This window comes from Pseudomonas sp. NUPR-002 (genome assembly GCF_056322725.1).
Genome location: NZ_CM150476.1, coordinates 410,110 through 467,502 on the forward strand (window position 1 = coordinate 410,110; position 57,393 = coordinate 467,502).

49 protein-coding genes and 1 tRNA gene (2 of these 50 cut by a window edge) are annotated in these 57,393 nt (G+C 60.6%); 17 read left to right on the plus strand and 33 right to left on the minus strand.

Going from position 1 to position 57,393, the window contains the following annotated elements:
* From ACVWSC_RS01825 to ACVWSC_RS01845, 5 genes are all read right to left on the minus strand, one after another.
* Positions 1-616 carry the 5' end (the start) of a TonB-dependent siderophore receptor gene (locus ACVWSC_RS01825; protein WP_442111698.1) on the minus strand. Its footprint begins 1,820 nt before the window's first position, so the window shows 616 of its 2,436 coding nt (coding positions 1-616); it begins with the start codon at positions 614-616; its stop codon lies beyond the left edge, outside the window.
* A 193-nt stretch (positions 617-809) separates the two neighbouring features.
* Positions 810-1,775, minus strand: coding sequence for a FecR domain-containing protein (locus tag ACVWSC_RS01830; RefSeq protein WP_442111700.1), 966 nt, complete (start codon positions 1,773-1,775; stop codon positions 810-812).
* On the minus strand, positions 1,772-2,290 hold the full coding sequence (locus tag ACVWSC_RS01835) for an RNA polymerase sigma factor (protein ID WP_442111702.1): 519 nt from the start codon (positions 2,288-2,290) through the stop codon (positions 1,772-1,774). The genes ACVWSC_RS01830 and ACVWSC_RS01835 overlap by 4 nt, the downstream gene beginning before the upstream one ends.
* A gap of 95 nt (positions 2,291-2,385) precedes the next feature.
* Positions 2,386-3,090, minus strand: a complete 705-nt coding sequence (locus ACVWSC_RS01840; protein WP_442111704.1) for a 3'-5' exonuclease — start codon at positions 3,088-3,090, stop codon at positions 2,386-2,388.
* Positions 3,087-5,024 carry a DUF294 nucleotidyltransferase-like domain-containing protein gene (locus ACVWSC_RS01845; RefSeq protein WP_442114242.1) on the minus strand — a complete coding sequence of 646 codons (1,938 nt, stop codon included), beginning with the start codon at positions 5,022-5,024 and terminating at the stop codon, positions 3,087-3,089. Before ACVWSC_RS01845 ends, ACVWSC_RS01840 begins: the two co-directional genes overlap by 4 nt.
* A 234-nt stretch (positions 5,025-5,258) precedes the next feature.
* Here ACVWSC_RS01845 and ACVWSC_RS01850 point away from each other — a divergent pair, with 234 nt between their 5' ends.
* Positions 5,259-5,702 (plus strand): response regulator, encoded by a 444-nt coding sequence (locus tag ACVWSC_RS01850; protein WP_442111706.1) that lies wholly within the window; start codon positions 5,259-5,261, stop codon positions 5,700-5,702.
* Between the two features lie 66 nt (positions 5,703-5,768).
* On the opposite strand, the gene ACVWSC_RS01855 is transcribed toward ACVWSC_RS01850, so the two are convergent.
* A complete protein-coding gene (locus ACVWSC_RS01855) occupies positions 5,769-7,946 on the minus strand; it encodes a malate synthase G (protein ID WP_442111708.1) in 2,178 nt (725 codons plus the stop codon).
* 433 nt (positions 7,947-8,379) lie between these two features.
* Between ACVWSC_RS01855 and ACVWSC_RS01860 the strand changes: the two genes are divergently transcribed.
* Positions 8,380-8,898, plus strand: coding sequence for a glycine cleavage system transcriptional repressor (locus ACVWSC_RS01860; RefSeq protein ID WP_442111710.1), 519 nt, complete (start codon positions 8,380-8,382; stop codon positions 8,896-8,898).
* Between the two features lie 211 nt (positions 8,899-9,109).
* On the opposite strand, the gene rarD is transcribed toward ACVWSC_RS01860, so the two are convergent.
* The 5 genes from rarD to ACVWSC_RS01885 form a co-directional block, all read right to left on the minus strand.
* Positions 9,110-9,997 (minus strand): EamA family transporter RarD, encoded by an 888-nt coding sequence (gene rarD, locus ACVWSC_RS01865; RefSeq protein WP_442111711.1) that lies wholly within the window; start codon positions 9,995-9,997, stop codon positions 9,110-9,112.
* A 62-nt stretch (positions 9,998-10,059) separates the two neighbouring features.
* Positions 10,060-11,034 carry a serine/threonine protein kinase gene (locus tag ACVWSC_RS01870; RefSeq protein ID WP_442111713.1) on the minus strand — a complete coding sequence of 325 codons (975 nt, stop codon included), beginning with the start codon at positions 11,032-11,034 and terminating at the stop codon, positions 10,060-10,062.
* Between the two features lie 165 nt (positions 11,035-11,199).
* A complete protein-coding gene (locus tag ACVWSC_RS01875; protein WP_442111715.1) occupies positions 11,200-13,101 on the minus strand; it encodes a PhoX family protein in 1,902 nt (633 codons plus the stop codon).
* A gap of 64 nt (positions 13,102-13,165) precedes the next feature.
* Entirely contained in the window at positions 13,166-13,930 is a 765-nt protein-coding gene (locus ACVWSC_RS01880) for a TOBE domain-containing protein (protein WP_442111716.1), read from the minus strand.
* 59 nt (positions 13,931-13,989) lie between these two features.
* Positions 13,990-14,727: a ComF family protein gene (locus tag ACVWSC_RS01885; RefSeq protein WP_442111718.1), complete on the minus strand. Its 738-nt coding sequence runs from the start codon at positions 14,725-14,727 to the stop codon at positions 13,990-13,992.
* A gap of 90 nt (positions 14,728-14,817) precedes the next feature.
* Between ACVWSC_RS01885 and bioB the strand changes: the two genes are divergently transcribed.
* The 9 genes from bioB to ACVWSC_RS01930 all read left to right on the plus strand — a co-directional run bounded on the left by bioB (position 14,818) and on the right by ACVWSC_RS01930 (position 25,158).
* On the plus strand, positions 14,818-15,876 hold the full coding sequence (gene bioB / locus ACVWSC_RS01890; RefSeq protein WP_442111720.1) for a biotin synthase BioB: 1,059 nt from the start codon (positions 14,818-14,820) through the stop codon (positions 15,874-15,876).
* A gap of 7 nt (positions 15,877-15,883) precedes the next feature.
* Entirely contained in the window at positions 15,884-17,056 is a 1,173-nt protein-coding gene (gene bioF, locus ACVWSC_RS01895; protein ID WP_442111721.1) for an 8-amino-7-oxononanoate synthase, read from the plus strand.
* Positions 17,049-17,780 carry an alpha/beta fold hydrolase gene (locus ACVWSC_RS01900; protein ID WP_442111723.1) on the plus strand — a complete coding sequence of 244 codons (732 nt, stop codon included), beginning with the start codon at positions 17,049-17,051 and terminating at the stop codon, positions 17,778-17,780. Before bioF ends, ACVWSC_RS01900 begins: the two co-directional genes overlap by 8 nt.
* The gene (gene bioC, locus ACVWSC_RS01905) at positions 17,773-18,597 is read left to right on the plus strand and encodes a malonyl-ACP O-methyltransferase BioC (RefSeq protein ID WP_442111725.1); all 825 of its coding nucleotides are present in this window, start codon (positions 17,773-17,775) and stop codon (positions 18,595-18,597) included. Before ACVWSC_RS01900 ends, bioC begins: the two co-directional genes overlap by 8 nt.
* A 1-nt stretch (position 18,598) precedes the next feature.
* Entirely contained in the window at positions 18,599-19,279 is a 681-nt protein-coding gene (gene bioD / locus ACVWSC_RS01910) for a dethiobiotin synthase (protein WP_442111726.1), read from the plus strand.
* Between the two features lie 107 nt (positions 19,280-19,386).
* Positions 19,387-19,683 (plus strand): pyrroloquinoline quinone biosynthesis protein PqqE, encoded by a 297-nt coding sequence (locus ACVWSC_RS01915; RefSeq protein WP_442111728.1) that lies wholly within the window; start codon positions 19,387-19,389, stop codon positions 19,681-19,683.
* Between the two features lie 258 nt (positions 19,684-19,941).
* Entirely contained in the window at positions 19,942-21,747 is a 1,806-nt protein-coding gene (locus ACVWSC_RS01920; RefSeq protein WP_442111730.1) for a phenylacyl-CoA dehydrogenase, read from the plus strand.
* 225 nt (positions 21,748-21,972) lie between these two features.
* Entirely contained in the window at positions 21,973-23,256 is a 1,284-nt protein-coding gene (locus ACVWSC_RS01925) for a GGDEF domain-containing protein (RefSeq protein ID WP_442111731.1), read from the plus strand.
* Positions 23,257-23,379: 123 nt separating this feature from the next.
* Positions 23,380-25,158: an acyl-CoA dehydrogenase C-terminal domain-containing protein gene (locus ACVWSC_RS01930; RefSeq protein ID WP_442111733.1), complete on the plus strand. Its 1,779-nt coding sequence runs from the start codon at positions 23,380-23,382 to the stop codon at positions 25,156-25,158.
* Between the two features lie 238 nt (positions 25,159-25,396).
* Here the strand turns inward: ACVWSC_RS01930 and ACVWSC_RS01935 are convergent, their stop codons facing one another.
* Positions 25,397-26,320, minus strand: a complete 924-nt coding sequence (locus tag ACVWSC_RS01935) for a LysR family transcriptional regulator (RefSeq protein ID WP_442111735.1) — start codon at positions 26,318-26,320, stop codon at positions 25,397-25,399.
* Between the two features lie 158 nt (positions 26,321-26,478).
* Here ACVWSC_RS01935 and ACVWSC_RS01940 point away from each other — a divergent pair, with 158 nt between their 5' ends.
* Together ACVWSC_RS01940 and ACVWSC_RS01945 are read left to right on the plus strand one after the other, a co-directional pair.
* A complete protein-coding gene (locus ACVWSC_RS01940; RefSeq protein ID WP_442111736.1) occupies positions 26,479-27,759 on the plus strand; it encodes an aspartate aminotransferase family protein in 1,281 nt (426 codons plus the stop codon).
* A 143-nt stretch (positions 27,760-27,902) separates the two neighbouring features.
* The gene (locus tag ACVWSC_RS01945) at positions 27,903-28,061 is read left to right on the plus strand and encodes a YqaE/Pmp3 family membrane protein (RefSeq protein WP_003177654.1); all 159 of its coding nucleotides are present in this window, start codon (positions 27,903-27,905) and stop codon (positions 28,059-28,061) included.
* A gap of 80 nt (positions 28,062-28,141) precedes the next feature.
* On the opposite strand, the gene ACVWSC_RS01950 is transcribed toward ACVWSC_RS01945, so the two are convergent.
* The 10 genes from ACVWSC_RS01950 to ACVWSC_RS01995 all read right to left on the minus strand — a co-directional run bounded on the left by ACVWSC_RS01950 (position 28,142) and on the right by ACVWSC_RS01995 (position 38,888).
* Positions 28,142-29,977: a S9 family peptidase gene (locus ACVWSC_RS01950; RefSeq protein ID WP_442111738.1), complete on the minus strand. Its 1,836-nt coding sequence runs from the start codon at positions 29,975-29,977 to the stop codon at positions 28,142-28,144.
* Entirely contained in the window at positions 29,943-31,103 is a 1,161-nt protein-coding gene (pqqE, locus tag ACVWSC_RS01955; RefSeq protein ID WP_442111740.1) for a pyrroloquinoline quinone biosynthesis protein PqqE, read from the minus strand. Before pqqE ends, ACVWSC_RS01950 begins: the two co-directional genes overlap by 35 nt.
* Positions 31,075-31,350, minus strand: a complete 276-nt coding sequence (pqqD, locus tag ACVWSC_RS01960) for a pyrroloquinoline quinone biosynthesis peptide chaperone PqqD (RefSeq protein ID WP_442111742.1) — start codon at positions 31,348-31,350, stop codon at positions 31,075-31,077. Before pqqD ends, pqqE begins: the two co-directional genes overlap by 29 nt.
* Positions 31,347-32,102 (minus strand): pyrroloquinoline-quinone synthase PqqC, encoded by a 756-nt coding sequence (pqqC, locus tag ACVWSC_RS01965; protein WP_442111744.1) that lies wholly within the window; start codon positions 32,100-32,102, stop codon positions 31,347-31,349. The genes pqqD and pqqC overlap by 4 nt, the downstream gene beginning before the upstream one ends.
* Positions 32,103-32,110: 8 nt before the next feature.
* Positions 32,111-33,022, minus strand: coding sequence for a pyrroloquinoline quinone biosynthesis protein PqqB (gene pqqB / locus ACVWSC_RS01970; RefSeq protein WP_442111745.1), 912 nt, complete (start codon positions 33,020-33,022; stop codon positions 32,111-32,113).
* A 67-nt stretch (positions 33,023-33,089) separates the two neighbouring features.
* Complete coding sequence (gene pqqA, locus ACVWSC_RS01975) at positions 33,090-33,161, minus strand: pyrroloquinoline quinone precursor peptide PqqA (protein ID WP_008365141.1); 72 nt, start codon at positions 33,159-33,161, stop codon at positions 33,090-33,092.
* Positions 33,162-33,302: 141 nt separating this feature from the next.
* Positions 33,303-35,669, minus strand: coding sequence for a pyrroloquinoline quinone biosynthesis protein PqqF (gene pqqF / locus ACVWSC_RS01980; protein WP_442111747.1), 2,367 nt, complete (start codon positions 35,667-35,669; stop codon positions 33,303-33,305).
* 38 nt (positions 35,670-35,707) lie between these two features.
* The gene (locus tag ACVWSC_RS01985) at positions 35,708-36,511 is read right to left on the minus strand and encodes a carbon-nitrogen hydrolase family protein (RefSeq protein WP_442111749.1); all 804 of its coding nucleotides are present in this window, start codon (positions 36,509-36,511) and stop codon (positions 35,708-35,710) included.
* Positions 36,512-36,524: 13 nt separating this feature from the next.
* The gene (locus tag ACVWSC_RS01990) at positions 36,525-38,207 is read right to left on the minus strand and encodes a flavin monoamine oxidase family protein (RefSeq protein WP_442111751.1); all 1,683 of its coding nucleotides are present in this window, start codon (positions 38,205-38,207) and stop codon (positions 36,525-36,527) included.
* A gap of 228 nt (positions 38,208-38,435) precedes the next feature.
* Positions 38,436-38,888, minus strand: a complete 453-nt coding sequence (locus tag ACVWSC_RS01995; RefSeq protein ID WP_442111753.1) for an Lrp/AsnC family transcriptional regulator — start codon at positions 38,886-38,888, stop codon at positions 38,436-38,438.
* Between the two features lie 227 nt (positions 38,889-39,115).
* On the opposite strand from ACVWSC_RS01995, the gene ACVWSC_RS02000 reads away from it, so the two are divergent.
* On the plus strand, positions 39,116-39,769 hold the full coding sequence (locus tag ACVWSC_RS02000) for a hypothetical protein (protein ID WP_442111755.1): 654 nt from the start codon (positions 39,116-39,118) through the stop codon (positions 39,767-39,769).
* Positions 39,770-39,873: 104 nt separating this feature from the next.
* On the opposite strand, the gene ACVWSC_RS02005 is transcribed toward ACVWSC_RS02000, so the two are convergent.
* The 5 genes from ACVWSC_RS02005 to rpsU all read right to left on the minus strand — a co-directional run bounded on the left by ACVWSC_RS02005 (position 39,874) and on the right by rpsU (position 47,870).
* Positions 39,874-39,950 (minus strand) — tRNA-Ile (locus ACVWSC_RS02005).
* Between the two features lie 13 nt (positions 39,951-39,963).
* Positions 39,964-43,335: a bifunctional diguanylate cyclase/phosphodiesterase gene (locus tag ACVWSC_RS02010; RefSeq protein WP_476461721.1), complete on the minus strand. Its 3,372-nt coding sequence runs from the start codon at positions 43,333-43,335 to the stop codon at positions 39,964-39,966.
* Positions 43,336-43,461: 126 nt separating this feature from the next.
* Positions 43,462-45,312 (minus strand): RNA polymerase sigma factor RpoD, encoded by a 1,851-nt coding sequence (gene rpoD, locus ACVWSC_RS02015; protein ID WP_442111759.1) that lies wholly within the window; start codon positions 45,310-45,312, stop codon positions 43,462-43,464.
* Positions 45,313-45,379: 67 nt separating this feature from the next.
* Complete coding sequence (dnaG, locus tag ACVWSC_RS02020) at positions 45,380-47,350, minus strand: DNA primase (RefSeq protein WP_442111761.1); 1,971 nt, start codon at positions 47,348-47,350, stop codon at positions 45,380-45,382.
* A gap of 304 nt (positions 47,351-47,654) precedes the next feature.
* A complete protein-coding gene (gene rpsU / locus ACVWSC_RS02025) occupies positions 47,655-47,870 on the minus strand; it encodes a 30S ribosomal protein S21 (RefSeq protein ID WP_002551877.1) in 216 nt (71 codons plus the stop codon).
* Positions 47,871-48,072: 202 nt separating this feature from the next.
* On the opposite strand from rpsU, the gene tsaD reads away from it, so the two are divergent.
* The gene (tsaD, locus tag ACVWSC_RS02030; RefSeq protein WP_442111763.1) at positions 48,073-49,098 is read left to right on the plus strand and encodes a tRNA (adenosine(37)-N6)-threonylcarbamoyltransferase complex transferase subunit TsaD; all 1,026 of its coding nucleotides are present in this window, start codon (positions 48,073-48,075) and stop codon (positions 49,096-49,098) included.
* A 23-nt stretch (positions 49,099-49,121) separates the two neighbouring features.
* Here tsaD and plsY read toward each other — a convergent pair whose 3' ends face one another.
* A complete protein-coding gene (plsY, locus tag ACVWSC_RS02035) occupies positions 49,122-49,691 on the minus strand; it encodes a glycerol-3-phosphate 1-O-acyltransferase PlsY (protein ID WP_442111765.1) in 570 nt (189 codons plus the stop codon).
* Between the two features lie 74 nt (positions 49,692-49,765).
* Here plsY and folB point away from each other — a divergent pair, with 74 nt between their 5' ends.
* Together folB and folK are read left to right on the plus strand one after the other, a co-directional pair.
* Complete coding sequence (folB, locus tag ACVWSC_RS02040) at positions 49,766-50,119, plus strand: dihydroneopterin aldolase (protein WP_442111767.1); 354 nt, start codon at positions 49,766-49,768, stop codon at positions 50,117-50,119.
* Entirely contained in the window at positions 50,110-50,619 is a 510-nt protein-coding gene (folK, locus tag ACVWSC_RS02045) for a 2-amino-4-hydroxy-6-hydroxymethyldihydropteridine diphosphokinase (protein ID WP_442111769.1), read from the plus strand. The genes folB and folK overlap by 10 nt, the downstream gene beginning before the upstream one ends.
* A gap of 61 nt (positions 50,620-50,680) precedes the next feature.
* On the opposite strand, the gene ACVWSC_RS02050 is transcribed toward folK, so the two are convergent.
* The 5 genes from ACVWSC_RS02050 to glpE all read right to left on the minus strand — a co-directional run.
* Complete coding sequence (locus ACVWSC_RS02050) at positions 50,681-51,910, minus strand: multifunctional CCA addition/repair protein (protein WP_442111771.1); 1,230 nt, start codon at positions 51,908-51,910, stop codon at positions 50,681-50,683.
* 56 nt (positions 51,911-51,966) lie between these two features.
* Positions 51,967-53,529, minus strand: a complete 1,563-nt coding sequence (locus tag ACVWSC_RS02055) for a SpoVR family protein (protein ID WP_133214226.1) — start codon at positions 53,527-53,529, stop codon at positions 51,967-51,969.
* A complete protein-coding gene (locus ACVWSC_RS02060) occupies positions 53,526-54,797 on the minus strand; it encodes a YeaH/YhbH family protein (RefSeq protein ID WP_442111773.1) in 1,272 nt (423 codons plus the stop codon). Before ACVWSC_RS02060 ends, ACVWSC_RS02055 begins: the two co-directional genes overlap by 4 nt.
* Positions 54,798-54,927: 130 nt before the next feature.
* The gene (locus ACVWSC_RS02065) at positions 54,928-56,850 is read right to left on the minus strand and encodes a PrkA family serine protein kinase (RefSeq protein WP_442111775.1); all 1,923 of its coding nucleotides are present in this window, start codon (positions 56,848-56,850) and stop codon (positions 54,928-54,930) included.
* A gap of 282 nt (positions 56,851-57,132) precedes the next feature.
* Positions 57,133-57,393 carry the 3' portion of a thiosulfate sulfurtransferase GlpE gene (glpE, locus tag ACVWSC_RS02070; protein WP_157190935.1) on the minus strand. It continues 69 nt past the right edge of the window, so 261 of the gene's 330 nt are visible here — the last part of the coding sequence; the start codon falls outside the window, past its right edge; it ends in the stop codon at positions 57,133-57,135.

A 57,393-nucleotide genomic window follows, 5' to 3' on the forward strand; every position in this document is an offset into this window, starting at 1 on the left:
AGCCACGCACGCGCATCCAGTCATAGCGTGTGTCGCTGCCATAGCTGGCGGAGACGATACCCGGCATGTAGCGCACGGCATCATCCAGGCTGTGCACGCCGCGGTCGTCCATTTGCTCGCGGGTGGCGATAGAGATGGAGCGAGGTGCTTCGACCAGTGCGGTATCCGTTTTGGTTCCTGCTGCAGTACGTTTGGCGAGGTAGCCCTCTACCGGCCCCCAGGCATTTTCAGAATCGCCAACAGCGTTGATGCTGGTTTCCGGCAGCGCCATCGCACCTTCCGGGGTTGCCACCAGGCTGTAGGTGCCAGCGCTGCTTTGCTCCAGTTGCAGGCCGGTGCCACGCAAGGCCGCCTGCAGCGCGCCAACGCCGTTGTACTGGCCGTTGACCGGTGCCGAGGTGCGACCGTTGGCCAGGCTTGGGTCCAGGGCCAGGGCGATGCCGGCCTGGCTGGCGATCTGGTTCAGGGTGCTCGACAGCGGGGCAGCGGGCAGGTTGTAGGTACGCAGACCCGATTGCTCGGCAGCGACCAGCGAGCTGCTCACCACCGGGGCGGACAGGGCAATGGCGATGGCCAGCAAGCTGGGACGCAGGAAGTTTTGAACAACGCGGGACATGCAGCGACTCCTCGACGAATAAGTGCTAACTAGCTTCCTTGCCGAGTGAGTTGAGAAAAGTGATAGGGCTTAGTGAAAATAATTTAGATTTTGATTGCAGCGTAGACGGCAGACGCAGAATTTCGCGGGGCAAGCCCGCTCCCACTTGGAATTACAAACTCTGTGGGAGCGGGCTTGCCCCGCGATAGAGCCTTCAAGGCTTATCGCGTTTCGCCACCACCGTCACCCACCACGGGGTGTGTTGCTCGATCTGCACCGGCAGGGTCGGCAGCAATGAGGTCAGGGCCAGGTTGGTATCGGTCAGCGGGAAGCTGCCGGTAATGCGCAGGTCGGCCACTTCCGGGGCAACCCCCAGGTAACCGCTGCGGTAGCGGCCCAGCTCGTCAACCAGGTCTTCCAGGCGCACGTTGTCGACCACCAGCATGCCGCGGGTCCAGGCATCGGCGCCGATATTCAGGCCAGCGATCTGGCCGAGGCGGTCATGGCTCATGACTACCTGCTGGCCTTCATGAAGAATCTGTTCGTCGCCGCTGTCTTGTGGCTTGGCCGCCACTGCCGACTGCAGAACGCTCAGGCGCGTGCCCTGATCTTCCACCTTGACCAGGAAACGGGTGCCGAGCGCGCGTAGGCGCCCATCTTCGGTGGCGACAACAAAGGGTCGGTCGTCCTTGTGCCCGGTCTCGATAGAGATTTCGCCCTCGTGCAGAACGATCAGGCGTTCTTTGCCATCAAAGCGGATGTCTACCGCCGAGTGGGTATTGAGGCTGATCAGGGTGCCGTCGCTCAGGCGCAGGCTGCGTTGCTCGCCAGTTGCCGTGCGTTGGTCGGCCAGCCAGTAGCCCAGCGACTGATACGTGCTGACCCAGCTGAGCAACCCTGCCACCAGCACCACACTGGCCAGGCCGCTGCCGACTTTGCGCACGCGCTGGCGCAGGTTGGCGCGCGATTGCAACAAGGCCTGGCGCGCCGGCCCTGCGGCGGCATTGAAACGTTGATCGAGCATGCCCAGCTGCATCCAGGCCCGGGCGTGCTCTTCACTGGCGCCATGCCAGTGGGCGAACTCGGCCTGCTCCTCGGCGCTGCCGCTGCCGGAGTCCAGGCGCAACTGCCAGGCAATGGCGGCGTCGAGGACGCGAGCACTGACCGGTTTGTTGTTCATGTCGGCTCGCCGTACAGGGCGATGTAGCACTGGCGCATGCCTTGGGCCAGGTACTGGCGCACGCGGGACACCGAAACGCCCAGGCGTTCGGCAATTTCTGCGTGGTTGAGGCCGTCCAGGCGGTTGTACAGGAACGCCGCACGGGCTTTGCTCGACAACTTGCCGAGCAGGCGGTCAATGGCCTTGAGGTCTTCGAGAATCAGGTGTTGTTCTTCCGGGGAAGGTTGTTCGGCTTCAGGGAGCAGCGCCAGCTCGGCCAGATAGGCCTGCTCCAGCGCCGCACGGCGAAAGTGGTCGAACAGCAGGCCCCTGGCAATCGCCAGAAGAAAGGCTCGGGGTTCGCGCGGTGCAGGCAGCTGGTCGCGACTGAGCAGGCGCACGAAAGTGTCCTGGCTCAGGTCTTCGGCACGCTCGGCGCAGGCGATATTACGCCGTAGCCAGCCAAGTAGCCAACTGCGATGGTCGCGGTAGAGCGTACCGACCAGCTCACCGTGTGGGCTTTGTACGGACGACAAGACGTTCCCCGAAAAAGATACGTTAACTAACGATAATTATTCGCAATTGTTACAGGATCTTCTTGTGAAACGCAATTGACGCTCATCGGATGTCGTTAGAAGCCAAGGCTCTGCTGCCGTCTGCGCCGCGAACGCTGCAGGTGTTGATCGAGCTGCAGCGGGCTGTCCAGATGCTGGCGCCGGGCCTGACTGAACAGAATCAGGGCCAGCTCGGCGGTAACCATCGCATCGGCACTGGCGTTGTGCCGCTCGATGGCCTCCAGGCCGAAACAGGCCGTCCAGTCGTCGAGCCCGGCTTCGCGCAGGGTGATCTGCGGATTGAGCAGTGGCGCCAGTTCGGCGACATCGAAAAACACATGCTGCAAGCGATAGCCCAGGTGATCTTTCAGCGCCCGTGCCAGCATGCGTTGGTCGAAGGGGGCGTGAAAGGCCAGCACCGGGCTGTCGCCGATGAAGTTCATCAAGTCGAGCAGCGCTTCGGCCGGATCGCAGCCCGCGGCAATAGCGCTCGGCCCCAGGCCGTGGATCAGCACGCTGGAGGTCAGCTTGTGATCGCGCTGGTGCAGAGTGCGTTCGAACTGCTGACTGAAGTCGATGGCGCCGTCTTCGATCACCACTGCGCCAATCGACAGCACCTGATCGCGCTGGGTGTTCAGGCCGCTGGTTTCCAGGTCCAGCACTACCCAGCGTTGTGCCCGCAGCGAGTCGCTGCGCAGGGCAGTCGGGGCGGGCAGTTGCGCGACGCGCTGGCTGATCTGGTTATCGATTTGTCGGGGGCGCAACCAGGCAAACAGACTCACAGCTGATACCTCAGGGCCAGACTGCTTTGCAGGCGTTGGGCCTGGCGCAGCGACTCACGCAGGATGCGCCGGTCGAGGTGGTTGAGGCTGTCGGGATCGACGCGGTTGGAGTAGGGCAGGTTCTGCCGACTTTGCAGTTGATGTTGCTGCATGCGGGTTTGCTGGATGAAGTGATACGCCTCCTCGTAGGCGGCGCCGTCGAGCGGGTCGATCACTTCGCGGCTGACCAGTTCGCGCAAGCGTTCCAGGGTGTTGTTGGCGCTGATGCCGTTGGCCAGGGCCAACAGGCGTGCGCCGTCGACGAAGGGCGTCAGGCCTTGCACCTTGAGGTCCAGCGTGGCGGCCTTGTCACTGCCTTGGCGGGTCAATACGAACTCACGAAAGCGTCCAACCGGTGGCCGTTGACGCAAGGCGTTGTCGGCCATCATGCGCTGAAACAGGCGGTTATCGGCGACCTGGTCAAGAATGCTCTGGCGCAGTTGTTCGCAGGCGGTGTCGTCACCCCAGACCACGCGCAGGTCGAAGTAGATGCTCGATGCCAGCAGGTTCTCCGGGGTGGCTTCGCGAATGAACGCGGCAAAGCGCCTGGCCCACTCGGCACGCGACAGGCACAGCTCGGGGTTACCGGCCATGATGTTGCCTTTGCACAGGGTGAAGCCGCATTGCGCCAACCCCTGGTTGATGTATTGCGCCAGTGGCAGCAGGCGCCCGCGGATCTCGGCCGCGTGGGCGGCATCGCGGGCTTCAAAGAGAATGCCGTTGTCCTGGTCGGTGTGCAGGGTCTGCTCGCGGCGGCCTTCACTGCCAAAGCACAGCCAACTGAACGGCACGCCCGGGTCGCCTTTTTCCTGCAGCGCCAACTCGATCACCCGGCAAACGGTGTGATCGTTGAGCAGGGTGATGATCTGGGTGATCTGCGTTGACGATGCGCCGTGGGCCAGCATGCGCTCGACCAACTGGCTGATCTCGCCACGCAGCGACACCAGATTTTCGATCCGTGGGGCGTGGCGAATGGTGCGGGCCAGGTGTACCAGGTCGACCCGTTGCAGGGAGAACAGGTCGCGCTCGGAAACCACACCGCACAGGCGCTTGTCTTCGACCAGGCAGACGTGGGCAATGTGCCGCTCGGTCATGGCAATCGCCGCATCGAAGGCACTGGCCTGTGGGCTCAGGTAAAACGGCTTGACGGTCATGTGGGCGCCGATCGGCTGGGTAAAGTCAGCACTGGCATCGGCGACCACCTGACGCAGGTCGCGCAAGGTAAAAATGCCAATCGGATAGCGCTGCTCATCGACGATGACGATGCTGCCAACCTGCTGCTCGTGCATTAACGCCACCGCTTCGCGCAGCGGTGTGTGTTGCGCGCAGACCACCGGGTGACGCATGGCCAGTTCACCCAAGCGAGTATTGAGCGAATACTGGGTGCCGAGGGTTTCCACGGCACGGCGCTGAACCTGCTGATTGACTTGGTCGAGCAGGCTGCTGACCCCGCGCAGGGCGAAATCGCGAAACACTTCCGACAGGGCAAACAGGCGAATGAACGCCGCTTTGTTCAGTTGCAGGCAGAAGGTGTCTTCGCCGGCCAGGTGCTCGGTTCGGGTCGCGCGCTCGCCAAGCAGGGCGGCCAGCGGAAAGCATTCGCCGGTGGTGATCTCGAAGGTGGTTTCTGTACCAGGGCGGGTGACGTGCTGGCGTTCGCCGACGACCCGGCCTTGCTTGACGATGAAAAAGTGTTCGACCGGCCCGTCGCTGGGCTTGATGATGCTCTCATTGGCTGCATAGAAGCGCAGCTGGCACTGTTCGACGAGAAACGCCAGGTGGGCGTTCTCCATCTGATTGAACGGTGGAAAGCGTTGCAGAAACTGCAGGGTCCCCTGGATGTTCTGCAGCACTGCAGTCTTTCCGGCCTGGGTGAAGGCGTCCATTTTGCTCATGAGCATTACCGCGTCTTTGTGTCGAGCTGTGTACATCGACCTTGTTGTTTTCAGCCCTCATGGTCGGTCGCAGGCTGGCCAGTGCCCATTGGACGTAAGTCTAAATGCTGCGGCACAACGGGCGGGAAATACGACCTGTGTCAAATTGCCGACGAGAGGTGGGTTGCAAGGCAATCAAAAGCAGTCTGAACTTGATTTGAGGGACTTTTTCCGGTCATTGATGATGAGACAACCATGCCCGACCCAGACGACTTACTGAGTGACGACGAACGTGAAGCGCTAGCAACGGTTACGGCGCCGCGGGCTGCGCCACAGAAGGTACTGGTCGTCGATGACAATCAGAGCGCGCGTGATGCACTGGTCAGCTACCTGAAGGCCAAGGGCATCAAGTGCCTGGTCGCGCAGAACGCCGAGCAAGCATTAACCTGCCTGGAAAACGAGCGTGATATTGGTTTGTTGATCACTGACCTGCGCATGAAGCCGTTGGATGGTCTGGAACTGATTCGGCAGATTCGCGAGTCGGACAAAGCGGCGTTGCCGATCATTATCGTGTCGGGGGATGCCGATGTACCGGACGCCATTGCGGCGATGCATTTGAGTGTTGTCGACTTTTTGCTCAAGCCGATCGATACGGAAAAGTTGATGGGGTTGGTGCGTAAAGAGTTGGGGATCCGGTGAAATAGATCGCGGGGCAAGCCCGCTCCCACACAGCAGTGGGAGAGGGCTTGCCCCGCGATAGGTCAGTTACAGACCGTTCTTGGCCTTGAACTCACGACGACGACGGTGCAGCACTGGCTCAGTGTAGCCATTCGGCTGCTTGGTGCCTTCGACCACCAGTTCGATTGCCGCCTGGAAGGCGATGTTGTTATCGAAGTCGGGTGCCAGTGGGCGGTACAGCGGGTCGTTGGCGTTCTGCTTGTCGACCACCGGCGCCATGCGCTTGAGGCCTTCGATAACCTGAGCCTCGGTGACGATACCGTGACGCAGCCAGTTGGCCAGCAACTGCGCGGAAATCCGCAGGGTGGCGCGGTCTTCCATCAGGCCGACATCGTTGATGTCCGGCACTTTCGAGCACCCTACACCCTGGTCGATCCAGCGCACAACATAGCCAAGGATGCCCTGGGCGTTGTTGTCCAGCTCGTTGCGGATTTCTTCTTCCGACCAGTTGGTGTTTTCCGCCAACGGGATGGTCAGAATGTCGTCCACCGACGCTGGGGTACGCTTGGCCAACTCGGCCTGGCGGGCGAATACGTCGACCTTGTGGTAGTGCAGCGCATGCAGTGCAGCGGCAGTCGGCGACGGTACCCAGGCGGTGTTGGCACCGGCCAGTGGGTGAGCGATTTTCTGCTCGAGCATGTCGGCCATCAGGTCGGGCATGGCCCACATGCCTTTACCGATCTGGGCGCGGCCTTGCAGGCCGGTTGCCAGGCCGATATCGACGTTGGAGTTCTCGTACGCGCCGATCCACTTCTGGGTTTTCATCGCGCCTTTGCGTACTACAGCGCCGGCTTCCATGGAGGTATGGATTTCGTCGCCGGTACGGTCGAGGAAGCCGGTGTTGATGAACACCACGCGCTCGCTGGCTGCCTGGATGCAGGCCTTGAGGTTGACCGTGGTACGGCGCTCCTCGTCCATGATGCCGACCTTCAGGGTATTACGCTTCATGCCCAGCAGGTCTTCGATACGACCGAACAGCTCGTTGGTGAACGCGGCTTCTTCAGGGCCGTGCATCTTCGGCTTAACGATGTACACGGAACCGGTGCGGCTGTTCTTGCGGCTGGTGTTGCCGTTGAGGTTGTGGATCGCGGCCAGGTTGGTCACCAGGCCATCGAGGATACCCTCAGGCACTTCGTTGCCGTCTTTGTCGAGAATGGCGTCGATGGTCATCAGGTGACCAACGTTGCGCACGAACAGCAGCGAACGACCGTGCAGGGTGACAGTGCCACCGTTCGGCGCGGTGTATTCGCGGTCCGGGTTCATGGTCCGGGTGAAGGTCTGGCCGCCTTTGTTGACGCTTTCAGCCAGGTCGCCCTTCATCAGGCCGAGCCAGTTGCGGTACACCACAACCTTGTCGTCGGCATCGACTGCAGCAACCGAGTCTTCGCAGTCCATGATGGTGGTCAGGGCGGCTTCCATCAGCACGTCCTTGAGCCCGGCAGGGTCGGTTTGGCCGACTGGCGTGCTGGCATCGATCTGGATTTCGAAATGCAGGCCGTTGTGCTTGAGCAGAATCGCGGTGGGTGCCGCGGCGTCGCCACGGAAACCGATCAGTTGCGCGTCATCGCGCAGGCCGCTGTTGCTGCCGCCTTTGAGGGCAACTACCAGCTTGCCGCCTTCGATGCGGTATGCAGTGGAGTCAACGTGCGAGCCTGCGGCCAGCGGCGCGGACTCATCGAGGAAGGCGCGGGCGAAGGCGATAACCTTGTCGCCGCGAACCTTGTTGTAGCCTTTGCCTTTTTCCGCGCCACCGGCTTCGCTGATGGCGTCGGTGCCGTACAAGGCATCGTACAGCGAGCCCCAGCGGGCGTTGGAAGCGTTCAGGGCAAAGCGCGCATTCATCACTGGTACGACCAGTTGCGGGCCGGCCATACGGGCAATTTCGTCATCGACGTTCTGGGTCGAGGCCTGGAAATCTGCGACTTCTGGCAGCAGATAACCGATTTCCTGGAGGAAGGCTTTGTAAGCCACGGCATCGTGAGCCTGGCCTTTGCGCGCCTGGTGCCAGGCATCGATCTGTGCCTGAAGCGCGTCACGTTTGGCCAGCAGTGCTTTGTTCTTTGGAGCGAGGTCGTTGATGATCTTTTCTGCCCCCACCCAGAATTGCTCGGCGTTGACGCCGGTTCCGGGAATGGCTTCGTTATTCACGAAGTCGAACAGGACTTTGGCGACCTGAAGGCCACCGACTTGAACGTGTTCAGTCATTGCTTGCCTCACTCTGCTCAGCTATTGCTCTTCTATTTAAGCCTTACGCGCTTCTCTAAACACGGCACCAGAACATGCCCGATGGGCGGCTGGGTGCGGCCAGCCAGACAGGCTGGCGAGCGGTTGCGTATTTTCACAGGCGCCTTGGCAGACATCGATTTGACGTTTTGTAGTCCGCGCTGCGGCATACTACATGATGCGCTGCGGTTGTGAAAATTAGACTAAATACGTCGTTCTGCGACCATCTGGTCGCATAAGGTCACGCTGGGAGCCAGTATGTTCTCAAAAAAGTGGCAGATTGTTCCAGATAAATCTTGAAACAGTACACGATTGGTATTCAAAACCTGCTGCGGCAGGTTGCCGCGCCTTGCCTATACTTTCCCCGCGCCCTTTGATTTCAGGGGCTGAACCTTTAAAAGCAGAGGGTTACCGCGTGGATCATCTTGTACTGACTGTGATCGCCCCTGACAAAGCCGGCCAGGTCGAACGTATCGCTCAATGCATTGCCGAGCACAACGGTAACTGGTTGGAAAGCCGTATGTCGCGCATGGCCGGGCAGTTTGCCGGGATCCTCAAGGTAGCGGTTCCAGCGGAGTCCTACAGCGAGCTGGTCGAAGCCCTGAACGCCTTGAGTAAACATGACATTCGCGTGCTGATCGCCGAAAGCGGCATCGAGCCGTCCTGCACCTGGAAGCCTATAGCCATGGAGCTGGTGGGCAATGATCGTCCGGGCATTGTGCGTGATATCACGCGCTTGCTGGCCGAGCTCAACATCAACGTCGAACGCCTGAGCACCGAGGTGCGCCCGGCGCCGATGAGCAGTGAGCCGTTGTTTCACGCCGATGCTTTGCTGGCGATGCCGCTGACCCTGTCGCTCGATGTGCTGCAGAGCAAACTTGAAGCGCTGGCCGATGATTTGATGGTCGAGCTGCACCTGCGCCCTGAGGAATAGTTATCCCGATTTGCCGGGGACCGGCCTGTGGATAAGCTGGGGGAAGCCTTCGCCAGCCCAAGCGGGCCGTAGCTTTGCTGGAATTGAGCAAAAAACCACCAATAATCAGTGGCTTGTGCACAAAGCACGGGGATGAGGGTGTGGATAACCTTGGGAGCGCTTGCTGCAGGCCACGGATTACGTGGCCTGCAGAGGTTTGTATGTTTTTTGATCAGCGGCGTCGGCGCAGGCTCAGCCAGGCATCGACGCTGTACAGGGCCAGGCCTGCCCAAATGAACATGAAGGCCACCAGCGTGCTGCTCGACAGGTGTTCACCAAACAGCAGCACCGCTTGCAGCAGTACTAGGGTCGGGGCCAGGTACTGAAGAAAGCCCAGCGTGGTGTACGGCAGGTGGCGGGCCGCCGCGTTGAAACACACCAGCGGAATGAGGGTGACCGGGCCTGCAGCCATCAGCCACAGTGCTTCGCTGCTGCTGTAGAAGCTGAGGTTGGCGCTGCTTGCCGATGGGTTGAGCAGCAGCCAGCCGAGGGCCAGCGGCACCAGCATCCAGGTTTCCACCACCAGCCCAGGCAGGGCGGCGACGGGGGCCTTTTTGCGGATCAGGCCGTAGAAGCCAAAGCTTAGGGCCAGAAACAGCGAAACCCACGGCAGACTGCCCACTTGCCAGACCTGCTGGGCCACACCGAGCGCCGCCAGGCCCACGGCAACCCACTGCAAGCGGCGCAGGCGCTCACCCAGGAGCAGCATGCCCAGCAGCACATTGATCAACGGATTGATGTAGTAACCCAGGCTGGCCTCAAGCATGCGGTCGTTGTTCACCGACCACACATAGATCAGCCAGTTGCTCGCAATCAAGGCGCCGCTGAGGGCAAGGATCGCCAGGCGCTTGGGGTTCTCGCGCAATTCGCGCCACCAGCCAGGGTGCTTCCACACCAGAAGCAACAGCGAACCGAACAACGCGGACCACAGCACGCGGTGGACGATGATTTCCACCGCAGGAACACTTTGCAGCGCTTTGAAGTAGAGCGGGAACAAGCCCCAGATAATGTAGGCGCTCAGGCCCAGGATGTACCCGCGGCGCGGGTTGGCAGCGTGCATGCAGTTTCCTTGCTTAGGCAGCTATCTAAAACACCGCTATTGTAGACAGACTTGCCCGCGCTTCAGAACAATTTCAGCGGTTCTTCATCCAGTGCCGCCATCTGCTCGCGCAGGGCGAGAATCTGGTCGCCCCAATAGCGTTCCTGGCCGAACCACGGGAAGCTGCGTGGAAACGCCGGATCGTCCCAGCGGCGTGCCAGCCAGGCGCTGTAGTGCAGCAGGCGCAGGGCGCGTAGTGGTTCGATCAGGGCCAGCTCACGTGGGTCGAAATCGTGGAATTCGTTGTAACCGTCCATCAGTTCGGCCAGCTGGCCCAGACGCTCCTGACGGCTGCCGGCCAACATCATCCACAGGTCCTGAACGGCCGGGCCCATGCGGCAATCGTCGAGGTCGACAATGTGGAACACCTCATCGCGGCACATCATGTTGCCGGGATGGCAGTCACCATGCAGTCGAATGATCTGGTGCGGGGTGTTGGCATAGATGGCTTCGACGCGCTTGAGCAGGTCGCGGGCGACGGACTCGAAAGCGGGCAGCAGGCTTTTCGGTACAAAGTTGCCTTCAAGCAGGGTATTGAGCGAGGCGTGACCGAAGTTATCCACTGCCAGCGCTTCGCGGTGCTCGAACGGGCGGGTTGCGCCGACTGCATGCAGGCGACCGAGCAACTGACCCAGGCGATAGAGCTGATCCAGGTTGCCAGGCTCTGGCGCGCGGCCGCCGCGGCGTGGGAACAGGGTGAAACGAAAGCCGCTGTGTTCGAACAGTGTCGTGCCGTTGTGGATAAGTGGCGCCACTACCGGGACTTCACATTCGGCCAGCTCGGCGGTGAAGGCATGTTCTTCGAGAATCGCTGCATCAGTCCAGCGGTCGGGGCGATAGAACTTGGCGATCAGTGGTTCAGCGTCTTCGATGCCTACCTGATAGACACGGTTCTCATAGCTGTTGAGTGCCAGAACGCGGGCGTCGCTGAGAAAGCCGATACTCTCCACCGCGTCGAGGACCAGATCGGGGGTGAGTGTGTCGAAAGGATGAGACATGTCGGCTCCTGCTGTGCGGTTGCCTGCATGGTATCGCACAACAGCCTGTAGGTGCGGCGGTGCGGCGACCCGACTTGCCCTGCGATAGCGGTGTATCAGATAGATCGCTATCGCGGGGCAAGCCCGCTCCCACAGGCGGTGTAAGACAGTTGCCCGACCGTTTTGTCAGGCGCCGACGATGCCGCCGTCTTCGCGGACGATGGCCATTACCGAGGAGCGTGGTTTGCCATTGGGCAGGTGCTCGGGGAAGGTCGAGCCGCCGGTTTCACCCGGATGCTGAATCCCCACGAACAAGGTGCGTTGATCAGGCGCAAAGGCGATACCGGTCACCTCGCAACCCACCGGGCCCACCATAAAGCGACGAATCTCGCCGCTGACCGGGTCGGCACAGAGCATCTGGTTGTTGCCCATGCCGGCGAATTCGCCAGCGTTGCTGTAATCACCGTCAGTGAGAATCCACAGCCGGCCCGCAGCATCGAAGCCCAGGCCGTCGGGGCTGTTGAACATGTTCTGCGGGGTGATGTTGCTGGAGCCGCCCTTGGCATCGCCGGGGTGGACCGCAGGGTTGCCGGCCACCACGAACAGGTCCCAATCAAAGCTCATGGCGCCATGATCATCTTCGCTTTCGCGCCAGCGCAGAATCTGCCCGTAGAGGTTCTTCTCGCGTGGGTTGGGGCCGCCCACCGGTTGGCCTTCTTCGCCGCGTTTGACGTTGTTGGTCAGGGTGCAATAGATCTGGCCGTCCTTGGGGCTGACCACGATCCATTCCGGGCGGTCCATGCGGGTGGCCTTGAGCAGGCTGGCAGCCAGGCGCGCGTGGATCAACACCTGGGCCTGGCTGGCAAAACCGTTGGCAGCATTCAGGCCATTCTTGCCGTGGGTCAGCTCAAGCCACTGGCCTTTGCCGCGCGGATGGTCGGCGTTGCTGTCGCCGTCGTCGAAGCGCGCGACATACAAAGTGCCGTGATCGAGCAGGTTGCGGTTGGCGCTGGGGTTTTTGTGGTCAATGCGGTCACGGCTGACGAATTTGTAGATGAACTCACCACGCTCATCATCGCCCATGTACACCACGGCGCGGCCATCGCGGGTTTCGCCAAGCCCAGCGTTTTCGTGCTTGAAGCGGCCTAGGGCAGTGCGCTTGACCGGTGTCGAGTCCGGGTCGAAGGGATCGATCTCTACCACCCAGCCATGCCGGTTGAGTTCGTTGGGGTTCTTGGCCAGGTCAAAGCGCGGATCGTGCTGATGCCAGCCCACTTCCTTGCCGGTCACCGAGGCGCCATAGCGTTTTTGCCCGGCATCAAACACCTGAGCCGGATCGCTGCTGCCGAAGCAGTCGGTGAAGTTTTCTTCGCAGGTCAGGTAGGTGCCCCACGGGGTTTTGCCATTGGCGCAGTTCTGGAAGGTGCCGAGCACCTTGCGCCCGCTGTTGTCGGCTGCGGTTTTCAGCCAGGCATCACCGGCCGCCGGGCCACTGACGCGAATCGGCGAGTTGCCGTGGATACGCCGGTTGTAGGGCGAGCCCTGAACGAACTGCCACTGACCGTTGTTGCGCCGCACTTCAATCACCGATACGCCTTCGGCAGCCTGCGCCTTGTGCACCTCTTCGGCAGAGGCCGGTTGCCCGCCGTGGGCGAACAGGTAGCGGTAGTTGGTGTACTCGTTGTTGATCGCCATCAGCGCCCGATTGGCATCATCGGCGAAGGGGAACAGGCTCATGCCGTCATTGTTGTCACCAAACTGCAGCTCCTGGGCCTTGGCGCTGCCGTTACCGCTGACGTCGAAGGCGGGCGAGTCCGCGTGCAGCGGCTGGCCCCAACTGATCAGTACCGAGGCTTTGTAGCCTGGCGGCAGGCTGATGCTGTCAGCGGTTGCGCTGGGGATGCTGGCAAAGCCGAGCAGGCTGCTGTTGGCCGCACTGACGCTGGCGGCCATGACGCTGCGGCTGAGCAGATTGCCACCCAGAAACAGCGCTGCGCCGCACAGGGCGCCGGCGCCAATGAAGCGACGGCGGCTGAGGCTGACCAGTTGTTCGAGGTCGGTAGTTTGGTGTTCTTCTAATAGGTTCATGACAGGCTTCCTGCGGGTTTGGCAGTCACCTTAGTCAGCACTTATGACGGTTTTGTGTCCGTTTTTATAAGGGCGTTCCGATAAGTACGTAGGACGGCTGGAATTGAACGCGAATCTCGCTGCCTGCGGTCACGGCATGGCTGTTGAGCCAGGCAGGCTCGGCAAAGGCACACAGGGTTTGCCCATTGCTCAAGGTCAGGCGAACTTCGGTGGGCCCCAGCGGCTCGTCAAGCAACTGCTCAACCTTGGCTTGCAGGCAGTTGTAGCCCGCATGCGGGCTGTCGTGCGGCGCGAGCAGGGTCAGCCAGCCCGCTTTGATCAGCGCCACCACCGCGGTGTCGGGCGTCAGCTCCAGGCGCTGGGTGCTGTCGCGGGTAATCAGTGCGTCGATGCTCAAGTTACCCGCCAGGGCCAGACTGATGCGGTCGTAATGGCCTTCGGCCTGAATGGCACTCACGCGGCCGTGCAACTGGTTTCGCGCACTGGTGCGCAGCATCAGGCGTCCGAGTAAATCGAGGTCGCTGGCATCTTCGGCGGCTTCCAGGATCTGTGCCTGCAGGGCTTGCAGGCGTTGATACAAGCGCAGCACCCGCTGACCTTCCTCGGACAGTTTGGCGCCACCACCGCCACGCCCGCCGACACTGCGCTCCACCAAGGGGCTGGCGGCCAGGTTGTTGAGTTCGTCGATGGCATCCCAGGCAGCCTTGTAACTCATGCCAGCGCTTTTTGCCGCGCGGGTGATCGAACCTTGTTCGGCAATGTGCTGCAGCAAGGCGATGCGCTGCGGACGGCGGACGATGTGTTGAGTGAGCAGGGCTGGCAGGGACATGTGCGGGCACGGGCTATGGGCGGTATCAGCCACGAAAGTGCCCGCAGCCTGACGGCAAGTCAAGCGCTGCCGGGCTTGGCCGTGCGTGCCAGGCAATAGATATCGACGCGCCGGGCCCCGGCCTTGAGCAGCAGGCTGGCCAGCGCCTGGGCAGTGGCGCCGGTGGTCAACACATCATCGATCAGGGCGACGTGGCGGCCTTCGATGGGGGCGGAGGTTGTCACGCTGAAGGCCTGGTGCAAATTACGCTGGCGTTCCCGGGCACTGAGGCCTTGCTGGGCAGCGGTGTCGAGCAGGCGTGTGAGCACCTGTTCGTTGCAGGCAATGCCGGTGTGCCCGCTCAGCCAGCGAGCCAGCATGGCGGCCTGGTTATAACCGCGCTGGCGCAAGCGACGACGGCTCAAGGGCACGGGTAGAAGCAGCGTTGGGCGCGGCAGGTCTTCGTTGTAACGGTGATTCAGCCAGCGGCCAAGCAACTGTGCCAGCAGGTTACCCAGCGGCCACTGGCTGTTGTACTTGAACCGGCTGATCAGCGCGTCCAACGGGAAACCATAGTGCCAGGGCGCCTCAACTCGATAGAACGCCGGGGGCCTGCGGCGGCATTCAGCGCAGGTCAGCCCCTGCATCGGCAAAGGCAGGGCGCAGGTCTGGCAACCATCGTCGAGCCAGGGCAACTCGGCCTCGCAGGCAACGCACAGCGGGTAGGGCTGTTCAGCTGGTTCGTCGCAGAGCAGGCACGCATGGTTATTATTTAACCAGTTGTAAACCATGCTTTTCAGTGGTGGTTGACAGCGCATCGGCCTTCCTTAACTATGCGAGCTATCCGTGATGCGCTGGCGGGCAGTCCTGCCCCGGCGCCAGTCAAAGCCTAAAACAAGGAACCGCCGATGAGCGCCAGCACAACTGCAACAACACGTCACGACTGGTCCCTGGCTGAGGTCAAGGCGCTGTTCCAACAGCCGTTCAACGACTTGCTGTTCCAGGCGCAGACCGTGCACCGCGCGCACTTCGACGCCAACCGCGTGCAGGTCTCGACCCTGCTGTCGATCAAAACCGGCGCTTGCCCGGAAGATTGCAAATATTGTCCGCAGTCCGGTCACTACAACACCGGGCTGGAAAAGCAAAAGCTGATGGAAGTGCAAAAGGTCCTTGAAGAAGCGGCCCGCGCCAAAGCCATCGGCTCCACCCGCTTCTGCATGGGCGCGGCCTGGAAACATCCTTCGGCCAAAGACATGCCCTACGTGCTGCAGATGGTCAAAGGGGTCAAGGCCATGGGCCTGGAAACCTGCATGACCCTGGGCAAGCTCGACCAGGAACAGACCCAGGCGCTGGCCGAAGCGGGTCTGGACTACTACAACCACAACCTCGACACCTCGCCGGAGTTCTACGGCAGCATCATCACCACCCGTACCTACAGCGAGCGTCTGCAGACCCTGTCGTACGTGCGTGATGCCGGGATGAAGATCTGCTCGGGCGGGATCCTCGGTATGGGCGAATCGCTGGACGACCGCGCTGGCCTGTTGATCCAACTGGCGAACCTGCCGGAGCACCCGGAGTCGGTACCGATCAACATGCTGGTGAAAGTGGCCGGCACACCGCTGGAGAATGCCGAAGAGGTCGACCCGTTCGACTTTATCCGCATGCTCGCTGTGGCCCGGATCCTGATGCCGAAATCCCATGTGCGGCTGTCGGCCGGTCGTGAGGCGATGAACGAGCAGATGCAGGCCCTGGCGTTCTTCGCTGGCGCCAACTCGATTTTCTACGGCGAAAAACTGCTCACCACCGCCAACCCGCAAGCCGATAAAGACATGCAGCTGTTCGCCCGCCTCGGTATTCAGCCTGAAGCGCGCGAAGAGCATGCCGATGAAGTTCACCAGGCCGCAATCGAACAGGCCCTGATCGAACAAAAGAGCAGCGAGATGTTCTACAACGCCGCCTCGGCCTGAGGCGGTCATGGCTTTCGATCTTCGTGCGCGGCTGGAACAACGCCGCGCCGCTGACCTGTACCGGCAGCGCCCATTACTGCAAAGCCCGCAAGGCCCGGAAGTGGTGGTCGACGGTCAGCCGTTGCTGGCCTTTTGTAGCAACGACTACCTGGGCCTGGCCAATCATCCCGAGGTGATCGCCGCCTGGCGTGCTGGCGCCGAGCGCTGGGGCGTGGGTGGTGGCGCTTCGCATCTGGTGATTGGCCACAGCGCGCCGCATCACGAAGTGGAAGAGGCCTTGGCCGACCTCACTGGCCGCCCGCGCGCACTGCTGTTTTCCACCGGCTACATGGCCAATCTGGGCGCACTGACCGCCTTGGTGGGGCAGGGCGACACGGTCCTGCAAGACCGCCTCAATCACGCCTCGCTGCTGGATGCCGGGTTGCTCAGTGGCGCACGCTTCAACCGCTACCTGCATAACGATGCGGCAAGCCTTGCCAGTCGCCTGGACAAGGCGGTGGGCAATACCCTGGTGGTCACCGATGGGGTTTTCAGCATGGATGGCGACATCGCCGACCTGCCAGCCCTGGCCTCAACTTCCAAGGCGCGCGATGCCTGGTTGATGGTCGATGACGCCCATGGCCTGGGTACCCTGGGCCGCAACGGTGGCGGGATCGTCGAGCATTTCGGTTTGAGCCATGAGCAGGTGTCGGTGTTGATCGGCACGCTGGGCAAGGCCTGCGGTACGGCCGGTGCGTTCGTGGCGGGCAGTGAAGAACTGATCGAATGCCTGATTCAATTCGCCCGTCCTTATATCTACACCACCAGCCAGCCACCTGCGCTGGCCTGTGCCACCTTGCGCAGCCTGCAATTGTTGCGCAGCGAGCACTGGCGCCGTGAGCATCTGGCCGCACTGATCCAACAGTTTCGCAGTGGCGCCGAGCAGATCGGCCTGCAGTTGATGGACAGCTTCACCCCGATTCAGCCGATCCTGATTGGCGACAGCGCGCGTGCCTTGCGCCTGTCGCAGATGCTGCGTGAGCGCGGCTTGCTAGTCACCGCTATTCGCCCGCCGACGGTCCCGGCTGGCAGCGCGCGCCTGCGGGTGACCTTGAGTGCGGCGCACAGCGCGGCGCAGGTGCAGCTATTGTTGGATGCGTTGGCCGACTGTTATCCGCTGCTGGAGCCTGCTGATGCGTAATCGACTGATACTGTTACCGGGCTGGGGTTTGGGACGTTCTGCACTGCAGCCGTTGGTGGCGGCGTTACGCGCCATCGATCCCGGCTTGCAGGTCGAGATTCATGACTTGCCCACTCTGGTGTCGAGCGAGCCGAAGGACTGGCTCGACAAGCTCGATGGGCAATTGCCGCGCAATGCCTGGCTCGGCGGCTGGTCGCTGGGCGGCATGCTGGCTGCCGAGCTGGCGGCGCGCCGTGGTGATGACTGCTGTGGGCTGATCACCCTGGGCAGCAACCTCAGCTTTATCAGCCGCCCCGATTGGCCGCACGGAATGGCGCCGGACACCTTCCAGACCTTTCTCGAGGGTTGCCGCTACCACACCCAGGTGACCTTGAAACGCTTCATTTCCTTGTGCAGCCAGGGCGCCGAAGAGCCTCGCAGCCTGGCCCGCTTACTCGGCGCCAGCCTGCCGGAGCCTGCTCCCGAGCAACTGGTGGCCGGGCTTGAGGTCTTGGGCAAGCTCGACACCCGCGCTGCGCTGCAGGCCTATGGCGGCCCGCAATTGCACCTGTTCGCTGGCCGTGACGGGCTGGTACCGGCAGAAGTTGCCGGGGTATTGCTAGAAGAACTGCCCGACGTGGAAGTCGGGCTGCTGGAAGACAGTGCTCATGGTTTTGTGATGGAAACACCTCATGAGTTGGCGGCAGCCATAAAGGCCTTTGTACATGAGAGTGGCGATGACTGATCTTTCTCTGCCGGGCCTGCCCGGTGCCTTGCCCGACAAGCGTCAGGTCGCCGCCTCGTTCTCGCGTGCGGCCGCCAGTTACGACAGCGTTGCCGAGCTGCAACGCGCAGTGGGCAGCGCATTGCTTGAGCAATTGCCCGACAGCGTCGAGCCGCAGCGCTGGCTCGACCTGGGCAGCGGCACCGGCTATTTCAGCCGAGCCCTGCGCAGCCGTTTTCCACAGGCCGCCGGCGTTGCCGTGGACATCGCCGAAGGCATGCTCCAGCACGCGCGCGGGCAAGAGGGCGCACACCACTATGTGGCCGGTGATGCCGAGCGTTTGCCCCTGCACAGCGCCAGTGTCGATCTGATCTTCACCAGCCTGGCGGTGCAGTGGTGCAGCGATTTTCGCGCGGTGCTCGATGAGGCCTTTCGCGTGCTGCAGCCGGGTGGTGTGCTGGCGTTTGCCAGCCTCTGTGCAGGAACATTGCATGAGCTGCGCGAGAGCTGGCAGGCGGTCGATGGCCTGGTGCATGTCAATCGCTTCCGTCAGTTGCAGGACTACCAGCGCTTGTGTGCGCACAGTGAATTACGCGTGGTGAGCCTGCAGGCGCGTCCTCATGTGCTGTATTACCCCGATGTTCGTAGCCTGACCCATGAGCTCAAGGCCCTCGGCGCGCACAATATCAACCCGGGGCGCCCAGCCGGGCTGACCGGTCGGGCGCGCATGCAGGGGCTGTTGCAGGCTTATGAGCAGTTTCGCCAAGCGCCAGGGCTGCCCGCCACCTATCAAGTAGTCTACGGTGTACTGCAAAAGCCGCTGACAGAAGGGAATTGAGATGAGCCCAGCCTATTTCATCGCCGGGACCGACACTGACGTCGGCAAAACCACGGTGGCTGCCGGGTTGCTGCATGCAGCGCAGTTGGTAGGACTGAGTACCTTGGGCGCCAAGCCGGTGGCTTCGGGGTGCGCGGCTACCAACAAAGGCCTGCGCAACGATGATGCGCTGGCGCTGATTGCACAGAGTTCGATCAAGCTGCCGTACGACCAGGTCAATCCCTTCGCGTTTGAACCGGCGATTGCCCCGCATCTGGCTGCCCGTGAGGCGGGGGTCGCGCTGAGTGTTCAGGCGTTGCTCAAGCCCATGCAACAGGTACTTGCCCAAGGTGCTGACTTCACCTTGATCGAAGGCGCCGGAGGCTGGCGCGTGCCGCTGTCTGATCAGGCTAACTTGTCGGACCTGGCGATTGCCTTGAAGCTGCCGGTCATTCTGGTGGTGGGTGTGCGTCTTGGGTGTATCAACCATGCCTTACTCAGTGCTGAAGCCATTGCTCGGGATGGTTTGCAGCTGGCCGGCTGGGTGGCCAACATTGTCGACCCGCGCACCTCGCGTCTTGAAGAGAACCTCGCCAGTCTGGCCGAGCGGTTGCCCGCGCCGTGCCTGGGACGGGTACCAAAACTCAAGCAGGCAAGCGCCGAAGCGGTGGCGGAACACTTGCAGTTGGACCTGCTGGACTAGCCTGAGTCTATTGCATGGCAACATGCTATTAGCGTTTTCAACGGGCCTTTTATCGGTGGGTCTGCTTCAATAAGTGCTGTTCGCCTTCAGCATCATGGAGTTTTGACATGGAAATCTCGGGCAACTCAGCATTCTACGCAGGGCTGGGCGCTATCCAGGCCGGGCAGAGCCGGGTCGACCAGGCTGCCAGCCAGATCGCCAACACCACTGTCGAGCGCGCAGCCACCAGCCAGTCCAGTGACTATCAGGCCGAGCGCCTGCGTTCGGTCGATCGCAGTCAGCAAATGGACCTGACCACCAGCACGGTGGAAATGGCCTTGGGCAAGCATCAGGTCGAATTGGGTGTCAAAGTCGCCAAAGCATCCGACGAAATGCTTGGCACATTGATCGACACCTACGCCTGACCTTTCTGGCGCGTTTGCCGCGCACCTTCAACTAGTCTTTGAGTATCAGCGCCTTGCCGTTGCTGGCAGGCGCCTGGCTGCGCGTTCGTGCCGGTTTTCAGCGGCACAAACGCGCAGTTTTACATGACCGGTGAGTCTCCTGGTTGATGCTTGACAAGTTTTCGGCGTAAACGTATGTTTCAAACAACTGTTTGACCGAAAGCCACCAAGAGCTGGTCGGTCTCCCAATCCAGGATTCATCAGCAGAGGTTCATCGCTATGCCTGATTACAAAGCCCCCTTGCGTGATATTCGCTTCGTTCGTGACGAGCTGCTGGGTTACGAAGCGCATTATCAGAGCCTGCCGGCTTGCCAGGACGCCACTCCAGACATGGTGAATGCCATCCTTGAAGAAGGCGCCAAGTTTTGTGAACAGGTACTGGCCCCGCTGAATCGCGTTGGTGACCTGGAAGGCTGCACCTGGAGCGAGTCGGGCGTGAAAACCCCTACCGGTTTCAAGGAAGCCTACAACCAGTTCGTCGAAGGCGGCTGGCCGAGCTTGGCGCACGATGTCGAGCACGGCGGTCAGGGCTTGCCTGAGTCGCTGGGCCTGGCAATCAGCGAAATGGTCGGTGAGTCGAACTGGTCCTGGGGTATGTACCCTGGCCTGTCCCACGGCGCGATGAACACGATTTCCGAGCACGGCACCCCTGAGCAGCAGGAGACCTACCTGACCAAGCTGGTGTCTGGCGAGTGGACCGGCACCATGTGCCTGACCGAACCGCATTGCGGCACCGACCTGGGCATGCTGCGCACCAAGGCTGAGCCTCAGGCCGATGGTTCCTACAAAGTGACCGGTACCAAGATCTTCATCTCGGCCGGTGAACACGACATGGCCGGCAACATCGTGCACATCGTGCTGGCGCGTCTGCCCGATGCACCAGCTGGCACCAAAGGCATCTCGCTGTTCATCGTGCCGAAGTTCCTGCCGACCGCCGAAGGCGCTGTGGGTGAACGCAACAACGTCAGCTGTGGTTCCATCGAACACAAGATGGGCATCCACGGTAACGCCACCTGCGTGATGAACTTCGACGCGGCTACCGGTTACCTGATCGGCCCGGCCAACAAAGGCCTGAACTGCATGTTCACCTTCATGAACACCGCTCGCCTGGGTACCGCGCTGCAAGGCCTGGCCCACGCTGAAGTAGCGTTCCAGGGCGGCCTGAAATACGCTCGCGACCGCCTGCAAATGCGCTCGCTGACTGGCCCGAAAGCGCCAGAAAAAGCGGCTGACCCGATCATCGTCCACCCAGACGTACGTCGTATGCTGCTGACCATGAAGGCCTTCGCCGAAGGTAACCGTGCGATGGTGTACTTCACTGCCAAGCAGGTCGACATCGTCAAATACAGCCAGGACGAAGAAGAGAAGAAGAAAGCCGACGCGCTGTTGGCGTTCATGACTCCAATCGCCAAGGCGTTCATGACCGAAGTTGGTTTTGAAGCGGCCAACCACGGTGTGCAGATCTACGGCGGCCACGGCTTCATCGCCGAGTGGGGCATGGAGCAGAACGTACGCGACAGCCGAATCTCCATGCTGTACGAAGGCACCACCGGTATTCAGGCGCTGGACCTGCTCGGTCGTAAGGTACTGATGACCCAGGGCGAAGCACTCAAAGGCTTCACCAAGATCGTGCACAAGTTCTGCCAGGGCAACGAAGGCAACGAAGCGATCAGCGAGTTCGTTGCACCGCTGGCCCAACTGAACAAAGAGTGGGGCGAGCTGACCATGAAGGTTGGTATGGCCGCGATGAAAGACCGCGAAGAAGTCGGTGCTGCTTCGGTGGACTACCTGATGTACTCCGGCTACGCCTGCCTGGCTTACTTCTGGGCCGACATGGCACGCCTGGCTGCCGAGAAGCTGGCTGCCGGTACTGCTGATGAGGCGTTCTACACCGCCAAACTGCAGACCGCGCGCTTCTACTTCCAGCGCATCCTGCCGCGTACCCGTACTCACGTTGCTACCATGCTGTCGGGTGCCAACAACCTGATGGACATGAACGAAGAGCACTTCGGTCTCTCGTACTGAGTTAGCTGCGGTAACACAAAACGCCTGCCCTCACCGGCAGGCGTTTTTTTTTGGTCTGGTAGGAGCGGGCTTGCCCCGCGATGCGATCTGTCAGTCACATCGCATCGCGGGGCAAGTCGGGTCGCCGCACCGCCGCTCCTACAAAGGGTATTCATCTATTCATGTGCGCTGCCGATACATTAAAGGCACAATGCCATTATTGATCTGCCGGGTCGGAGATTACCCTTGTTTCGTTTATCCGCTGTACGCCCAAGCCACTTCCTGCCGTCAGTTTGTCTGCTGGTGTCTGGGCTCGCTGCCGCGTATGTGAAAGACCTCAACGTCTTTTTCACGTCGCTGTTCAATGTTTTGCCTACCCTGGTTTTGTTGCTGGGTGGTGCCTATTGCACCGTGTATCGCCGTCAGCGCGAGCTGTTCCTGATGGCCACGGTGTACATCGCCTATTTCCTGCTCGATACCCAGGCCGACTTTTACCGTGACAACGCTCGCGTACGGGAAGATGCGGCGGTTGTTTTCCATCTGGTCTGCTTGCTGTTGCCGCTGATGTTCGCCCTTTACGGTGCCTGGCAAGAACGTACCCATCTGTTCCAGGACATGGTTGCGCGCTTTGCCGTTCTGCTGGCCGTGGGCAGTGTCGCCCTGGGCCTGGAGCAAAGTTTTCCCCAGGCGCTGCTGGGCTGGTTGGCCGAGATTCGCTGGCCGTCACTGCATGGCCAGTGGATGAGTTTGATTCAGCTGGCTTATCCGGTGTTCTTGATTGCTTTCGTGGTGCTCGTGGTGCAGTACCTGCGTCAGCCCAGGCCCCTGCATGCAGCGCAGATCGTCGGCCTGATCGGGATTTTCTGGATGCTGCCGCAAACCTTCATCCTGCCGTTCACCCTGAACATCATGTGCAGCCAGGTGATGCTGATGATTGCCGCAGCGGTTTCCCACGAGGCCTATCAGATGGCCTTTCGTGATGAACTGACCGGCTTGCCCGGGCGCCGGGCGCTCAATGAGCGGATGCAGCGCCTGGGGCGTAATTATGTGCTGGCGATGACCGACGTCGACCACTTCAAGAAATTCAACGACACCCACGGTCACGACGTCGGCGATCAGGTGCTGCGTCTGGTGGCGAGCAAGTTGTCGAAGGTCACCGGTGGTGGCCGCGCCTATCGTTACGGGGGTGAAGAGTTTGCGCTGGTGTTCGCCGGTAAAAGCATCGAGGAATGCCTGCCGCATCTGGAAGCAGTACGCGAGGTGATCGCCAACTACAACATCCAGTTGCGTAACCAGGAGAGCCGACCTCAGGACGATCAGCAGGGTCGCCAACGGCGCGGAGCCTCAGCGGCGTCCAGCGTGTCGGTCACCATCAGTATTGGTGTGAGTGAGCGTCTGATCGATCACCGCTCACCCGACGAAGTGCTCAAATCGGCCGACCAGGCGCTCTACAGCGCCAAGGGCGCGGGGCGTAACTGCGTCATGGCTTATGGTCATCAGGCCAAGCGTGGGGCAATTCGTACGGTGTGACTAAAGTTGACCATTCGGTCGCTAGATGACCCTATGTCTCGCAAAAGTTGTTCGGTTACACTGCCTGCATAACAGTGACGCGGTCCCGTGGGGCCGCCCCCGACTCTAGTGTGAGAGGTTGCCATGGCTGACTATAAAGCGCCCCTGCGCGATATGCGCTTCGTCCTCAATGAAGTCTTCGAAGTGTCCAAACTGTGGGCGCAATTGCCGGGCTTGGCCGAAGCGGTCGATGAAGAAACCGCTCTGGCGGTGCTGGAGGAGGCGGGCAAGGTCACTGGCAAGAGCATCGCCCCGCTCAGCCGCAGTGGCGATGAAGAAGGCTGCCATTGGGACAACGGTGCCGTGCGTACCCCAGCCGGTTTCATCGACGCCTACAAAACCTATGCCGAAGGTGGTTGGGTTGGCGTTGGCGGTGACCCGGTCTACGGCGGTATGGGCATGCCCAAGGTGATCTCGGCGCAAGTCGAGGAAATGGTCAACTCCTCGAGCCTGGCGTTTGGTCTGTACCCGATGCTGACCGCGGGCGCCTGCCTGTCGATCAACGCGCATGCCAGTGATGAGCTCAAGGAAAAGTACCTGCCGAACATGTACGCCGGTGTCTGGGCAGGCTCCATGTGCCTGACCGAACCGCATGCAGGCACTGACCTCGGGATCATTCGTACCAAGGCCGAGCCTCAGGCTGACGGCAGCTACAAAGTCAGCGGCACCAAGATTTTCATCACCGGTGGTGAGCACGACCTGACCGAAAACATCATTCATCTGGTGCTGGCCAAGCTGCCGGACGCACCGGCCGGGCCAAAGGGCATTTCCCTGTTCCTGGTACCCAAGTTCCTGGTCAACCCGGACGGTAGCCTCGGCGCGCGCAACCCGGCCAACTGTGGCTCGATCGAGCACAAGATGGGTATTCAGGCTTCGGCCACCTGCGTGATGAACTTCGATGAAGCCGTAGGTTATCTGGTCGGTGAGCCGAACAAAGGCCTGGCGGCAATGTTTACCATGATGAACTACGAGCGCCTGGGCGTGGGTATTCAGGGCCTGGCGTCGGCCGAGCGCTCTTACCAGAACGCCATCGAATACGCCCGTGACCGCCTGCAGAGCCGTGCACCGACCGGCCCGCAAGCCAAGGACAAGGTCGCTGATCCGATCATCGTGCATCCGGACGTGCGCCGTATGCTGCTGACCATGAAGGCGCTGAACGAAGGTGGCCGGGCTTTCTCCACCTATGTGGCGATGCAACTTGACACCGCCAAGTTCAGCGAAGACGCCAGCACCCGCAAGCGTGCCGAAGACCTGGTCGCCCTGCTGACCCCGGTCGCCAAAGCGTTCCTGACCGACCTCGGCCTGGAAACGGCGGTGCACGGCCAGCAAGTGTTCGGTGGCCATGGTTACATTCGCGAGTGGGGCCAGGAGCAACTGGTGCGCGACGTGCGCATCACCCAGATTTACGAAGGCACCAACGGCATTCAGGCCCTGGACCTGATGGGCCGCAAGGTGGTGGGTAGCGGCGGTGCACTGTACAAACTGTTTGCCGACGAGATCCGCCACTTCACTGCCAGTGCTGGCGGCGAGTTGGCTGAATTCGTCAAACCGCTGAATGCGGCGCTGGACAACCTCGACGACCTGACGGCCTGGGTGCTGGACCGCGCCAAGAACAATCCGAATGAAATTGGCGCCGCGTCGGTGGAATACCTGCAGGTATTCGGCTATACCGCTTATGCGTACATGTGGGCACTGATGGCGCGCACCGCATTGGCCAAGCAGGGCGAAGACGATTTCTACGCCAGTAAGCTCGGTACCGCACGCTTCTACTTCGCCCGCCTGCTGCCGCGTATCCACTCGCTCAGCGCTTCGGTGAAGGCAGGTAGCGAGTCGTTGTACCTGCTGGATGCGGCTCAATTCTGACCCAGTCACGTCGTGTAAGCATTTGCTTACACGACGTGATGACTTTTAGCCTCTATCGAAAGATTGGATCCACAGCTAATCTTCACACATGGACGTCGCGCAGGAAGCGCACTGTACAGAACACGGACACGTAGGATTCCTGCCAGGATGGTGGGGCGAAAAGGATGTCAGGGAAACAGTCTGCAAAGCCCCGCCTCGGCGGGGTTTTCTTTTGCCTGAAGAAAAGTTGCAGAGGGCTTCAGCCCAGTACGTCCAGAGGAGAGACCCCAAGGTGCCGAGGGTCGGTTTCCTCTTCCAGCAGGGTGCGCAGCAGCTCGACCGAAGCTTGCTGGCGCTGTGCGTCGCGGAACACCAGGCCAATCTTGAGCGGCACGCGCGGCTCACTCAGTGGCTTCCACAGCAGTTCCTGATCGTCTTCGACCACTTCCTTGGCGCGGCCCGGCAGCACGGTTGCCAGCGAAGTGTGGCCGAGGCTGTCGAGAATCCCGCCCATGTTGTTCATTTCTGCCTGTACCTGTGGCCGCCGGCCCAGGTTGGCCAATTGCGTCTGCCAGATCTGGCGCACCTGAAACTCTTCGCCGAGCAGCAACATGGGCAGCTCGGCAGCCTGCTTGAGCGAGACTTTCTTGAATTCACGCAATGGATGAGTGTTGGGGATGACCAGTTGCAGTTCATCTTCGTACAGCAGCAAGCCGTGTAAGCCAGGTTGGCGTGGCGGCAGATAGCTGATGCCGATGTCCAGGCTGCCATTGAGCAGGCGCCGCTCGATCTCCAGGCCCGACAGTTCGTAAATCTGCACCACCAGGTGCGGCTGTGCCTTGCGCACCTTATCGAGCAACTGCGGCACCAGGCTCGGACGTACCGTTTGCAGGACGCCAATGGCCAGGGTGCGCAGTGACTGCCCTTTGAAGTTGCGCAGCGCCTCGCGGGCCCGCTGCATGCCGTCGAGCAGGGGCAAGGCATGGTTGTACAGCGTGTGCGCGGCGAGGGTCGGCAGCAGGCGCTTGTTGCCACGCTCGAACAGGCTGACATCCAGGCTATGTTCAAGCTGGCGAATCTGCTGTGAGAGCGCCGGTTGCGACAACGACAGGCGCTCGGCCGCCCGGCCCACATGGCCTTCTTCATAGACCGCGACGAAATAACGCAGTTGGCGAAAATCCATAAGTAATACTTATCAAAAATGCTCGAAAAACCAAATGGCTGTTAGCCGCCGATGCGCCTAGTCTATCCCGTATTCACAAGGCTTGCAGGGCCACGAGGCGGGATGAAAACTGTGTATCTCGATATTGTTTACATAGGATTGGCAAAAGGGTTGAAAACATGAATCTGTTCAGTTTTCGCCGCCCGACGCCCGTAGTAGCTGAACGCAAACCGGTAACGGTTACCGAGGCGCCTCGTGACACACTGTCTCGCGAGTACCTGATGCCTGCCACCGAGCGCGCGCCGCAGGTGTTCGTACGCGGTCAAGGCTCCTGGCTTTGGGACAATCAAGGCCACGCCTATCTCGATTTCACTCAGGGCTGCGCAGTCAATAGCCTCGGTCATAGCCCAAGCGTACTGGTCAAAGCCTTAAGCGGTCAGGCCCAGGCGCTGATCAACCCGGGTGCCGGTTTTCATAACCGTGGCTTGCTGAAACTGGTCAACCTGCTGTGCCAGAGCTCCGACAGTGACCAGGCTTACCTGCTCAACAGCGGCGCCGAGGCCTGCGAAGGAGCGATCAAGCTGGCGCGCAAGTGGGGGCAACTGCATCGCAATGGCGCCTATCACATCATCACCGCCAGCCAGAGTTGTCATGGGCGTAGCCTGGGCGCGCTGTCGGCGTCAGATCCGTCGCCCTGCAATCGCTGCGAGCCTGGCCTGCCAGGTTTCAGCAAGGTGCCGTTCAATGACCTGGAAGCCCTGCACGCGGCTGTTGATTCGCGCACCGTGGCGATCATGCTTGAACCGATCCAGGGCGAAGCCGGGGTAATTCCGGCGACCGCCGCGTACCTCAAGGGTGTCGAGCGCCTGTGCCGTGAGCTGGGCATCCTGTTGATTCTGGATGAAGTACAGACCGGTGTGGGCCGCTGCGGTGCCTTGCTAGCCGAGCAAACCTACGACGTGCGCGCCGACATCATCACCTTGGGCAAGGGCTTGGGCGGAGGTGTGCCGCTGGCCGCCTTGCTTGCGCGGGGCAGCGCCTGCTGTGCCGAAGCCGGTGAGCTGGAAGGCAGCCATCACGGCAATGCACTGATGAGTGCAGCGGGCCTGGCAGTGCTGGAGACCGTGCTGGAGCCGGGTTTCTTCGAGCACGTGCAGGATTCCGGACGCCACTTGCGTGACGGCCTGAGCCGCCTGGCCGGTCGTTATGCTCAGGGTGAGGTGCGTGGTCAGGGCCTGCTGTGGGCACTGCAACTGAGCGAAGACAACGCTGGCGAACTGGTCAAGGCCGCGCTGCAGGAAGGCTTGCTGCTGAACGCCCCGCAACCCGATGTACTGCGCTTGTCGCCCGCCCTGACAGTGAGCAAGGGCAACATTGATGAAATGCTTCTGCGCTTGGCGCGGGCTTTTGCCCGGGTGCATTCGGCGCAGCAACACCAGCGTCGTGAAGCCACGGCCTGAGCCCCTCGAATTTTCTGAACCGTCTAGCGTTCCTGCGCATCGCCCTGGGCCTGTAGTTTTTGGCCCGGGGCGTTTTTTTATCGGTTGAACCCTGAGCCAGCGCTACAGTCTGTTCTAGTACATCACTAAAGGGAGCTGCTTCAATGGACTTTATCCGCATCATCATCGCCATTCTCTTGCCACCGCTTGGCGTGTTCCTGCAGGTCGGCTTTGGCGGTGCGTTCTGGCTCAATATCTTGCTGACGTTGCTGGGGTACATTCCGGGCATCGTGCATGCGGTGTATATCATCGCCAAGCGCTAGGTTTTGGTGATCCTGTAGGAGCGGGCTTGCCCCGCGATCTCGATCTGTCAGTCACATTGCATCGCGGGGCAAGCCCGCTCCTACCGGGTGAGTACCCGCTGATAGAACCGCCATTCCTCTTCCAGCGCATGGGCCAGGTTGGCCGCCGTGCGAAAGCCATGACGCTCCGAAGGGTAGAAGTGCCCTTCAGCCTGAATACCATTGGCCTTGAGCGCTGCCAGCATCGAGCGGGTCTGTTCAGGTACGACCACCGCATCCAGTTCACCCTGAAAGAAAATCACCGGCACCTTGATGCCTGAGGCATGAAGCAAGGGCGTGCGCTGCTGATAGCGCTCGGCATCGGCCAGCGGATCACCGATCAGCCAGTCCAGGTAGTCGCCTTCGAACTTGTGCGTAGCCCGGGCCAGCGCTTGTGGATCGCTGACCCCATAGAGGCTGGCACCGGCGCGAAACACATCATGGAAGGCCAGGGCGCACAGCGTGGTGTAGCCACCGGCGCTGCCGCCGCGGATGAACGCCTGGCGCGGGTCGATCAGGCAGCGCTGGGCCAGGTGCTCAACCACCGCGCAGGCATCCTCGACATCAATTTCTCCCCAACGCAGGTGCAGGGCCTGGCGATACGCCCGACCGTAGCCGGTACTGCCGCGGTAGTTGAGGTCGGCGACCGCGAAGCCGCGTTGCGTCCAATACTGGATACGCAGGTCGAGCGCCGGGTAGCAGGCCGACGTCGGCCCGCCATGGACGAAGACGATCAGCGGTGGGCGTTGGCTGCCGTTCATGGCCGGGTAGAAAAAACCGTGAGCGGTGCCGTCACCGCTGGGGTAACTCAGTGGTTGCGGGCGGCTGATGCATTCGGCCGGCAGCGGCGAGGTGCCGCCGGCCAGCACTTGCACATGATGGTCCGCGCGGTTGATGGCAATCACCGCAGGCGGGCGGGTGGGCGATGCAGCAATGGCATAGAACCTGTGTTGATCCAGATCCAGGCAGCGCAAGCGGCTGTACTCGGTTTCTACCGCTTGCAGTGAGCCGTCAGCCTGACACAGGCCAAGGCGATTGAAGCCGCCTTCGAACCAGGTCGCCAGGTACTGTTGTTGATCCAGCGGTAACCAGGTGCAGGCACCCAGTTGCCACGGCGCTGCAGCGTGATCGGCATGGGGGGCCGCAAGTGCACGCCAGCCTTGGTCTGTTTCCCCCCACGGCTGCCAGAAACCGTTGCGGTCAGACAGGCAGTACAAGCGACCCTGTTCATCAAAGCGTGGCTGCTGCAGCGATTGCGCCGGGCCTTGCTGGCCTGCGACGCAAAACGCCTCGCCCCAACCGCCGTCTTCCATCCGCTCACAGCACAGCAGCCTGCTCGCCGTCCAGGGTTGTTCGGGGCGACTCCATTCGATCCAGGCCAGGCGCGTGCCATCAGCGCTCAGGGTCGGCGAAGCATAGAAGTCGGCCCCTTCGGCGAGCACTTCTCGCTGCTGTGCGCTGATGGCCACCAGACGATGTTCAACCCTTTCAGCGCCATGGGTTTCTTCCACCGCCAAAACCTGGCCTGCCGCCCAGCGTAGATCGCCGTAACGGCGTGTGCCTTGGGTCAAGGGCTGGGGCGCACCGCCTTGCAGGTCCTGGCTGTAGAGCTGCTGATCGGCCTCGTTGACGAACACCAGGCCGTTGTCGCTCAGGCAGAAGCTGCCACCGCCGTACTCGTAGACCCGGCTGCGCACGCTGAAGCCATCCGGGGTCAGACAATGCGCCTGGCCATCACGCCAGTGCCAGATCCGACAGGCGCCATCACGCGGGCGGAATTCATTCCAGAACAAGCCCTGAGGACCGACCCGCAATTCGGCAAAGTCGGTGCCAGCGGCTACAGCCTGCTCGGCGCTGAAGCGCTCAGCCACGGGCGATGACACGGGAATTTCGCTCATTGCGGAAGGTTAACTCGTCGATGTTCAACTGGGCGTGCTCGGCTTCTTCGCGGGCTTTGAGGATGATGCCGTGGTCGGCTGACTTGGCGCACACCGGGTCGGCATTGCTGGCATCACCGGTGAGCATAAAAGCCTGACAGCGACAGCCGCCAAAGTCCTTTTCTTTCTCGTCACAGGAGCGGCACGGCTCGGGCATCCAGTCGTAGCCGCGAAAGCGGTTGAAGCCGAACGAGTCGTACCAGATGTGCTGCATGCTGTGCTCGCGCACGTTGGGAAACTGCACCGGTAGCTGGCGAGCACCGTGACACGGCAACGCGGTACCGTCTGGCGTCACTGTGAGGAACACGCTGCCCCAGCCGTTCATGCAGCCTTTGGGGCGTTCTTCGTAGTAGTCCGGGGTGACGAAAATCAGCTTGCACGGATTACCGGCAGCCTTGAGCCGCTCGCGGTACTCGTTGGTGATGCGCTCGGCGCGCTCCAGCTGGGCACGGGTCGGTAGCAAGCCGACGCGGTTCAACTGTGCCCAACCATAGAACTGGCAGGTGGCCAATTCGACGAAGTCGGCATCCAGGGCGATGCACAGCTCGATGATGCGGTCGATCTTGTCGATGTTGTGCCGGTGGGTGACGAAGTTCAGCACCATCGGATAGCCGTGGGCTTTGACCGCGCGGGCCATTTCGAGCTTTTGCGCGAAAGCTTTTTTCGAGCCGGCCAGCAGGTTGTTGACCTGCTCGTCGCTGGCCTGAAAGCTGATCTGGATGTGGTCCAGGCCGGCCGCTTTGAACGCCGCAATTTTTGCTTCGGTCAAACCGATGCCGGAGGTGATCAGGTTGGTGTAGTACCCCAGGCGTCGGCCTTCGCCGATCAGCTCGGCGAGGTCCTGGCGCACCAGCGGTTCGCCACCGGAAAAGCCCAACTGCGCCGCGCCCATTTCGCGGGCTTCGGCCATGACCTTGAACCACTGTTCGGTGGTCAACTCCTGGCCCTGGGCTGCAAAGTCCAGAGGGTTGGAGCAGTAGGGGCATTGCAGTGGGCAACGGTAGGTCAGCTCGGCGAGCAGCCAGAGCGGCAAGCCGACCTCCGGTTTGGCCGGCACTTCACTCAAGGACGATCCAGTGTTCGGCACGGGCGACCTCCATGAATTGCTCGATGTCATCAGCAAGCTCGGCTACACCGGGGAATTGCTGGTCCAGCACGGTGATGATTGCCGCCACATCACGCTGGCCATCGATCAGCCCGCCGATCAGCGCGGCGCTCTCGTTGAGCTTGATCATGCCCTCGGGGTACAGCAGCACATGGGCCTTTTGCGCGGGCTCGTACTGGAAGCGATAACCCGCTCGCCATTTCGGGATGTGTGCGCGATCAAAACTCATAAGGCGATACCTTTGTGCCAGACCCGTTCGCTGGTGACACTGTGATAGGGCGGTCGGTTCAGTTCATAGGCCATGCTCATGGCATCGAGCATGCTCCAGAGGATGTCCAGTTTGAACTGCAGGATCTCCAGCATGCGTTGCTGGGCCTCTACTGTAGTGTAGTGCTGCAGGGTGATCGCCAGCCCGTGTTCAACATCACGCCGGGCCTGGCCCAGGCGCGTGCGAAAGTACTGGTAGCCGGCCGGATCGATCCACGGGTAGTGCTGCGGCCAGCTGTCCAGGCGCGACTGGTGAATCTGCGGGGCGAACAGTTCGGTCAGTGAACTGCTGGCCGCTTCCTGCCAACTGGCGCGCCGTGCAAAGTTGACGTAGGCATCGACTGCAAAGCGAACGCCGGGCAGCACCAGCTCCTGCGAGCGCAGTTGCTCAGGGTCCAGGCCAACCGCCTGGCCCAGACGCAGCCAGGCTTCGATACCACCGTCTTCACCGGGGGCGCCGTCATGGTCGAGCAGGCGCTGAATCCACTCGCGGCGCACCTCGCGGTCCGGGCAATTGGCGAGGATCGCGGCATCCTTGAGCGGAATGTTCACCTGATAGTAGAAGCGGTTGGCTACCCAGCCCTGAATCTGCTCGCGGCTGGCGCGGCCTTCATACATCGCCACATGGTAGGGGTGATGGATGTGGTAGTAAGCGCCTTTGGCGCGCAGGGCCTGTTCGAATTCGGCGGGAGACAGTGCTTTGGCGTCGCTCATGTTGGCTCCTAGAGAGTGATGCTCATACCGTCGAAGGCCACTTCGACGCCGCGGCGATCCAGTTCAGCGCGTTCGGCTGAATCTTCATCGAGGATCGGGTTGGTGTTGTTGATGTGGATAAGTACCTTGCGTTGCCTCGGGAAACCTTCCAGCACCTCCAGCATGCCGCCGGGGCCGTTCTGTGCCAGGTGGCCCATCTCGCGTCCGGTGCGCGTGCCAACCCCACGGCGCTGCATTTCATCGTCGTCCCAGAGGGTGCCGTCGACCAGCAGGCAGTCGGCGTCGGCCATCATCTGCAGCAGGTTTTCATCGACCTGACCAAGGCCCGGGGCATAGAAGAGTTTGCCGCCCGTGCGCAGGTCTTGGACCATCAGCCCGAGGTTGTCGCCTGGGTGTGGATCGAAGCGGTGCGGTGAATAGGGCGGGGCAGCGCTGCGCAACGGGAACGGGGTGAAGCGCAGGTTCGGGCAGGCCTCAATCACAAAGCTGCCCTGCAGCTTGATGCGGTTCCACTGAAGGCCGCCATTCCAGTGGCTGAGCATGTTGAACAGCGGAAAGCCGCTGCTCAGGTCTTGATGGACCATCTCGGTGCACCAGACTTGATGGGGGCAGCCCTCGCGCAAACTCAACAGGCCGGTGGTGTGATCGATCTGGCTGTCGAGCAGGATGATTGCGTTGATACCGCTGTCGCGCAGGGCGCGCGCCGGTTGCATGGGGGCGAAGCCTTGCAGTTGCGCGCGGATATCGGGCGAGGCATTGCACAACACCCAGTGGACGCCGTCGTCGGAGAGGGCAATCGATGACTGGGTACGCGCCGATGCGCGCAAGGTGCCGTCACGAAAGCCTTTGCAGTTCTCGCAGTTGCAGTTCCACTGCGGGAATCCACCACCGGCGGCGGAACCTAGAATCTGGATGTACATGGCCTCTCCTGCCGCGTCTTGAAACAAAAACGCCCCGGCTGACCGAGGCGTTGGCACGCAAGCGAACTCAGCGGCTTGCGAAATACATGGTCACTTCAAAACCGATACGCAGGTCAGTGTAAGCAGGTTTGGTCCACATGGGATTACTCCTTCCGGATAGGTCTGGGGTTGGACATCTACTTATTTAGTTCACCCTCGTCAGGAGGGGCTCTAAAAGCAAAGATTGCGCTATCTTACTAAAAATTGCAGTGCTGAAAGGTTAAATCTGCGATAAACGTCGTTACATTTTTGACAAGAATGACTCGCTTACCCAGCCGCCAGTGTCTGGGGCGGGGCCATTGGCCAGACAAATCCAGCCTTGCCTGGCGTGCAACAGATCGTCGGCACATCGGCGCAGCTTCTGCTCATCTACGCCGAGAATAGCTGCCTTCAGCTCCGTCAGCCGGGCTCGCTCGCGGCCAGCCAGCTGGGCCTGCCAGGCCCATTCGGCGACGTCGGCATTGCTCATGACCGCTTCGTCCATCTGGTCGGCGAGGGCCAGACGGGCTTCGGGGTTACACCTCAGGGTAGACGCTAGGGGCGCAAGAAACTCATGGATATGGCTGAGGATCTGTTCGTGGCTGGCGTTCGCTGACTGTACGCCGAACAGCAAGCCGCTACAGCCCTGTAGCTGACGGAAGGCGCTGAACACGGCGTAGCCCAATTGCAGCTCAACCCGCAGGCGTTGGTAGAACGGCCCCTGAAGGTGTTGTGCCAACAAGCGGCCGCAGGCCTCGTCAGCGGCAGCTAGCGGGCAGAACAGCAGCAGAGCCTGCTCACTGGCGCGGGGCGCGAGCACTTTCCAGCGACGAACCGCCTCTAGCGACAGCGGTCGATGACTGCCTGGGTGTCCGGGAACCTGTTGCAGAGCCGCATTGAGCGCGTGTTGCAAACGCGGCTCGAAACCGCTCGCCATCGCTTGCCACTGGGCCTGCGCCCACAAGCGCTGCAGATCGTTTTCGTTCAACTGGCCGTTGGGCAAGGTTGGCTGTTTGTGGCTGAACAGGTGCTCGGGCAGCAGGCGCAGCAAGACCCGAATCGGCATGTTCTCGGGCTCGCCCATAGGCTCGCTGGCCCAGTCGGCTGCACTTGGGTGTTGCAATACCATCAGCGCTTGCTGGACCACCGAGACGACAGTGTCGGGAATGCCTGCGCAACGCAGTTGCCAGAACGCGTCGCTGGTGTCCAATTGCACGCTGACGCCAGCCTTGAGTGCACGCTCTTTCAACGAGTGCAGCGCTCGATTGACCACCGGCCAGAGTCGATCCTGCAGCGCCGCCGAGACCTGCCAGCGGATGTAGACGACCCCGTGCTGGCGCGCAGGGGGTAGCAACGGGCTCACGGTCAGGCCGGCCGGCAGCGGGTGTGTGCCGGTGTCGGGGAACTGTACGTTGAGCAATGGCTCCGGGGCCGGTAAATACCAGGGCTCAGTGCCTGGCGCTGAGCTGTCTTGCAGCAGTGCGTTGAGCACGCTGTTCAGCGCTTGCTCAGCTTGCTTGTCCATACCTGTAAATGGCCGGGCCGCGCTGTCACGGCAGGCCAGCTCCAGGGCGCTCGCAGTCTGCGCGCGACTCCGCTGCAAGCGCGCGTACTCCTGGTTCAGCGAAGTGCGGTCGGCGTCGCGGAAAAACCGCAACCAATCTTGCAGCAGCTCCTCTACCGGGGCGGCCACCGCAGCATCATTGAGCCTCAGCCGGGTATGCAGCAAAGTCTGCCCGGCAAAGCTGTACAGAGGGGCGCTGTCGATTGCATGCAACCAGCCACGCTGGCGCAGCGTCGCTACCAGTCCGCCGGGGCGTGCATCGGTGAGCCAGGTGCAGAGGTAGTCGATGGCCTGATCCAGGCCTGGTGGTTGTTGCTCAATGACGTGAAGCAGATCCAGTTGCTGGCCGCTCAATCGTGGCGCCAGTCTGCTGTCGGCAAGTTTTACCGGCGCTGAGCGCTCGATCTGCTCGGCACTGGCGAGACGGCTTGCAGCACTGCGTGCCAGCGCTTGAAGTTGCTCAAGGCTTTGCGGACCGCATAGGCTCAAGATCATTTGTCCTGCCTGGTAGTAACGCTGGTGATAGCCCGATAACGCTGCCTGAAAGGCCGGGCTGTGCACCGGCAGACTGTAGCGATTGCCGGCCTGGAAACTGTGCAACGGGTGTTCATTGGAGACGCTCTGAAGCAGCGCGAACTGAGCCTGAGCTTGTGGGTTACGAGACCAGGCGATGAACTCGGCATGGATCACTTCACGCTCGCGCAGTTGTTGCTGCAGATCGAAACACGGGTGAGCGAGCATGTCGCACAAACGCTCAAGACTACCTGCAAACGCCGCTTGCGGGACTTCGAAGAAGTAATCGGTGCTGCGCTCGCGGGTACTGGCATTGACCTGTCCGCCGTGACGCTGCACGTAACGCATCAGGCCATCGTCGACCGGAAAGCGTTGGGTGCCGAGGAACAACAGGTGTTCGAGAAAGTGCGCGAGCCCAGGGTAGGCGCGTGGGGCGTCATGACTGCCGGCCTGCACCCGCACTGCGGCAGCACAGCGCTTTAGCTGCGGGGCGTGGCGCAGGATGACCTGCAGGCCGTTGTCGAGGGTGAGGTGTTGCACAGAGCTAGGCATGACGGTTCCGTTGCAGCGCGAACCGTCATGCTAGCGGATTATCCGCGCTCCCGTGGATCGCCATACAGCTCGGGGCGCAGGTCGTGCAGATAAGGCGTGTTGGCGCGCCCTTCGTGAACCCGCTGCAGTTCCAGATCCGCTTGCAACAAGGCGCTGTCACGACCGGCCATGGCCAGGAGGCTGCCGTCTGGCCCGACGATACTGCTTTGCCCGCAATAGTGAATCTCGTCTTCGCTGCCGCAATAGTTGGCGTAGGCCAGATAGCACTGGTTTTCATAGGCACGGGCGCGCACGGTTACCTGGCAAACGAAGTCGTAGGGCACCATGTTGGCGGTCGGCACCAGAATCAGTTCGGCACCGGCCAGCGCCAGGCGCCGGGCATTTTCCGGAAACTCGATGTCGTAGCAGATCAACAAGCCCAAACGCCAACCGTTCAACTCCACCACTGGAAAGTGATCAGGCCCGGGGCTGAACATCGCCCGGTCGAGACCGCCGAACAGGTGGGTTTTGCGGTAGTTGCACAGGCTGCTGCCGTGGGCGTCGATCAGTTGCACGGCATTGTAGATGCGCCCGTCCTCGGCCAGTTCTGGGTAGCCGTAGGCAATGGCGATACGGTTGCTCTGGGCGATCTCTACCACGGCCATGGCCGACGGCCCGTCTTCGGCCTCGGCCAGGCGCGCCACGGCTTCGCTGCCGATGTTGTAGCCGGTCAGAAACATCTCCGGGCACACCAGCAACTCGACGCCACGTGCTGCCGCCAGCTGCGCCTGTTGGTGCAGGCGCTCAAGGTTGCCGGGTACATCCAGAGGTTGTGGAGCACCTTGATACAGCGCGATGCGCATGGCGTTTCTCCCGTCAGTCGGCCAGTGCGATCGGTCCGATTTCATTGAACACATCGCCAGGGCCTGGGTTGTCCGGATGGGTATGTCCTCCGAAGTGAGTCATGATACCCCACACCGCATTGAGCGAGGTTTGTACCGCGCCCTCGACCCACGCCGGGGTCCAGGACACGTCGTCACCGGCGATGAAAATACCGCGCTGTTCGGCAGGCATGTCCTGCTGCATGAAATGCGCGTACATGCGCTGGTTGTAACGGTAATGGCCGGGCAGGGCACCTTTGAAGGCCCCGAGGAAATGCGGATCGGCTTCCCACGACACGGTGATTGGATCGCCGATGATGTGGCCGGCGATGTCCACTTTCGGGTAGATCTTCTTCAACGCATCGAGCGCCAGCTTCACGCGTTTTTCCACTGGGTGCGGGAGCATCTTCAGGGCATCGCTCATCCATGAGTAGGACAGGCAGATGACCCCCGGTTTATCGTCGCCGTTATCGAACAGGTAGGTGCCGCGGGTCAGGCGGTCGGTCAGCGTCATGCTCATCAGGTCGCGGCCAGTTTCCGGGTCTTTGTCTTTCCAGAAGGGGCGATCGACCATGACGAAGGTCTTCGATGACTGCATGTAGCGGGTGCGGTCCAGGGCCATCCACATCTTCTGCGAGAACAGCGATTCTTCGCATTCGATCTGGGTGGTCAGCAGCCAGCTCTGGCACGTGGTGAGCACTGCCGCGTAATGGCGTGTGTCACCCCAGTTGTCAGTGACGGCCAGGCTGCCATCAGCGTTGCGGGCGATGCTTTTCACCCCCGGGCGCGGCGCGCCACGGTGCAGCGAGCTGAGGCTGGTGCCTGCCGGCCAGTGCGCGCAACGTTCAGGCACGTGGCGCCAGATGCCCAGGGGTACCTGCTCGACGCCGCCTACTACCAAGTGCTGATGGTCGTCGCAGTTGGTCATGACCACGCGGAAGATTTCCAGCATCGAGTTGGGGAAGTCTGAATCCCAGCCACCAGTGCCGAAGCCGACCTGACCGAACACTTCGCGGTGCAGGAAGCTGAGCTTGGCAAACGCCTTGGAGGTGGCGACAAAGTCGTAAAAGGTGCGGTCGTCCCAGAGCGGCACCAAGGTGTTCCACAGCGCTTTCAGGCGGGGTACGTCGCGATCACGAATCGCCTGCTGGATATCGCCAAAGCGGGCGCCGTCTTCCAGAGCGTCGGCCCAGGCATCGGCAACCTCCTGGAACAGCTTGGGCAGGTCGGAGAGCTTTTCGGCGTAATGGGTCTGGCCTTCCAGATCGATTACCGTACTGCCGGATGCCGGAGTCAGCGGGTTGGGGAACGGTTTGGTCTGCAGGCCGAGTTTGTCGACGTAGTGATAGAACGCCGTGGACGACACCGGAAAACGCATACCGCCGAGTTCGGCGATGATGCCATCGGTGCCCTCGAAGGTTTGCGAACGCAGGCGACCGCCCATTTTCGAGGCTTCGTACACCACTGGCTTAAGGCCCAGCTTCATCAGCTCGTAGGCCGCCACCAGCCCTGCGATGCCGGCACCGACAATCGCGACCTCTTCGCCGTGACGCTCAGCGGGAATACTGCCCAGGCCTGCGGGATGTTCGATCCAGTCGTCAAAGGCGAAGGGAAAATCCGGGCCGAAGATGGTGACAGGTTTCTTGCCGTCGGCGGGGTGGCGATTGTTCTTGTTCATAGATGACCTTGCCAGGGCTGCGCAGGATGCGGAGCTTGAGTATAGGAGCTGCTGGCGGTCAGTTTAGAGGGTGGTGGTTACGTAATTAAGAAGCAATGTGTCGTCGATATGCGCTGTTTTCAGTCGTTATGACTTACCAATAGATCATATCGACGAAATCGGTAGGAGCGGGCTTGCCCCGCGATTGCGGTTCACCAGACATATTGCAATCGCGGGGCAAGCCCGCTCCTACCCGCGGTCTACTTTGCTGCTGAGGATGATCGAAGTGGTGGTCTTCTCCACGCCATCGACACTGCCAATCTGGTCGAGCAGTTGATCCAGTTGCTCCGGCGAGTCGCTGCGTAACCAAGCCACATAATCGAACTCACCACTTACCGCACAAAGTTGCTGCACCTGTCCCATGGCGCTGAGGCGACGCACCACTTCCTTGCCTGAACGTGGTTGTACCTTGATCCCGACATACGCCTGCAAACCACCATCGACTAAACGCTGACCCAGGCGCACACCGTAGCCACTGATGACTTTGGTTTTTTCCAGGCGAGCCAGGCGCGAAGTTACCGTGGTGCGGGCAATACCCAGTTGCCGGGCGAGGGTGGCAACGCTTTCGCGGGCATTGATTTGCAGCAGCGAGATCAGCTGGCGATCGATATCGTCAAGGGTGACGGGGCGGCTGTCGGACATGGAAACTCTCTGGCGAAGGCCACATAGCATGATGATGGAATGAGGGTAATAGCCTATCGACTCCACCCGCCGTTGAGCAAGGTAACAGGCTGCGCTATTTGAGCTTCGGATGGAGCTGAAACAGCCCGCATTAAACAATTTTTTTTGCCTGTTTGAACAATCAGCTAAGATCCGCGGCCGCGCGTTAGCGGTATCTCAGGATTAGTTGGTGGTTCAAGGATTGTGTGGTGAGTAAGATCAAGTTTGATGTAGATGCTGTGTACTGTATTTCGCTTAAAGAACGCACCGACAGGCGTGAGTTGTTCAGACAGACCTTAGGGAATTTGCTCGAAAACCAAGTGATATTCCACGTTGTCGAGCGAAACGAAGACCCGGTCAAAGGTTGCTACGAGTCGCATCAGGCCTTGGCAAAAGTCGCTCTGGCTCAAGGCCTGGAGCGAGTTCTGATTTTTGAAGATGACGTCAAACCCTACGAATTGAAGGCAACGCCGATTCGCTGGATCAATCGCTTTATCCGTACGCGTCGTTTTGAGGCCTTGCATTTGGGTTACAGCATGGGGAGAACCTGGTTGACCTGGTTTCCATTCATTGCTCGTGGCCGGGTTGTGGCGCTGCATGCCTATATTCTGTCGCGCGATGGTTGCCAGATATTGGCCGACTCCTCATACAACGGAACACCTGTAGACGTTGTATTTAAAAAGCGCATAAAACAACACTGCGTGTTCCCGATGCTGTTTCGCCAACATGCTGCGTCAGCGACCGGCAGTGATATCGAAAGCGTGGTCAGGAATGAAGACGAGTGGTGGGAGCACAATTGGAATCGGCACCGTCGATCTCCCCTCAAGAACTTCTGGAGAACGATGTTTCGGCTGAATTTCTAAGAATTGCCTACCCGTTGAATCGGTCTGTGGCCTAATCAGGGCGTGGTTCAACGGATGGTTTTCTACAGGCACGAAAAAGCCGCGCAATGCGCGGCTTTTTTGTTTGGTGGGCCCACACGGACTCGAACCGTGGACCAAAGGATTATGAGTCCTCTGCTCTAACCGACTGAGCTATAGGCCCCAGTGGTCGCGGATTATAACGAGGGTTTCCTTGCGGTGCTATCCGAAAAGTCTGAAACAGTTGTATTCAAAAATGAATCAGCAAAGGCTTCGGCGGGCAGCGGCAGGCTGACGATGTAGCCTTGAATCTGTTCACAGCCTTCGGCAGCGAGGAATTGCTGTTGCGGCTGGTTCTCGACGCCTTCGGCAATGATGGTCAGTTGCATGCTGCGCCCCAGGGCAATGATCGCGCGGGCAATGGCGGCATCGTGGGGGTCGTCCGGAAGGCCGCGAATGAACGACTGGTCGATCTTGAGGATGTCCAAAGGCAACCGCTTGAGGTAGCTCAGGGATGAGTAGCCGGTACCAAAGTCGTCGATAGCCAGTTGCACGCCCAGGTGCTTGAGCTGATGGAGCACGGCCAGGGATTCTTCGGCCTGGCTCATGATGAAGTTCTCGGTGATTTCCAGCTGCAGGTCACCGGCGTTGAGTTGGTGCGTCTTGAGCAGGTACTCAATGCGTTTGATCAAGCCGGGCTGACGCAATTGGGCGCCAGCGAGGTTGACCGATAGCGGGCCGAAGGCCTGGTAGTGTTTTTTCCACGCCTGCATTTGCCGGCAGGCATGTTCAAGCACCCAGTCGCCCAGCTGCAATATCATGCCGTTCTCTTCGGCCAGGGCGATGAAGTGTTCCGGAGGTACCTCACCGAACATCGGGTGGGTCCAGCGTATCAGGGCTTCGGCGCCTACCAGCGTCTGGGTTTTCAGGCTGAGTTTGGGTTGGAAATTCAGGCTCAGTTCATCGCGCTCGATGGCCCGGCGCAATTCGTGCTCCAAGGCAATCCGCTCGCTGGCTTGAGCGGTGAGGTCACGGGTGTAGGACTCAACGCGGTTACGCCCCTTGGCTTTGGAGCGATACATGGCCGCGTCGGCATTTCGGATCAGCGAGGCAACATCGCTGCCGTCTTGCGGGTACAGGCTTGTGCCAATACTGGCGCTGGTGAAAAACTCATGCTCCCCGGCCTGGAACGGGGCGGCGAAGCACGCCAGTAGTTTGTTGGCAATCAGGCTGGCGTCACTGGGTTGGTGCAGGCCAGGCAATAGAATGATGAACTCATCACCGCCCAGGCGCGCGACGGTGTCGATATCGCGCACCTGTTCCTTCAAGCGCTGGGCAATGCCTTTGAGCAACAGGTCGCCGACCGGATGGCCAAGGCTGTCGTTGATGTGTTTGAAGCGATCAAGGTCCAGAAACAGCACCGCTCCCTGGCGCTTGGAGCTTTGCGCGCAGGTGAGGGCGGCTTGCAGGCGGCTCTCGAACAGGGTGCGGTTGGGCAGGCCGGTGAGTGGGTCGTGGTGTGCCTGATAGTCGAGTTTCGCCTGCGCATGTTTGAGGCTGGAGATATCGGCAAACACAGCCACGAAGTGGGTGATCAAACGCTCGCTGTTGCGTACGGCGCTGATGGTCAGCCAGCTGGGGTACAGCTCGCCGTTTTTGCGTCGGTTATAAATTTCGCCTTGCCAGTGCCCTTCGGCATTCAGTTGGTGCCACATGGCGACATAAAAGGCGCTGTCGTGCTGGCCGGAGGCAAGTAGGCGCGGCGTTTGTCCGAGGGCTTCGAATTCGCTGTAGCCGGTGATCTCGCTGAAGGCGCGGTTGACGGCACTGATGCGCTGTTCGGTGTCGGTGATCAACACGCCTTCGGCGGTGTTCTCGAACACGGTGGCCGCCAGTTGCAGCTTTTCCTGCATCAGATGGCGCTCGGTAATGTCACGGGCGATGGTCAACATGCAGTCCACTCCGGCAATCGGCAAGGGCCGGGCAGACAGCTCACAGAGGCGTATCTGGCCGTCGCTGCGGCGGATATGGCAACTAAAGTCGCGCACGAAGCCGTCGCGTTGCAGCATATCCAGCAAGCGTCGGCGTTCGTTGAGGTTCACCCAGATGCCCAGATCCAGGGTGGTGTGATCCAGTGACATGTGGCTGTCAAAGCCGGTCAGGCGGCAAAAGCCTTCGTTGACTTCAATCAGCAAGCCATCACTCTGACGTGAGAGCAGCAGGCCGTCGGGCGAGGCGTGGAACGCTTTGGCAAATTTCTGTTCCGAGAGGCGCAGGGCCTCTTCGGCGTTCTTGGTTTCGCTGATGTCGATCATCAGGCCACGCATTACCGGCTTATGGCCGTGCTCGATCAGGCTGACGATGTCTCGCACCCACAGGCTGCGGCCGTCGGCGCGGATCACCCGATAATCGAGGCTGTGGTCGCGCCCGGCAGCGGTTTCGCTGTCGCAGAAGGCCTGGGCCCACTGTGCGTCGTCAGGATGGATGATGCTGCGCCAGAAGCCTGGGCGCAGCCATTCGCTCTGTGGATAACCGAGCAAGTCTTCAGCATGCGGTGAAACGTAGCTGTAGGTGAAGTCATTGGCATCAGCTTCCCAAGCGATCGCCGACAGGCTTTCGACCAGGCCACGGTAATGGTATTCGCTGCTGCGCAGTTCCTGCTCAAGGGCGATGCGGCGGGAAATCTCTGAGCTCAGGCGCCTGTTGATGCGCACCATTGCCGCCAGTATGGCGACCAGAATCAGGATGCCGGGCAGTCCATAGAGCAGCAGGTCGTACCACAGGGTGCGGTGATCCAGGACCTTGCCGACCCAGCGCTCCTGGATATTGCTGATGTCACCGGCGCTCATGTCGGCCATGACCTTGTCGATAATGCCGACCAGGATTTTCTGCTCGCGTGGCACGGCCATCGCCAGTTGATAGCGATAAGGGGTTTCGCCGCTGACATACAGCCCTTCAAGCTTGAGCTGGCGCAGGCTCCAGATGCTGGAGGCGAGGTCGCCGACCACCGCGTCGACTTCATCGGTGGCCAGCGCCTGCAGAGCTGAGCTGACGTTGGGCAGTGGCACCAGGTTGAGGTCGGGGTGGTGAGTACGCAGCAGTTCATGCGGCGCGTAGTTTTCGACAACGGCAATCTTCAGCCCGTAGAGCTCTTTGAGTGCCCGCGGCTGCGCCCCGCCTTCATGGGCGAGGATGACAATCGGGAAGTCCAGATAGGGGCGGGTGAAGGCCAGAAAACCCTGGCGCTCGGGGGTCGACATGATGCCTGGGAGCAGGTCCAGCTTGTTCTGTTGCGCCTGTTCAAGCACAGCGGTCCAGCTGGTCGGCTCCACGGGTTTGAACACCACGCCCAGTCGTTCTTGAATTACAGCAATGTAGTCGGCAGCCAATCCCTGGTAGCGGCCGTCCTGGTCACGGTATTCGAAGGGTGGCCAGGACGCATCGACGCCCAGGCGCAGCTGCGGATGCGCGCTGAGCCAGGCTTGTTCTTCTTTGGTCAGGGTCAAGGCGCCGGCCGTTGCGCTCCAAAATAGCTGGACGAGCAACAGGAGGGCCGGCAATTTGGGCATAGCGGCCTCGTTACACAGGTGGACTGCTTCGAGTGTAGACGGGCATTTCTGCGGTGGGGTAGTGGCGAAAGGCTTAAAGTTTGCCGCGCACAAAAGAAAAACCCCGGCCTGGGCCGGGGTTTGTCATCACTCGTCGAGGAAGGAGCGCAGATGCTCGCTTCGCGTCGGGTGGCGCAGCTTGCGCAGCGCTTTGGCTTCAATCTGACGGATCCGCTCACGGGTCACGTCGAACTGCTTGCCGACCTCTTCGAGGGTGTGATCGGTGTTCATATCGATACCGAAACGCATGCGCAGCACTTTGGCTTCGCGTGCGGTCAGACCGGAGAGCACATCACGGGTCGCTTCCTTGAGGCTTTCGACCGTGGCCACGTCGATTGGCGATTGCATGGTCGAGTCTTCGATGAAGTCGCCCAGATGCGAATCTTCGTCGTCACCGATCGGGGTTTCCATGGAGATCGGCTCTTTGGCGATCTTCAATACCTTGCGGATTTTGTCCTCAGGCATTTCCATGCGTTCGCCCAGCTCTTCCGGCGTCGGTTCACGACCCATTTCCTGCAGCATCTGCCGGGAAATACGGTTGAGCTTGTTGATCGTCTCGATCATGTGCACCGGAATACGGATGGTGCGTGCCTGGTCAGCGATCGAACGGGTGATCGCCTGGCGAATCCACCAGGTGGCGTAGGTCGAGAACTTGTAACCGCGACGGTATTCGAACTTGTCCACCGCCTTCATCAGGCCGATGTTGCCTTCCTGGATCAGGTCGAGGAACTGCAGGCCACGGTTGGTGTACTTCTTGGCGATCGAGATCACCAGACGCAGGTTGGCCTCAACCATTTCTTTCTTGGCACGACGAGCCTTGGCTTCACCGATCGACATGCGACGGTTGATGTCCTTGATCTCGGCGATGGTCAGGCCGGTTTCGCTTTCGAGGTCGATCAGCTTCTGCTGGCAGGCCACGATGGCGTCGCTTTTCTCACCCAGGGCCGCAGCCCACTTGGTGCTGCGCTTGGCCAGGTCGCTGGCCCAGGTCTGGTCGATTTCGTTGCTTGGGAACAAGCGCAGGAAATCGGCACGCGGCATGCGGGCGTCACGGACGCACAGTTGCATGATGGCGCGTTCTTGCTGACGCAGACGGTCCAGGGCGCTACGAACGCGCTCTACCAGTACTTCGAACTGCTTGGGTACCAGCTTGATCGGCATGAACAGCTCGGCCAGCTCAAGCATCGCCTGCAGGCTGTCCTTGTGCTGACGGCCGTTCTTCTTCAGGACTTTGAGGGTAGCGTTCAGTTGCTCCTGAACGGCACCGAAGCGCTGGCGAGCAACTTCAGGATCAGGACCGCTTTCGGTCTCTTCCTCTTCGTCACTGCCTTCTTTCTCTTCGTCTTCGTCGTCGTCAGCTTCTTCCTTGGCCGGCGCTTTCGGATCGACCGGCGGCGGTACTTCGGCCGGAGGGGCGATGCCGTCATCCGGGTCGATGTAGCCACTGAGAACGTCGGACAGGCGGCCGCCTTCGGCAGTTACCCGGTCGTATTCGCTGAGAATGTATTCGACAGTACCCGGGAAGTGAGCGATGGCGCCCATGACTTCGCGGATACCTTCTTCGATACGCTTGGCGATTTCGATCTCGCCTTCGCGGGTCAGCAGCTCGACGGTACCCATTTCACGCATGTACATGCGCACTGGGTCAGTCGTGCGACCGATATCGGTTTCCACAGCCGCCAACGCAGCGGCAGCTTCTTCAGCGGCGGCTTCGTCGGTGTCGGCTTCGGCCAACAAAAGGGCATCCGCATCCGGAGCACTCTCGAATACGTTGATCCCCATGTCGTTGATCATGCGGATGATGTCTTCCACCTGCTCCGGATCTGAAATATCCTCTGGCAGGTGGTCGTTGACCTCCGCGTAAGTCAGGTAGCCCTGCTCACGACCGCGGGTGATCAACTCTTTGATGCGAGACTGCTGTTGCGCTTTTCCGGACATAACACCCTATCCACTGAAGGTCTTGGCGGGCAAAAAACAAGCCGAGGATTATACCCGAGCTAGGACCTCACGCGCCAGTTGAGGTCGGGGTTTGTGCGGGAACATTCCTGCTGAGCAGGTCGCGCAGCTGATTTTTTTCCTCTGCGCTCAACTCGCTTTGACGTGCTTTTCTGAGCAAATGTTCCAGGCTTCGCTCGCGTTGGCGAGCTGACAAGCTAGTTATAGTGTCGAAAAACTGTTGTTCAAGGTTGTCGGCATCGATCAACCATTCCTTTTCTGCCAATGCCCGCAGCAAGCGGCCTTGCTCGGTGCCGTGCCAGCGCGCAATCAGCTGTAGTGAGCGTAGCTCAGGATTCTTTTGCAAGGCTTCGAGCAGCGCCACCAGCAGCTGGGCGTAGACGTGTTCTTCGGCCGCAAAGTGGCCGGCGTCTTCAACCTTTTTGGCCAACTGCGGGTGGTGCAGCAAGGTGCGCAGGGCGCTCAAGGTCGGGGGTTCCACCGAGGTCGGTACACGCGGTGGTGCGTCCTGGCGCTGACCGTTGCGCTCCCATGGCTTGCCCTTTTTGTCCCACGGCTTGCCGTCCCATTTCTTCTTGCCGCCCTTGTTCGGCGTCCACTGCTGTTGCGGTGGCGTGTACTCGGGCTGGTGAAAATCGCCGTAGTCAGGGGTGTAGTCGGGAAGGGCGTCGTAGTCGATGCCTGGGTCGTAAGCGGGCGGCGCCTCGGGGGCGGTGCTGTGGCTGAGTTGCTCCACTTGCTGATTGTCGAGCCCGGTGATTTCTTTGAGGCGATTGCGCATCAGAGCGCGAAGGTTGGCGCCCGGAACTTTTTCGATCAACGGTGCTGCCAGGGTGGCCATGTGCGCTTTGCCTTCCAGCGAGCGCGGGTCGGCTTCCTCGGTCAACTGCTGGAAAAAGTAGTCGGCCAGGGGCTGGGCATGCTGATTGATGCGGGCACGGAAGGCATCGGTGCCTTCGGCACGGATCAGGGTATCCGGGTCTTCACCCTCGGGGAGAAACAGGAAGCGGGCTTTGCGGCCATCCTGCAGGCTCGACAGGGTGGCTTCCAGGGCGCGCCAGGCGGCGTTGCGGCCTGCCTGGTCGCCGTCGAAGCAGAACAAGACGCTGGGAACCACTCGGAACAGGCGCTTGAGGTGTTCTTCGCTGGTGGCTGTGCCCAGCGTTGCCACGGCATTGCGCAGGCCTTGCTGGGCCAGGGCAATGACGTCCATATAGCCTTCAACCACGATGATTTCATCGAGGTTGCGGTTGAACTTGCGTGCCTCGTACAGCCCGTAGAGCTCCTGCCCCTTATGGAATACCGGCGTCTCCGGCGAGTTCAGGTACTTGGGCTTGTCGTCGCCAAGCACTCGGCCACCGAAAGCAATGACCCGGCCGCGGCTGTCACGGATCGGAAACATCACCCGGTCGCGGAAGCGATCGTAGCGTTTGCCTGATTCGGCATTTTCGATCAGCAGGCCGGCATCGATCATGGCCTTCTGTTGCAGGGTGTCACTGCTCAAATGCTTGAACAGGTTGTCCCAGCCGGGTGGGGCATAGCCCAGGCCGAAATCGCGGGCGATTTCTCCGGACAGGCCGCGGCCTTTGAGGTACTCCACGGCCGAGCGACGGGTGGGGTGGCCTTTGAGCGCCTGGCGATAAAACTCGGCGGCCGCTTCCAGCAAGGGATAGAGCGGGGAGTCGGTAGGCTGTCGGGGCTTTTGCCCGCGCCCGCCTTCTTCGCGCGGAACCTCCATGCCAGCAGCTTTGGCCAGTTCCTCGACCGCCTGGGGGAAGTCCAGGTTGTCGTGGTCCATGATGAAGCCAAGGGCATTGCCGCCGGCGCCGCAGCCGAAGCAGTAGTAGAACTGCTTGTCGGGGCTGACGCTGAAAGACGGCGTTTTTTCCTTGTGGAACGGGCAGCAGGCGGTGAGGTTTTTGCCGGCCTTTTTCAGTTGCACGCGCGAACTCACCACATCGACGATGTCGGTACGGTTGAGGAGGTCGTCAATGAAACTTTGGGGGATCAACCCGGCCATGGCACTCTCGTCATCAGGCGATAAACAAGTGTAATCGCTAACGCTGCGGGAACGGCTGCGCGTTCGAGCGGTATCGAATGGCGTAACACAAAATTCGGAAAGAAGTGCTCGTCTGTAGCCGGTGAGGGCTCGTCAGTAATGACGTGCACAGCTGGCGTTGCGGCCAGTTCTGACGATTCAGGCAGGTTGTCCGCATTGCCAGGCAATGGGACGCCTCGGGCACAAAGGCCTGAGGATAAAACAACTGCTGCCGGCAGCCCGGCTTTGGGCCGGGCGAGGCAGAAGCTTGCGACGAGCGTCTGTATTAGTACAGACGAACGGCGCGGCGCTGTTCGCGCTGAACTTTCTTGGCGTGACGTTTAACAGCGGCTGCTGCTTTGCGCTTACGCTCAGAAGTCGGCTTCTCGTAAAATTCGCGGCTACGAACTTCAGCCAGAACACCGGCTTTTTCGCAGGAGCGCTTGAAACGACGCAGAGCTACGTCGAAGGGTTCGTTCTCTTTAACTTTGACGGCTGGCATCCAGAGCTACCTTCATTCATTACCGGGGGTCAACGAACTCGTGGCAAAAATGTGCACTGGAGAACGTCGGTTTTTAAGGGTTGCGGATGTTAACCCTTAGCCAGCCGGAATGCAAAGCCTCTGATCGAAAACCGCTGGTCGGCATCGGGAGTGAGGACTATCATGCGCGCCTTCGAATTCAGCCTCAACAAGGCGCAGACCCATGCTAGTACTGGGATTGGAAACATCCTGCGACGAAACCGGCGTCGCATTATACGACAGTGAACGTGGTCTTTTGGCTGACGCACTGTTCAGTCAGATCGACCTGCATCGCGCCTATGGCGGTGTGGTGCCGGAGCTGGCCTCGCGTGATCACGTCAAGCGCATGCTGCCGCTGATCAAGCAAGTGCTGGCCGAGGCCGACTGCGTAGCTACCGAAATCGACGCCATTGCCTACACCGCCGGCCCTGGGCTGGTCGGTGCCCTGCTGGTAGGGGCTTCCTGTGCGCAGGCACTGGCGTTTGCCTGGGGCATTCCGGCGCTGGGCGTTCACCACATGGAAGGCCATCTGCTTGCGCCGATGCTGGAGGAGCAGCCGCCTGAGTTCCCGTTCGTCGCCTTGCTGGTATCCGGTGGCCACACCCAGTTGGTGCGCGTGGACGGCATCGGCCGCTACGAACTGTTGGGCGAAACACTCGACGATGCAGCCGGCGAAGCGTTCGACAAGACTGCCAAGTTGATGGGATTGAATTACCCCGGTGGCCCGGAAATCGCTCGCCTGGCGACTCAGGGGGTGCCTGGGCGTTTCGTATTCCCGCGGCCGATGACCGACCGTCCTGGCCTTGAGTTCAGCTTCAGCGGCCTGAAAACCTTTGCCTTGAATACCTGGCAGCAGTGCCAGCGTACTGGCGACGACGGTGAGCAAACCCGTTGCGACGTGGCGCTGGCGTTCCAGCAGGCGGTGGTGGAGACTCTGACCATCAAGTGCAAGCGTGCCTTGAAGCAAACCGGTCTCAAGCGCCTGGTGATCGCCGGTGGCGTGAGTGCCAACAAGGCGCTTCGCACTTCATTGGAGGAGATGCTCGCGGGCATCAAGGGCAATGTGTATTACGCCCGGCCGCAGTTCTGCACTGACAACGGTGCCATGATTGCCTACGCAGGTTGCCAGCGACTGGCGGCGGGGCAGCAGGAAAGCCTGGCGATCAGCGTGCAGGCGCGCTGGCCGATGGAGCAATTGGCGCCGTTGTAATGAGCGGTGCTCATGCACAAGATTCAGAAATGCCGTTCGCGGCCGGCAAACAGGTCGCGTAGATTGCTGCGATGGCGCCAGACGATCAGCAGCGTCAGCACGCTGATCGGCAACAGCGCTTCCGGCTCGCGCCAGGCCAGCAATGGCAGGGTAAGGGGCGTGGCGATCAGTGCTGCCAACGAGCTGGTGCGAGTGAGGTAAAAGGTCAGCCCCCAGGCGCCGATAGCCAGCAATGCTGCCGGTGGGTACAGGCCCAGCAGCAGGCCGGCGGCGGTGGCGACACCTTTGCCGCCGCGGAAGCAGAAGTACACGGGGAACAGGTGGCCGATAACCGCGCACACGCCAATCCAGGCCTGTTGCTGCAGGTCGAGGCCGGCAAGATTGGCGATCAGCACCGGCAGCAAGCCCTTGCACAGGTCGCCAAGCAGGGTCAGGACCGCCAGTTTGCGGCCGGCCAGGCGCAGCATATTGGTTGCACCGGCATTGCCTGAACCGCTCGAACGCGGGTCCGGGCTGCCATTGAGGCGGCTTAGGAGAATGGCAAAGGACAGCGAGCCGAGCAGGTAGGCGAGCAGCGCCAGCAACCAAAACATGCTAACTATTCCGGGCGAGGACGCCCTGATTCTAACGGCGCCAGTCGCCCTTGTCGTGCAGTGGAGAGAAGTGCTTGGACAGAGTGTTCATCGAAGGCCTGGAAGTCGATACCGTAATCGGTGCCTATGACTGGGAGCGGGGTATTCGTCAGTGCCTGCGTCTGGACCTGCGATTTGCCTGGGATAACCGTCCGGCTGCAGCGGGCGACGACCTGACCCTGGCGCTCGACTACGCCAGTGTCACGGCGCGCATTCAGGCATTCGCCGAGAAATCCGAGTTCCAATTGGTTGAGACCTTTGCCGAGCGTCTGGCCGCCGTGTTGATGAATGAGTTCCAGATCCCCTGGCTGCAGCTCAAGCTGACCAAGCCTGGCGCGGTATCGGCCGCCACCGGAGTGGGTGTGGAGATCGAGCGCGGATGTCTCTGAACCGGGTTTATCTTGGTCTTGGCAGCAATGTCGAGCGTGAGCGGCATTTGACTGCAGGGCTGGATGCGCTGGCTGAAATACTGACCGATATGTGCTGTTCGGCGGTGTTCGAAAGCCAGGCGGTGGGTATCAAGAGTGGGCCCTTTTTCAATCTGGTGGTAACCGGGCTGACCAGCCTGCCGTTGATGGAGCTCGACCGTCGGCTCAAGTTCATCGAAGCCGATAACGGCCGTTATGCGCCTGAGCGCAAAGGCTTGCCGCTGGATATCGATGTGCTGATGTACAACGACCTGCATGGCAGCTTCGATGGTTTGGTGCTGCCGCGGGCAGAGATTCTGAAAAATGCCTTTGTGCTGTGGCCGTTGTCATTGATCGCGCCGCAGCTGGTGCATCCGGGCGTGGGCAAGAGCATTGCTCAGCTGTGGGCTGAGGCGCAGATTGAGCAGGTGCTGGCGCCGGTGCCGTTCGAGTGGCGTGGGCAGCAGTTGACCAGTCTTTGATTGATCGCGGGGCAAGCCCGCTCCTACAGGCCCGTAGGAGCGGGCTTGCCCCGCGATGCCTTCAACCGCTAACGCTGCCCTTGTAGGCTTTCAACGCCTTCAGGCGCTCACCCTTGAGCGCATCACCCAGTGCTTGCCCGGTCAGGCCTTTCTGTACCAGCGGTTGCACTTGCACCGCCCGCGCCGCCGCAGCTGCACCGCGCAGGTATTCCGCCTGCGGATAGTCGCGTTGCTCCAGGCCTTTGCGCCCCCGGGCGTCCATTTCGCAGGCGGCAATGAACTCCTCGAAGCGCTGTGGCCGACGGTAAACATCAAAGCTCTGCAGCAGCTCCAGCAAGGTCGAAGCCTTGAGCTCCAGGGCGCGGTGGCAATGGGTGTGGTACTCGCCGACCAACATCGCCAGCTCCTGGCAGTCGCGTGGCACCTTGAAGCGCTGATTGACCGCTTTGATCAGCTTGAGCCCACGATGTTCGTGAGCGATGTGCCGAGGCCATTCCTCCTGCGGGGTCAGCCCTTTGCCCAGGTCGTGCAGCAGGCATGCCCAGCGTACGCTCAGGGGCTGCTGGTGCTGTGCGGCTTGTTCCAGCACTGCCAGGGTGTGGATGCCGCTGTCGATTTCGGGGTGGTGCGCAGGTGGTTGTGGTACGCCAAACAGCGCGTCGAGCTCCGGGATCAGCTCACTCAGGGCGCCGCAATCGCGCAGTACCTGGATAAAAACCTGCGGTTGATCTTCCATCAGTGCCCGGGAAATTTCTTTCCAGCTGCGCTCGGCGGTCAGCGCTTGAAGCTCACCGGACTCGCTGAGCTGGCGCATCAGTTCAAGCGTCTCGGGGGCCACTGTGAAGCCCATTGCGGCGTAGCGCGCAGCAAAACGGGCGACGCGCAGAACCCTTAAAGGATCTTCGGCGAACGCCGGGGAAACGTGGCGCAAGATGCGCTCATCGAGGTCTTTCTTGCCGTTGTAGGGGTCGCAGACATTACCCTGTTCATCCTCGGCCATGGCGTTAATGGTCAGGTCGCGGCGGATCAGGTCTTCTTCAAGGGTGACCTCAGGGCTGGCATGGAAGGTGAAACCGCCGTAACCGCGTCCGCTCTTGCGCTCAGTGCGCGCCAGCGCGTACTCCTCGCCGCTTTTGGGGTGGATGAAAACCGGAAAGTCGGCGCCCACCGGCCGATAGCCAAGTGTCTGCATTTGCTCTGCGGTAGCGCCGACCACCACCCAGTCGATGTCACTGACCGGTTGGCCGAGCAGGCGGTCGCGCACGGCACCGCCGACTTTGTAGATCTGCATGTAAATCCTCCGTTGATGCCACAGGATACCCTGTCTGGCAGCAACGGAGGGGCAGGTCAGAGGTGTACGACGGCCAGGTCCAGGCGCCCGTACTCGGCTTCGCTGTGTTCGCCTTTGGGCGGCACATGGTGGGTTTTCATGATCTGGTCACCCTGCAGGGTTTCCAGGTGGATATCGAAGCCCCAGAGACGGTGCAGGTGCTTGAGGACCTCCTCGGTAGAATCACCCAGTGGTTTGCGGTCGTGTTGCTGGTGGCGCAGGGTCAGTGAGCGGTCGCCGCGACGGTCGATGCTCCAGATCTGTACGTTGGGTTCACGGTTGCCCAGGTTGTATTGGGCGGCAAGGGTTTCGCGAATGATCCGGTAGCCGCTTTCGTCATGGATGGCCGGCACCAGCAGGTCATCACGTTGGTCGTCATCGAGGATGCTGAACAGCTTCAGATCCCTGATCACCGTGGGCGACAGGTACTGCAGGATAAAACTCTCGTCCTTGAAACTGCTCATGGCGAACTTGATGGTCGAGAGCCAGTCGCTGCCGGCGATGTCGGGGAACCAGCGGCGGTCTTCTTCGGTGGGGTTTTCGCACATGCGCCGGATGTCGCGGTACATGGCAAAGCCCAGGGCATAAGGATTGATGCCGCTGTAGTAGGGGCTGTCGAATCCGGGCTGGAACACCACGCTGGTGTGCGACTGCAGGAACTCCATCATGAAACCTTCAGTCACCAGGCCTTCGTCATACAGGTCGTTCATCAGGGTGTAGTGCCAGAAGGTGGCCCAGCCTTCGTTCATCACCTGGGTCTGGCGCTGAGGGTAGAAGTACTGGGCGATCTTGCGCACGATGCGCACGATCTCGCGCTGCCAGGGCTCAAGCAGCGGCGCATGCTTCTCGATGAAGTAGAGAATGTTTTCCTGGGGCTCGGCCGGGAAGCGCGCGTTGTCACGTTCGCTGTTCTTGTCGGCGCCTTTGGGGATGGTTCGCCAAAGGTCATTGATTTGCTTCTGCAGGTGCTCTTCGCGCTCTTTCTGCCGGCGTCGTTCTTCCTCGGCGGAGATCGGGTAAGGGCGTTTGTAGCGGTCGACACCGTAGTTCATCAGGGCATGGCAAGAGTCGAGCAAATCCTCCACCGCATCAATGCCGTGGCGCTCCTCGCACTGGGTGATGTACTGCTTGGCAAACACCAGGTAGTCGATGATCGAACTGGCGTCTGTCCAGGTGCGGAACAGGTAGTTGCCCTTGAAGAAGCTGTTGTGGCCGTAGCAAGCGTGAGCGACGACCAGTGCCTGCATGCAGATGGTGTTTTCTTCCATCAGGTAGGCAATGCACGGGTCGGAGTTGATCACGATCTCGTAGGCCAGGCCCATCTGGCCGCGGCTGTAGGACTTTTCGGTGCTGAGGAAGTGTTTGCCGTAAGACCAATGGTGGTAACCCAGGGGCATGCCGACCGAGGCATAGGCGTCCATCATCTGCTCGGCGGTAATCACTTCGATCTGGTTAGGGTAGGTGTCCAGGGCATAGCGCTCGGCCAGGCGGCTGATTTCCCGGTCATAGGCCTGGATCAGTTCGAATGTCCATTCGGACCCGGTGGAAATGGGTTGGCGCTTCTGCTCTCTAGCGGTCATGTCACTAACCTGCGCTGGAAGAGTTCACGGAAGACCGGATAGATATCGCCGGCCGATACCAGCTGCTGCTGGGCGAACGTGTCGGCAAAGGCTTCGCCGATCCGTTCGTACTCGTACCACAATGCCTGATGTTCGCGGGGGGTGATCTCAACGTAAGTGTAGTACTGGACGAACGGCATGATCTGCTTGGTGAGGATCTCGCGGCAGATCGGCGAATCGTCGTTCCAGTTGTCACCGTCTGAGGCCTGAGCGGCGTAGATGTTCCATTCATTGGCCGGGTAGCGCTCGGCCATCACTTCCTGCATCAGCTTCAGGGCGCTGGAAACAATGGTGCCGCCGGTTTCCCGGGAGTAGAAAAACTCCTCTTCATCGACTTCGCGCGCGCTGGTGTGGTGGCGGATGAACACCACCTCGATTTTTTCGTAGTTACGCTTGAGGAACAGGTACAAGAGGATGAAAAAGCGCTTGGCGATGTCCTTGGTAGCCTGGGTCATGGAGCCGGAGACGTCCATCAGGCAAAACATCACCGCTTTCGAGCTGGGGTTGGGTTGCTTGATCAGCAAGTTGTACTTGAGGTCGAAGGTATCAAGGAACGGTACACGGTTGATGCGTGCGCTCAATCGCTCGATTTCTGCTTCGATTTCCTGAATATCACCGAAGTTGTCTGGCTCTTCGCGCTTCAGACGCGCCAGTTCCTCTTGTGCCAGGCGCAGCTTGGCGCGGCTGCTGCCGGACAGGGCAATACGCCTTGCATGGGCCGAGCGCAGGGTGCGGATGATATTGATGCGTGACGGATTGCCTTCGTTGCTGATACCGGCGCGTACGGTCTTGAAGGTGTCTGTGCCGGCCAGATGACGCTTGATCAAGTTGGGCAGTTCGAGATCTTCGAACATGAACTCGAGAAATTCTTCCTGAGTAATCTGGAAGACGAACTCGTCCATGCCTTCGCCGGAATTGCCGGCCTTGCCGCGACCGCCACCTCCGCCGCCGCCTTGTGGCCGGGCAATGTGCTCCCCGGCGGTAAATTCCTTGTTGCCTGGGTGTACCACGGTTTGTTTGCCGCCGCGGCCATGGTGAAGCACCGGTTCGTCGATATCGCGTCCGGGGATGCTGATCTGCTCGCCATGCTCCATATCGGTAATAGAACGGCGGCTCACGGCCTCTTCGACGGCTTTCTTGATGTGGTCACGGTAACGCCGCAAAAAGCGCTGGCGGTTGACCGTGCTCTTGTTCTTGCCGTTCAGGCGTCGGTCGATCACATAGCTCATAGGCCCCTCCGGGTTTAGGCGGTAGCTGCGCAAGCTGCAAGCTGCAAACTCCAAGTTGCAAGTTCGGGCACGCCGGTGATGCGTGCGCCGGACTTGCAGCTAAATGCTTGCTGCTTGCAGCTCCTGCCGCTTATTGCGATTTCCTGACCCGCAGGTACCATTCCGAGAGCAACCGGACTTGCTTGTCTGTGTAGCCGCGTTCCACCATCCGGGTGACGAAGTCGTTGTGTTTCTGTTGGTCCTCTTTGCTGGCTTTGGCGTTGAAGCTGATGACCGGCAGCAGGTCTTCGGTGTTGGAGAACATTTTCTTCTCGATCACCACCCGCAGTTTTTCGTAGCTCAGCCAGGTCGGGTTCTTGCCATTGTTGTTGGCCCGGGCACGCAGCACGAAATTGACGATCTCGTTGCGGAAATCCTTCGGATTGCTGATGCCTGCCGGTTTCTCGATCTTCTCCAGTTCTTCGTTGAGGGCGATACGGTTGAGGATTTCGCCGGTTTCCGGGTCGCGGTATTCCTGATCCTGAATCCAGAAGTCGGCGTACAGTACGTAGCGGTCGAAGATGTTCTGGCCGTATTCGCTGTAGGACTCCAGGTAGGCGGTCTGGATTTCCTTGCCGATGAACTCGATGTAACGCGGCGCCAGGTACTCTTTCAGGTAACGCAGGTAACGCTCGCGGACTTCGGCCGGGAATTGTTCCTGTTCAATCTGTTGCTCCAGCACGTAGAGCAAGTGCACCGGGTTGGCAGCAATCTCGTGCGGGTCGAAGTTGAAGACTTTCGAGAGGATCTTGAAGGCAAAGCGAGTCGACAGGCCGTTCATGCCCTCGTCAACACCGGCCGCGTCGCGGTATTCCTGTATCGACTTGGCTTTGGGGTCGGTGTCTTTGAGGTTTTCCCCGTCGTACACGCGCATTTTCGAGTAGATGTTCGAGTTTTCCGGCTCTTTCAGGCGAGACAGCACGGTGAACTGCGCGAGCATCTTCAGGGTGTCGGGCGCGCAGTGGGCCTTGGCCAGCGAGCTGTTGAACAGCAACTTGTCGTAGATCTTGATCTCGTCGCTGACGCGCAGGCAGTACGGCACTTTGACGATGTAGATCCGGTCAATGAAGGCTTCGTTGTTCTTGTTGTTGCGGAAGCTGTGCCATTCCGATTCGTTGGAGTGGGCCAGCAGAATCCCGGAGTACGGGATGGCGCCCAGGCCTTCGGTACTGTTGTAGTTACCTTCCTGGGTTGCAGTCAGCAATGGGTGCAGCACCTTGATCGGCGCCTTGAACATCTCGACGAATTCCATCAGGCCCTGGTTGGCCCGGCACAGTGCGCCCGAATAGCTGTAGGCGTCGGCGTCGTTCTGTGGGTATTCCTCGAGTTTGCGGATATCGACTTTACCGACCAGGGCAGAGATATCCTGGTTGTTCTCGTCACCCGGCTCGGTCTTGGCCACGGCAATCTGGTTGAGGATCGACGGGTACAGCTTGACCACTTTGAACTGGCTGATGTCGCCCCCGAACTCAGCCAGTCGTTTGGTAGCCCATGGCGACATGATGGTGTTCAGGTAGCGCCGCGGGATGCCGAAGTCCTCTTCGAGGATCGCGCCGTCTTCAGTGGCGTTGAACAACCCCAGAGGCGACTCGAATACCGGTGAACCCTTGATGGCGTAGAAGGGCACCTTTTCCATCAGTTGTTTCAGTTTCTCGGCCAGGGACGACTTACCGCCACCCACAGGGCCGAGCAGGTAGAGGATCTGTTTCTTCTCTTCCAGCCCCTGGGCTGCATGACGGAAGTAAGACACGATCTGGTCGATGCACTCTTCCATGCCATGGAAGTCTTCAAAGGCTGGGTAGCGGCGGATCACCTTGTTGGAGAAGATTCGCGACAGCCTGGAGTTGTTCGAGGTATCGACCAGTTCCGGCTCACCGATAGCCATCAACAGGCGTTCAGCTGCCGATGCATAAGCGCTGCGATCCTTTTTGCAGAGCTCAAGGTATTCCTGCAGCGAAAGTTCTTCCTGACGGGTGGACTCGAAACGTTGTTGGAAGTGGCTAAAAATACTCATGACGTCACCTCGCTCGATACGTGGAGCCGACGCCGGATCAGTCAGCTGATGCTGGCATGCAATCGGCACTACCGATTGCTGTATACCCCCCAGAACACCTGTAAAGTCGCTACCGATGACCCGCACGCCGGTGTACCGGCTCTCCCCTTTTTGGATGGCCTGGACTTAAGAATAGTTGGTTCTCGGCGAGGTCAAGGGCGCGTGGATGAATTGTTGCCTGTGACCGTTCGTCAGGTCAGGCGCCAGCCCGCACAGGGCGCGGGCTGCAGGAGATGAAAAAAATTATTCGGCAGTGCCTTGAGCGGTTTCTGCCGGGTAGGTGCCACGCCACAGCTCGAAGCCACCGTCGAGGCTGTAAACGTCAGAAAAGCCTTGGCTGACCAGATAAGCAGCAGCGCTTTGGCTGGAATTACCGTGATAGCAAACCACCACGGTGGGGGCGTCCAGGTCGGCGCCGCGGATGAAGTCTGCCACCGAGTGGTTGTCCAGGTGCCGGGAGCCGGTAATGTGGCCAAGGGCATAGGTTTGCGGGTCGCGAATATC

Bases quoted from the DNA above. Each gene is read 5' to 3' on its own strand.
- ACVWSC_RS01830 (WP_442111700.1), bottom strand. From the start codon at position 1,775: ATGAACAACAAACCGGTCAGTGCTCGCGTCCTCGACGCCGCCATTGCC.
- ACVWSC_RS01845 (WP_442114242.1), bottom strand. From the start codon at position 5,024: ATGAGCAAAATGGACGCCTTCACCCAGGCCGGAAAGACTGCAGTGCTG.
- ACVWSC_RS01850 (WP_442111706.1), top strand. From the start codon at position 5,259: ATGCCCGACCCAGACGACTTACTGAGTGACGACGAACGTGAAGCGCTA.
- ACVWSC_RS01855 (WP_442111708.1), bottom strand. From the start codon at position 7,946: ATGACTGAACACGTTCAAGTCGGTGGCCTTCAGGTCGCCAAAGTCCTG.
- rarD (WP_442111711.1), bottom strand. From the start codon at position 9,997: ATGCACGCTGCCAACCCGCGCCGCGGGTACATCCTGGGCCTGAGCGCC.
- ACVWSC_RS01870 (WP_442111713.1), bottom strand. From the start codon at position 11,034: ATGTCTCATCCTTTCGACACACTCACCCCCGATCTGGTCCTCGACGCG.
- ACVWSC_RS01875 (WP_442111715.1), bottom strand. From the start codon at position 13,101: ATGAACCTATTAGAAGAACACCAAACTACCGACCTCGAACAACTGGTC.
- ACVWSC_RS01880 (WP_442111716.1), bottom strand. From the start codon at position 13,930: ATGTCCCTGCCAGCCCTGCTCACTCAACACATCGTCCGCCGTCCGCAG.
- ACVWSC_RS01885 (WP_442111718.1), bottom strand. From the start codon at position 14,727: ATGCGCTGTCAACCACCACTGAAAAGCATGGTTTACAACTGGTTAAAT.
- bioB (WP_442111720.1), top strand. From the start codon at position 14,818: ATGAGCGCCAGCACAACTGCAACAACACGTCACGACTGGTCCCTGGCT.
- bioF (WP_442111721.1), top strand. From the start codon at position 15,884: ATGGCTTTCGATCTTCGTGCGCGGCTGGAACAACGCCGCGCCGCTGAC.
- ACVWSC_RS01900 (WP_442111723.1), top strand. From the start codon at position 17,049: ATGCGTAATCGACTGATACTGTTACCGGGCTGGGGTTTGGGACGTTCT.
- bioC (WP_442111725.1), top strand. From the start codon at position 17,773: ATGACTGATCTTTCTCTGCCGGGCCTGCCCGGTGCCTTGCCCGACAAG.
- bioD (WP_442111726.1), top strand. From the start codon at position 18,599: ATGAGCCCAGCCTATTTCATCGCCGGGACCGACACTGACGTCGGCAAA.
- ACVWSC_RS01915 (WP_442111728.1), top strand. From the start codon at position 19,387: ATGGAAATCTCGGGCAACTCAGCATTCTACGCAGGGCTGGGCGCTATC.
- ACVWSC_RS01920 (WP_442111730.1), top strand. From the start codon at position 19,942: ATGCCTGATTACAAAGCCCCCTTGCGTGATATTCGCTTCGTTCGTGAC.
- ACVWSC_RS01930 (WP_442111733.1), top strand. From the start codon at position 23,380: ATGGCTGACTATAAAGCGCCCCTGCGCGATATGCGCTTCGTCCTCAAT.
- ACVWSC_RS01935 (WP_442111735.1), bottom strand. From the start codon at position 26,320: ATGGATTTTCGCCAACTGCGTTATTTCGTCGCGGTCTATGAAGAAGGC.
- ACVWSC_RS01940 (WP_442111736.1), top strand. From the start codon at position 26,479: ATGAATCTGTTCAGTTTTCGCCGCCCGACGCCCGTAGTAGCTGAACGC.
- ACVWSC_RS01945 (WP_003177654.1), top strand. From the start codon at position 27,903: ATGGACTTTATCCGCATCATCATCGCCATTCTCTTGCCACCGCTTGGC.
- ACVWSC_RS01950 (WP_442111738.1), bottom strand. From the start codon at position 29,977: ATGAGCGAAATTCCCGTGTCATCGCCCGTGGCTGAGCGCTTCAGCGCC.
- pqqD (WP_442111742.1), bottom strand. From the start codon at position 31,350: ATGAGTTTTGATCGCGCACACATCCCGAAATGGCGAGCGGGTTATCGC.
- pqqC (WP_442111744.1), bottom strand. From the start codon at position 32,102: ATGAGCGACGCCAAAGCACTGTCTCCCGCCGAATTCGAACAGGCCCTG.
- pqqB (WP_442111745.1), bottom strand. From the start codon at position 33,022: ATGTACATCCAGATTCTAGGTTCCGCCGCCGGTGGTGGATTCCCGCAG.
- pqqF (WP_442111747.1), bottom strand. From the start codon at position 35,669: ATGCCTAGCTCTGTGCAACACCTCACCCTCGACAACGGCCTGCAGGTC.
- ACVWSC_RS01985 (WP_442111749.1), bottom strand. From the start codon at position 36,511: ATGCGCATCGCGCTGTATCAAGGTGCTCCACAACCTCTGGATGTACCC.
- ACVWSC_RS01990 (WP_442111751.1), bottom strand. From the start codon at position 38,207: ATGAACAAGAACAATCGCCACCCCGCCGACGGCAAGAAACCTGTCACC.
- ACVWSC_RS01995 (WP_442111753.1), bottom strand. From the start codon at position 38,888: ATGTCCGACAGCCGCCCCGTCACCCTTGACGATATCGATCGCCAGCTG.
- ACVWSC_RS02010 (WP_476461721.1), bottom strand. From the start codon at position 43,335: ATGCCCAAATTGCCGGCCCTCCTGTTGCTCGTCCAGCTATTTTGGAGC.
- rpoD (WP_442111759.1), bottom strand. From the start codon at position 45,312: ATGTCCGGAAAAGCGCAACAGCAGTCTCGCATCAAAGAGTTGATCACC.
- dnaG (WP_442111761.1), bottom strand. From the start codon at position 47,350: ATGGCCGGGTTGATCCCCCAAAGTTTCATTGACGACCTCCTCAACCGT.
- rpsU (WP_002551877.1), bottom strand. From the start codon at position 47,870: ATGCCAGCCGTCAAAGTTAAAGAGAACGAACCCTTCGACGTAGCTCTG.
- tsaD (WP_442111763.1), top strand. From the start codon at position 48,073: ATGCTAGTACTGGGATTGGAAACATCCTGCGACGAAACCGGCGTCGCA.
- plsY (WP_442111765.1), bottom strand. From the start codon at position 49,691: ATGTTTTGGTTGCTGGCGCTGCTCGCCTACCTGCTCGGCTCGCTGTCC.
- folK (WP_442111769.1), top strand. From the start codon at position 50,110: ATGTCTCTGAACCGGGTTTATCTTGGTCTTGGCAGCAATGTCGAGCGT.
- ACVWSC_RS02050 (WP_442111771.1), bottom strand. From the start codon at position 51,910: ATGCAGATCTACAAAGTCGGCGGTGCCGTGCGCGACCGCCTGCTCGGC.
- ACVWSC_RS02055 (WP_133214226.1), bottom strand. From the start codon at position 53,529: ATGACCGCTAGAGAGCAGAAGCGCCAACCCATTTCCACCGGGTCCGAA.
- ACVWSC_RS02060 (WP_442111773.1), bottom strand. From the start codon at position 54,797: ATGAGCTATGTGATCGACCGACGCCTGAACGGCAAGAACAAGAGCACG.
- ACVWSC_RS02065 (WP_442111775.1), bottom strand. From the start codon at position 56,850: ATGAGTATTTTTAGCCACTTCCAACAACGTTTCGAGTCCACCCGTCAG.